This is a genomic window from uncultured Campylobacter sp. (assembly GCF_937980635.1).
In the GTDB taxonomy this organism is placed as follows: domain Bacteria; phylum Campylobacterota; class Campylobacteria; order Campylobacterales; family Campylobacteraceae; genus Campylobacter_B.
Map to the genome: position 1 here is coordinate 57,672 of NZ_CALJPG010000020.1, position 56,944 is coordinate 114,615.

A 56,944-nucleotide genomic window follows, 5' to 3' on the forward strand; every position below is an offset into this window, starting at 1 on the left:
AACGAGCGCGTAAATTTCAAATCAGACGCGCAAAAAGACGCTGGCAGCGGTTTAAATTTAAGCGAAAATGCAAAGGACACCCACTGCGAAGGCACAAACCAAAACGCGGATGAGCCCGTACGTATCGGCAGGCCTACGGGGCAAAGGTGCGAGTTTTGCGGCTGCGAGATGCTTGATATGCTCCGCCTTAAGGCCGATGAGCCGCGGCTTGCGTTTCTTAATTTAAAGCACGACGCGATCTTTCGCTGCTGCCCGACCTGCGTCGGCTCGGTAATGTATTTTTGCAAATGCGGCGCGGACGGCGAGCCGCAGATGCGCTGCGAGGGCGAAGGGATGGAGAAGAGCTACTTTTCGCAGCAGGATATGACGCGGCTGAGCGGTATGAAATTTAAGCTAGGCGGCGAAGTTTCGCCATTTTACGGCTGCTTTAGCGAGCTTGACGTGACCGTGGGAGGCTATCCGCAGTGGGTGCAGGACGCCGCGTATCTGAGCTGCCCTAGCTGCGGCGGGACGATGAAGCATCTAGCGCAGATCCCATTTGGCGAGCTGGTGCAGGGCGAGGGGGTCATATATGTGCAAATTTGCGAGAAATGCGAGATTTTGGGCGGTTGCTTTCAGTGCACGTGAGGCAAATTAATTAGCTATAATGCAAGCAAAATTTGATTTAAGGAGAAAAAATGGGGCTATTCGGTTTGAGCAAAAAGGCTGAAAAGGCGCAGGAGCCGAGCACATTCGCGGACAGAGTGGATAAATTTTGGGCGGAATTTAGCGGCGTGATAGATGAGATCAAGGCCGATCTGGCGGCGGAAGAGTTTGAAAAGGCGATGCATAAGACCGACGAGAAGCTTCGCATCTGCCTTGCCGAGCCCTATTTTATGACGGGGCTTGCGGGCGATAAGCTCGATCTAGTGCTAACTCCCGAGGGTATGAGACATCGCCTATTTTGGCTAAATTTTATCAAAAACGCTATGCCCAAGCAGCTCGAGGGCAGAATGCTCTGCACGCTCGGAAAGCCGCGTGCGCCGCGAGGTATCGGCGGGCTTGAGATGTACGACACGCGCGTAAGCGCCGAGGAGTCGATGATCTACGCGCAGTTTAACGAAAGCGACGTGGATATTAAAATTTACAACGAAAACCTAGCGGCTCTGCTTGCGCAGGACGAGAGTAAGGCGGGCAATCTGAGCTTCATCCTGCTTGATAATATCATCGGCGAGACGACGGTCATTAACACCTTGGGCATGCTTGAAGTGCTAGGTGCGCCGCAGGAAAACGGCGTGCCGTTAAGCGAATTTGCCGATCTGATCGATGAGAAATTCGGCGAAAAAGCTGCGCGCGAACCGCTAAAGAATTTTTTCAGTTACAAGATGGAGCCCCGCGGAAGCGAGGTGCGCGAGGACGTGATCGTGGGCACCACCTGCCTGCGAAATCTCATAGGCGAGTACCTAGGCGGCAAGCGCGACATCTATAACGAAGCCTTCGAGCTCGGCATCAAATTTTGCTTTCTTAGCATTAATAACGGCGGCGACATGCAGGCGGGCTTTGATCTGCGAAACAAGATCGAGGACGAGGAGTTGGAGAGCTGCAGCTCGTTTTTGGAGATAATCGGCGGCGCAACCGGGCAGAAGCGCGCATACATCGATCTCATCTGCTATGACGAGGAAAGGCTGAAAGAAAAAGTAAGCGAGCTTTACAAAAAATATGGCGCGAATATACAAATCCACGACTTTAAGCGGTAGCGGCATCTGTTTTGCGGCAGATAAATTTGAAATTTTGCGCCATCGCGGAAAATAAATTTAAAATTTACCGCGCCGCACGCTTTTCGTTCGATTTTACCATTTCGCCGACACGCGGTAAAATTGAGCGAGCCGTGAGCTTGCGATATAAATTTTTGGCGATTTATCAGCAAATCTGGATTAAATTTGTGAGGTTCGCAGTGTGAATTTACGATGATAAAATTTTGCTTCGGTTTCGGCGCAAAGCGCACCGATTAAGAAACTTAGGGAAGATAAAATTTTAAGGGACGAACATGAAAATTATCTCGAAATTTAAAGATAATTACGATTTTATGGTGTCAAAATATGGGACTGACGAGACTTTAGTCTATGACCGCAGAAACTCTACTCTAGTCGATGCGGACGAGCTATGGAGGCTTGACGAGGGCGATAAAAAGGTCTTTGAAAGGAAGCTTAGCGGGTACCGTTTTATCGGCGGTAAATTTATAAACTGGAGCAAAACGGACGTAAATAAGCTGCCGCGCCTGCTTCACTCCGCAATTTTCATCGGCAAAAATTTAGTCCATATTTTCGCCTCTCAGGATAAAATTTATACAAGCCTAGAATTTGACGAGACGGAGCTAAGAAGGCAGTATTGGGAAGACAGAACTTTGAGCTTTAGCGATGGATTTCGCGCCCATATCGTCTCGTGGCTAGGCAAGGTCGGCGAGCAGGCTACGCGCGAGGAAATTTTGCAGCTCGTGGCGCCCAAAAGCGAGCGCAAAACGACGCTAAAAAATATTGTTCGCGACGATAAAATTATAAGCAAAGATGAAATTTTGAGCGCCCCAATCGTATTTTTTAAGCTCACACAGGACATTCACACCGCAGCGATAAATCCACAGCTTAACGCGATGAGGTTTTATCTGAACGCCGATTTCGTCTGGCAAAGCTTAGTCGAGTTTTTATCCGCCAAAAAGGACGCCTCTGCCCCGGCAGGCACTATACCAAATGATATAAAAATCGCTAGCAAGGGCTTTGACGTAAAGCGCTCATTTCGCCCAAAAATGAAATAACTCGGCTCGCGCAGCAAATAATCCGTACAATCGTCGCTAGAATTTATCCTGCTTTACTTCGCTGTTTTGACGCGCCTCATAAATAGAGCGAAATTTTATAAATTTTTATAAGTTTCGACGAGCAAGCGCATGAAAGTTTAGGCGCAAAATAAAACGCGGATGAAATTCTGCAAAAGCTCTTTCGCAAAATTTTAAAAGAATTAAAATATTTCTTTGAGGAAATTTAGAATTCTGCATAAGGCAAATTTACAAAAATCTCGTGAAAAATATGGAATTTCGTGAAAATTCCGCAAAATTTTAAAATTTTACCGCAGCAGCATCCATCGCGCGCATTAGCCGCAGCATCTGAACGTGTTCGAAAACATCGTGCGTGCGGATGATCGCAGCGCCGTTTAAAGCGGCGATCTGGTGCAGATACAGCGAACCTGCGAGCCTATCCGCGACCGCAGAGGGGCTATAAAAATCGATAACGCTCTTTCTGCTCGCGCCTACAAGCAGCGGGCAGCCGAAGTGCAAGAAATGCTGCAAATTTTTAATCAGCACCAAATTTTGCTCGGCGGTCTTGCCAAAGCCGATGCCCACGTCAAGGATGATCTTTTTAAGCCCTGCGCTTTGCAGCTGCTGCAAATTCTGCGCAAAAAACTCATCAATCTCGCCCATCAGATCGTCATATTTGGGCGCAAGCTGCATATTTTGCGGCTTTCCTTGCATGTGCATCAGCACGTAAGCGGCGTCGTAGCGGAGCGCAAGCGGAGCAAGAGTAAGGTTTGCGCTTATATCGTTGATGATGCTAAAGCCCCGATCTAGCGCAAATTCCAAACAATACTCATCGAAGCTATCGAGGCTAAATTTAGCCTTTTCGTGCAGACGCAGGCGATAAATTTCGTTCACGATGTCCTTTATGCGCGCAAACTCCTCATCTCTGCCGCAGTACTGGCTGCCCGGGCGCGAGCTCACGCCGCCGATATCGATAATAGCGGCGCCCTGCTCGATCATCTTTTCGATCTTGCAGATCGCCTCTTTTAAGCTTGCCGCGCGGCTTGCGGGGTTGAAGCTATCGGAGTTGATATTGACGACGCCCATTATTTCGCAGCTTTGCGGCTTAGCAAATTTCTCGCTTAGAAATTTCGCGAGCTCTTTTAGCCCAAAATCCTGCAGCGCTTCCTTCTGCGCTAAAGCCTCAATCTGGCGGTCATTTGCGATCAAAACCGCGTCCGTACCTTCGCGCCCTAGGATCACCCCTTCGTTGCACGCAAGCTCGGCGCCGATACTAAGGGCATCCTGTTTTAAAATATTCGCCGCTGGTGCGCGCAGATCTTTTAGATAGAAAAAGTTTAGGTGCGATTTTTTCTGCATTATCGCCCGCCCCGCATTTCGCACGCCGATACGCTCGCAAATCAGCGCAAAATCGACTTCGTTTGAAATTTTATAAATTTTCATCTTTTCTCCTCGATCATCAACAGTAACGGAGTAAGCACGGCGTGGGCTTTGGCGTTATGCTCGGCGAGGTAACTCAAGCGGTCAATGCGCTGCAATTCATCGCCGCTTAGACTGATGCCTGCTTCGAAGCACTCTAGCGCGATCTCGCCGATAAGCGCTTTTAGCGCCGTCTTATCCAGCTCGCCCTTACGCTCCAGCGCGATCTGCGCGTCGATAAACTCCACCGCTTCCTTTAGGCTGAGCCTAGCTAAGTTTAGCCCGGTGCGGTATCTGGGCTTTCGTACGCAGAGGTTTTGCACGATCAGGCGCGAGCGGATAGTAGGCAGCAGGGCGTTGATGAAGGGGGTGATCAGGAAAAACACTGTATTTTTAGGCGGCTCCTCTAAAATTTTAAGCAGGGCGTTTTGCGCCTCCTCGCCGAATTTCGTAGCGGCGATGACGATGATTTTATCCTCGCGCTCGGCGACGTAGGCTTCGTCAATGATCTTTCGCGCCTCGTCGATCTTAAGCTCAACGCTTTCGAAAAACCTTAAATTTTTGCGCGGAATTTCAGCTAAAATTTTATCTTTAAAGCCCTCATAATCGTTCGTTAAAACGATTTGATTTATGATTTTCAAAGCACCACTTCGTCAAAAAGCACGGCGTCTATGCTTTTGTCTAAAATTTTAAAAAGCTGGATAAGTTTGAGATCGAGGCTCGGATCGCTCTCGCTCATGTAGAAGCTATTTTGCAGCCTCTCGTCGATGAGCCACAGATAGCTATCCTCGTGGCTTTTGGCGATCTTGGCTAGCGGATGGTTGCCGTTGCCGATGTAAAAATATATAAAGCCGTTGGCAAATGCGAGACTTAGCATATCGTTTAGCAGCAGCGCGTCCTCCAGGCTATTTACTCCGCCGCGGTAGAGCGAGCGCAGCGAAAAAAATGGCAACAGCGGGCGGGAGTTGGTAGAGGAGTTGATCTTTTTGATGATGTATTCGCTAAACCAACTTCGCTCATCGTCGCAGATGACGATGAAAGCAAAGCCGTCGTGGAGGAATTTTAGCTTTGATGCTAAAAGCGGCGTCCAGTCCTCCTTGCGATCCTCGAGCCACTCAAGTCCGGGCTCGGAGCGCATCGCCGTAACGCTCCAAGTGTGCAGATCCTGCATTATTTATCCAAATCGTAGGCTTTATGCAGCGCGCGCACGGCGAGCTCGCCGTATTTAGCCTCTACGATCATCGAAATTTTGATCTCGCTCGTGGAGATCATCTGGATATTTATCCCTTCATCCGCAAGCGTCTTAAACGCCTTGCTGGCTATGCCGCTGTGGCTTTTCATACCTACGCCTACCAAAGAAACCTTTACAATGTCGGCATCTGATTCGATGATGGAATTCGGATTTGGATTTACCTCTTTCATTACCATATAGGCCGTCTCTAGCTCGTTTTGCGGCACAGTAAAGCCCAAATTAGTCTCACCGTTTCGTCCGATATTTTGCACGATCATATCGACGTTGATCTCCTTGCTTGCAAGCGCGGAGAAAATTTCAGCCGCGACGCCGGGGCGATCCTCTACGTTTCTAATCGTGATTCTTGCTTGATTTTTATCCAGTGCAATGCCGCTAATTACCGCATCTTCCATCTTTTCTTCTCCTGTTATGAGTGTTCCTTCATGATCGTTAAAACTGCTTCGCGTCACCAAATTTACGTTTAACTTCTTCGCAAGCTCGACGCTTCGATTTTGCAAAACCTTCGCTCCTAAGCTCGCAAGCTCAAGCATCTCGTCGTAGCTGATGCGATCAAGCTTCTTGGCCTTGGGCTCGATGCGCGGATCGGTCGTATATACGCCGTCTACGTCTGTGTAAATTTCGCACAGATCGGCATTCAGTGCTCCTGCGACGGCGACTGCGCTAAGATCGCTTCCGCCTCGCCCGAGCGTAGTTACCTCACCTGCGGTACTAATGCCCTGAAAGCCCGCGACGACGACGATTTTGCCCTGCTTTAGCGCTTCTTGCATGCTTTTTGGATCGATCGAGACGATGCGAGCTTTGGTGTGAAAATTATCCGTCACGATGCCCGCGCCTCGCCCGCTAAACGCGATCGCAGCATAGCCCTTGGCATTTAGCGCGATAGCTAAAAGTGCGCTCGTAACGCGCTCGCCAGAGCTTAGCAGCACGTCCATCTCTCTGCCTACGGGAGTTTTAGTAAAAAATTCCGCCTGCTCGATGAGCTGATTAGTAACGCCGCTCATCGCAGAGACGATTACCGCGACATCGTGCCCTTCGTTTTTAGTCTTTATCACGCGCTGCGCGACCGCCTCGATCCGCTCTAGCGTACCGACGCTCGTACCGCCGTATTTTTGAACAATCAGCATTAAATGTAACCCTCCTCCTTAAAATATTTTAAAACCGTCGCGTAAATCGGCTTTTTGAAGTGATTTACGTGCCTTAAAACCTCATTCGCGCCTACGAATTTAAATGCGTCGAACTCCGGAAGTTTAGTATTGATGTTTATATCGGCTAAGCTTCGCAATCTCACCAAAAAATACCTTTGAATTTGCCCGTCGTATGGGCGCATCTTTTGAGCTACCCCATCGGGAAAGTCATAGCTGAGCCACTTCGGGCACTCAGCGATGATATCGACTTTGCTTGTTCCGATCTCCTCACCGAGCTCTCTGCGGATAGCCATCGTAGGCGTCTCACCATCGTCGATACCGCCTTGAGGAAACTGCCAAGCGCCTTTGATGTCGCTTCGTTGCGCGATTAAAATTTCGCAATTAAACGGATACGAGGGCGAAAGTACGATTGCAGCGACATTCGGTCTGTAATTTTTCTCTTTTTCCATCTCGTTTTCTCACAAAAAATTTCTCAAAATTCTACCTAAAAATATTAAAATTTGCGTTAAGAGGCTTAAAATTTATATAAATTTTCAAATTAATTCGCTAAATTTTGCGACGTAAATTTAGCCTATAGGACCGCCCTTGCACATCTACATCCACGTGCCGTTTTGCACCTCCAAATGCCCGTATTGCGCCTTTGGCTCCTTCAGCGATAAGTTTAGCCTCGCAAAAAGCTACTTTCGCGCGCTTGAGTTTGAGGTGCGCGACTTTTTGGCGAAAAATCCGCACGCGCAAATCTCGACGCTTTTTATCGGCGGAGGCACGCCAAGCGCCGTAGATGCAGGGCTTTATGATGAAATTTTTGCACTGCTTGCGCCGCATTTCGCCGCTAAAGCCGAAATCAGCTCAGAAGCCAACCCAAACTCCGCTCACCCGGCTTGGCTTAGGGCGATGCGCGGTCTCGGCGTAAATCGCATCAGCTTCGGCGCACAGAGCTTCAACGACGCCAAGCTAAAGTTCCTCGGTCGCGCGCACAGTGCGGCGCAGATTTTTCTCGCGGTGCAAAATGCCAAAGCAGCAGGCTTTGACAATATAAATTTAGATCTAATCTACGCGAGCAAATTTGACGATAAAAGGAATTTAAAATTTGAAATGGATGAGCTTGCGCGCTGCGAAGTGCCGCATCTAAGCGCCTATGCGCTAAGCCTTGAGGAGGGTACGCCCTTTTTTGGGCGCGAAAGCTTTAAAAAGGAAAGTGCGGCTCTAGCTAAATTTCTCTTTGCTCTTGCGGCGGATAGCGGCTTTAGTCAGTATGAAATTTCAAATTTTGCCGCGCGCGGACTGCGCTGTAAGCACAATCTCGCCTACTGGCGCGGCGAGGATTACGCGGGATTTGGGGCATTTGCGGTCGGAACTAGCGGGCAAGTGCGCCTTAGCTCGCCTAAAAATTTGCGAGATTACATCGCAGATCCGCTGCAAAAACAGCGCGAAGCTCTAAGCGCGCAGGATAAAAAGCTTGAGCGCATATTTCTCGGGCTGCGCTGCGTTTTGGGGCTTGAGGCGCGGATTTTAGACGCAGCGGAGCTAAGCAATGCGCAGCTGCTCGCACGCGAAAAAAAGCTGAAATTTGCCGAGGGTAAATTTTATAATCCCAACTTTTTGCTCGCCGACGAGATTGCGCTTTTTATCACGCAAGAAAGCCGCCGCGGGCACTAAATTTAAGATTAATGAAATTTTAGTTACAATACGCCACTTTTTACGTTAGGAAATTTTATGTTTGGTATCAGTATGCCTGAAATTACGGTCATTTTAATCATCGCGATAATTGTGCTGGGGCCCGAAAAGCTTCCAAAAGTCCTGGTCGAGCTTGCGAAATACTTCAAAGTCATCAAAAAAGCCATCAACGACGCAAAATCTAGCTTCGATCAGGAGCTTCGCATCGCCGAGCTCAAAGAGGATGCCAAAAAATATAAAGAGAGCATCACGCAAGCAAGCGAGGGTGTGCGCAAAAAGCTCACGTTTGAGGAGCTCGACGAGATCAAAGGCGGCATCGATTCGGTCAAGGAGACGCTAAATGCGGGGCTAAAAGGCGCGGAAAGTTCGCTTAAAGAAACGCTTAACTCGGACGCCGCCAAAGATACGCTAAATTCTGCGGAGGTCTCGGCACAAAAACAGAATGAGACGGCAAATTTAAAAGCAAATTCGAGCGGAGAAAATTCCGCGCAAAGCTCTGCCCGCGCCGCAAACTCTACGCAAGGCTCCGCTGGCAGCGCAACAAATTCCGGAGCCGGAGACAAAAGCAAAAATTCTAACATCGAAAACGAAAGCAAAAATTCCATGCCGAGCACGGACGGCGGCGCGGGAAATTCTGCGCAAAATACAAACGCGAGCGGCGAAGCAAAAAGCGCCGCGCAAAATTTGAATGCAAATTTAAACGGTGATGCGCAAAATTCTATGCAAAATTCCGCGCAAAATAACGATACGCAAAAATCATAATGAGAGAGAAATTTAATGTTTGAAGAGCTAAAACCCCATCTAGCCGAGCTTCGCAAGCGCCTAGTGATCTGCGTGCTGTCCGTCATCGTCCTTTTTATCGCGTGTTTCGGCTTTTGGGAGGATATTTTAGGCTTTATGACCCGCCCGCTGGTGCGCGTACTTCCCAAGGGCAGCGAGATCATCTTTACCCAGCTCGGCGAAACGTTTTTTACCGCGATGAAGGTATCGTTTTTCACCTCGCTGCTTCTAGCGATGCCGATAATTTTCTGGCAGGCGTGGCTTTTCGTAGCGCCTGGGCTTTACGACAACGAGAAAAAATACGTCATTCCCTTCGTTAGCGGCGCGAGCATTATGTTTTTTTTAGGCGCGGCGTTTTGCTATTTTTTCGTAATCCCAGTCGCATTTAATTTCTTGGTAAATTTTGGCGCCAAGCAATTTACTGCGATGCCTACGATCGGCGAATATGTAGGCTTTTTCGCTAAGCTCGTCGTCGCATTCGGCATCAGCTTCGAGCTTCCTGTAGTAACCTTTTTCCTCGCTAAGATCGGGCTTGTGACGAACAAAAGCCTGAGCGATTTTTTTCGCTACGCAATCGTCATTATTTTCATCTTTGCAGCGGTGATGACGCCACCGGACGTGCTTAGTCAGTTTATGCTCGCAACTCCGCTAATTGCGCTTTATCTGCTTTCGATCTTCATCGCCAAAATGATAAATCCGTATAAGCCTGAGGATGACGAAAGCGAAAATCCCACGGACGTAGCGCAGGCGTGAGATGGCAGATCTAAATTTAGTTGGCAGCTACGATTACGAGCTTCCTAGCGAGCTCATCGCAAGCGCGCCCGTGATGCCTAAACAAAGCGCGCGCCTGCTGATCTACGACCGCGCCAAGCAGCAGATCACTCACGCGCACTTCGGCGATCTGGCGGACGCCCTGCCGCCCTGCGATATTATTTTTAACGACACGCGGGTGATTAAGGCGCGCCTTTTCGGTCATAAAAACAGCGGCGGCAAGATCGAACTTCTACTAAACTCGCCGCTTGAGGGCAATAAATTTAGCGCCTATATTCGCGGCAGCGTCAAAGTAGGTAGCGAACTTAGCTTTGAAGCCTGCCTTAATGCGCGCGTTTGCGAGCTGATGGAAGGCGGGCTTCGCATCGTGCAGTTTGAACGCGGCGGCAAAGCTTTAAACACCCACGATGTTTTTGAAATTTGCGAACGTATCGGTCATGTGCCGCTGCCGCCATATATTAAGCGCGCCGATACCAAGCAGGACGAGAGCTGGTATCAAAGCATATTCGCGCGCGAGCAAGGCGCCGTCGCCGCACCCACCGCGAGCCTTCATTTTAACGATGCGATGCTAAACGATCTGCGCAAAAGACACGAAATTTATTTTATCACGCTGCACGTAGGCGCGGGCACCTTTAAGCCCGTGGAAGTAGCGGATCTGCGCGATCATAAGATGCACGGCGAGCTCTACTCTATCCCGCCGCAGACCGCGCAAATTCTAAAAAGCGAGCGAAAAATTTTAGGCGTGGGTACGACAGTTACAAGAACGATCGAAAATTTCGCACGCAACGGGCAAAGCAGCGGGATCTGCGAGCTGTTTTTGCACCCGGGCAATCCGCCGATAAGACAGAATTTTTTGCTTACAAATTTTCACCTACCAAAATCCACGCTGATAATGCTCGTAGCGAGCTTCATCGGCCTTGAGCGCACGCTTGAGCTCTACCGCATCGCAGTGGAGCAAAGATACCGCTTCTACTCCTATGGCGATGGGATGCTTGTGCTATGAAAGCCGTGGTTTTAGGCGCGCTAGCAATATTGGCTGCGACGGCAGGCTTTGCGGCAAGAAAACTTTTTGCTAAAAAGCCCGCTGTAAGCGGCAAAATTTTCTCCGCTGCGCCTAAAGCCAAAGAAAGCGATTCCGTCGTGCCTAGGCGCGAGGATATCGCGCAGATCGATATTTTAAAAATTTTAAAATTTCAAAGTGAAATTTTATTTGAGGAGTGCACGAAATACGACAGCACGCTCTATCTTAGCTTCCCACCGCAGCTGCCACGTATCTACGGCGGCGAGGTGCTAAATCTCACTAGCGCGGTCTTTGACGCGTGCGAGTTTTTCCTGCAAAATATCGCTGAACCAATCCGCGTAAGCGTGGAATTTAGCAGTAAGGAACTTAGAGCAAATATGAGCTCTATCAAGCTCGACGTTCGCGTAGGCATCGATCGCGAGCTAAAGGATCCGCGCACCTATGCGCTTAAAAGTGCACTAGAAAGCGCTGCTAGCACGGATGATGAGTATCTTACTTCGGCGCAGACCCATTTGCGTGCACTCGGTTCGCATCCGAGTATTGGAGCTGACGGGCGCGGGACGTTCTTTAAAATGGATGCAGTACTTAGCTGCTTCGCACAGCAGAGCTTTAGCGCTAAAAAATACGACTACAACGTCATAATCACGCATAAAAACCGCGCGATCTTCGAGGAACTGAGAGATTTTTTGAGCGGGCTTGGCTGCGACGTGATGCCAAACTCCAACTGGGAGAGCGCGAAGAGGCACCTAAACGACTTCATCTACGTAGCCGACGTCGTCATCCTTGACGCCGAGATACTGCGCGCCAATATAAGCGAAATAAACTACCTCAACGCGCTGGAAAAAGATGGGGTATTTTTCATATTTTTGCTTAAAAACAAGCACTCGCTCAAGGTGCTGGAGGGGCTAAGCTTTAAATTTTTCAAGCTCGAAATGCCATATTTCTACGACGAGTTTTACGCCACGCTTGATCTCATCGAAAAGATCAAAAACGATGAGAATTTCTTGGGGCTGTAGCGAACAGGCAGCGATAAATTTAAAACCGAAGAGATTGAAGTGCTATATTTTGACTTAGATTGGATCAAGGGCAATATAAAAGATAGTGAATATGCCTTAAGGCAGCGGCGGTACGAGGCGTATTTGGCAGGGCTGCATAAAAATATGCATACGCTAGAAAGAATTTTTGCGGGCATAAACTTCAATGATGCGCTATTGCTACCCAAAAAACAAATCAATGAAAAGTTGCATTTGAAATTTTACATCGGAGATTTGCAAAATGGATATTATGAACTAAAATGCGTTATGAGCTCGGATCAAAGATGCGATGCGGCGCCCGGCGAAATAATAACGAGCGAGATATTTTACAAAAATGGCAATTACCGCTTCTCTTTCATCCTTACCTGCCTGAAGGAATACGCCGTTAATTTTTCCAGGATAGATAGCCTTAAATTTAACGCGATTTCGCAAAGAAAATATAGCCGCGAGTTTAAGAAACTGAAACTTTCATAGCAAATTCAAACCTCGGTTTTTACGTATAAAATTTCATCCACTAAAGATTACGCCTCGGCATTTATCTCATTTGCAGCTCGAAATTAAAAAACGCTAATGAGCTGGGTTTTGAGAGGTATGGATTTTGATTTAGGCACGAGCTTTTTGACAAACGATACGAGCTTCGGAGGTATAAGAATTTTAGCTTTTCGTGACTTAGAATGTGTCGCATGTTTCAGGTCAAAGCGTAGCGATGAGAGATAAAATTTTGCTCGCTCGAGTGCTGAGGCATTATGCTTTTAGAAAAGATACAAAGTAACGTAAATTTAGCTGTGCCTTGTAGCTGAAATCCATTAAATTTAAGCCAGAATCATTCGGCGACAGTGTCATTCACCAAACCCTCTAAGGCAAAATCTCTAAATTTAAGTTCTGGACGTCATATGCAAGCAGATTTCCTTCTGCCCTTAAAGCATTCAAATCATATTAAAATTTGAGCTTCCAAACGAACCTAAAGAAATTTTGACAATCACTACGTTGCATTTAAAAGCGCGCTCGATAAGAGATATAAAAAAACCAGCAAATTTTAAAATTTAGCCAGACGAACTTTGCTTGCGATTTCAATTTTATCTTCTGCCCTCTTTTTTAGCCCTGACCGCTTCATAAAGCTCGTCGATCGAAGTCGCGGATGAGCCCGAATATTTCTGCGCCGCTTGCATGGTCTTTTTGCCCCATTTACCATCAATCATCACACCGTAGCCACCGAACATCAAACTACGTTGGATATAATAGACTTTATCTTGCTGCGTCATATTTTGTTGCTTCTGCACTTCGCGCTCAGCATCTTTTGCCTGCTCACTTTTATAAACAGCATCAGCCGTAAAATATGCTAGCACTAAAGCTCCAACGATCGGAACGACAAGGGTAACAAATCTATTATTTACGTTAGAAGTCAAGCCTTCTAAAAATGCCTTTGCAACGCAAAACACTATAAAGCCCGGAATAAAAGCGAGAACGGCATTGAAGCCACCACCTATCACGTATACGAGCATACAGACTAAAATAAATAGCTACAAGCCCCTCACCCAAACCGCTACCGACGAGGAAGGCTAGGAAAAATTCATAATTTATCTTTAAATATTTTCGCGGTAAAACTCTCTGATTTTAAATTTAATCAAAGAGTTTTGAAATTTAATCGCCGATTTAAGGATTAGCAAGGGCTACTTAACGTGCTTCATAGTCCTCGTAAATTCTGGGCTATGATCTTTTGATAGTACCAACAAAGAATATAAAACTAAAATTACACCAATAAAAATAAGAAAAACACTTATGAGTCCAAAATCATATTTAATAAAACTATATAACCCTAAGACAAAAGCCCCTATGCCAATTAAAAAAACTATAAACCACGATCTTTGATAAGAGATCTCCGCTTGACATCCACTGCATACGATTGCTCCGTATTTGATGTCGTCTTTGCCACAAAATGGGCACATTAAATGATCCGGATGTTCATTCTCTGCCATAATTTCTCCTTTAAAAAAATATGATGAAATTATATATTGATATTATAAGGGTGAACTTAAAATTTTAAAATTTAAAGTTTAAAAGAGAATTTTAGCGGCTTTGCACCGCTAAAATTTAAAGATTTTCGAATGGATTTACGACCACGTCTTTGCGATCAACGATGTAAGGTATAAGGGCTGCTTGGCGCGCGCGTTTGATAGCCTTTTCTACCATCTCTTGGTATTTTTTGCTGGTGCCGGTTAAGCGACGCGGCATAATCTTAAAGCGCTCGCTTAAGCAGTGCTTTAGCAGCGCCGTGTCCTTATAATCGATAAATTCGATCTTTGCCTCCGTAAATTTGCAATACTTCCTAGTATATTTTCTCTTATCTGCCATGATTTTTCCTTAATTAAAATGGGATCGTGTCGTTGCCGTCATCGTATTTATCGGCATCGACGTCGACTTCCGGAATCGTGCTTTCGTAACTCTGCTCTTTTTGTTTAGGCGCGTTGTAATCGTTTTTTGCGCCTCTTGAATTTGAGTTTTGTCTGTTAGCATAGCTATTTCCGCCGCCGTAATTACCACCGCCGCCATAGTTAGAATTTCCTCCGCCATAGCCGCCGGAGCTTCCGCCATAATTGCCGCCCTCATAATTACCGCCTTGATTATAGCCGCCGCTTCCACCTTGATTGCTTCCTAGCATCTCCATCGTATCTACGCTGATGGAGTGCTTGCTTCGGTTCTGTCCATTTTGATCTTGCCACTGATCTAGCTTTAAGCGGCCTTCGATCAAAATTTTACTGCCTTTTCGCAAGTATTGGTTTGCGATCTCGGCCGTACGACCGAAAAAATCTATGTCTATAAAGCACGTTTCTTCGCGTTTCTCGCCGTTTGAGCTATTGTATCTGCGTGTGACGGCGATGCCGGTTTTGCCTACGGCGGTACCCGTTTGCAGATATCTAAGCTCAATATCTCGAGTCAAATTACCTACCAAAACTACTTTATTGAACATATTTTATCCTTTATTCGCCCTCTTTGGCTTCTTCTTCAGGCTCTTTTGGCTCTACCGGCGCTTTTGGCTCGCGCTCTTTTTTCGCAGGGCTTAGTTTGATACCTTTGCTTAGCTTATCCCAAGCGGAAATTTCACGCTTAGTCTCATATTTGACGGTCAAAAATCTAATGATATCTTCGGTGATGCGCAGATTTCTAACAAGTTCGGAGATCAAGCTCGGCTCGGCCTTAAAATAGATTACGAAATAAACTCCGCGCTCATATTTGTCGATCTTATAGGCTAGCTTTCTAGCGCCCATTTCGATTACGGAAGCGATCTCTCCGCCGTTTTTGGTTATGATTTCTTTGACGAAATCGACTTTTGTTTTAACTTCATCGTCGGTAAGCGTGGGCTTAACGATGAATAAAACCTCGTAGTTTCTCATAAATTCTCCTTATGGATTTTAGCTCGCAAACGGTGTCTGCGGGCAAGGATTTTGCAAAAAATGCGAGAGGATATTACTAAAATTTCACTTAATATTTGCTTTTTGCCCGAGCGAACTTAACAGCATGCGCTGCAACCTCAAAAACGACGCGAGCAAAAGCTCATCCTTTGCCGCGTTCTTTTCACTTTTGAGTTCAAATTCCAAATCGTTTAAGTGAGCAAAAATTTTATAAAACGTCCGCGTAGAAAAGCTAGTGGCGTAGCGCTGCATCTGTGCGGTCACGGAAGGGGGCGGCTGGTAGCCTAAAACTGCCTTAAAATCAAATCTGCCGTTTATTTTCACGTAAGCGTGCAGGCGAAAAATTCTATAAATCAGGCGGTAGAAATAATTTATCAGCTCCATCTCGTTGTATCCGCCACCCAGAGCCATTTTGTAAAAATCTACGCGAAAATCGCAAAGGCTGAAAATTTTATCGAAAAGCTCGTCGTAGCTCACCTCGCTAAGACCATAAACCATCAAATTTACGTTTTGCAGGCTAAGCTCAAGCCCCAAACTTGCAAATTTTTCTATCTCGCTCGCGCTTAGGCTCAGGCTTTCGTTGTGGATGGCATAGATCCTGCTAAGCGCGGCAGTATTTGCAAAAAGCCCGCACATCTCGCATTTTTGCGCAAGCAGCGCTATGGCTTCGTTTACGCCCGAGGGTTTGAAAAATCTAACCTCGTTTCGTTCAAATTCTTTGATAAAATCCGCGCTCACCGAAATTTCGCTATCGTTTAGCTCGTAGATCAGATGATTATTCGCGTCAGACTTACACAGCGCGATGAGCCTTCGCAGCTCCTCCTTTTTGATGAGCGAGGCGGTTTTGATATGAAGCGTATTGCTGCCGCCGAAAAGCGAGGGCTCTAAAAAGCTTCGCGCCGCGTCAAAATCATACTCCAAAAAATACAAACTCAAAAAATTTTCCGCGGCGTAAATTTGCTTCAGGCGCTGCGCGTAAAGCTCATTTGAAAAATCGTCTCCACCGCGCAAAAGCACGAAATTCGGCACTCTGCCGCTTGCGATAAGCCCGTCGAATTCTTTCCTATACATCAGATCTTCTTTACCACCCTGCCTAAAATCACTCCGCTAGCGATGTTTGCATCCGTAAGCTCTACCAGCACGGGCGTTAAAATGTCGCCGGCGAAATTTGAAACGAAAATTTTAGCCCCCTTTAGCTTGTCGTCTAGCTTTGCGGTGACGGAATTTCCATTTTCGTCGATATAGCAGCGGAATTTTTTGCCCAAATTTTCCGCGGCCCAGCGCGCAAATTTTCGGTCCATAAAATCAAACGCGACCTTGTCCGCCTCGCGCTCTAGCTCGTTTAGCCGCGCGCACGTCGCGTCGATGTTTAAAAGCAGGTAATTATAAAATTTCTCATCCCCCCTCATCTGCGCCTTTAGCAATCGGTGCAAAATGAGATCGGAATAGCGCCTGATCGGGCTTGTAAAGTGCGTGTAGTTATCAAATCCGAGCCCGAAATGCCCGCGCGATTCGGATGCGTACTCGGCGCGTTTTTGAGCCTTAATGATGAGCTTATCGACCTCCTCGCGTATCCCCATAGCATCGGCTTGCGCTTGGATTTCGCCGATCATCTTAGCAAGGTTGTTCTGATACGGCGCGTCGATGCCGAACAGCGCCAGATCGTCAAGCAGCGCGTAAATTTTTTTAAGCTCCGCCGAGCCGTGATTTCTAAAAACGCCCCGCTCGATGCGCGCCGCAGCGGCTTTGTTGGCTAGCAGCATACAATCCTCTATGAGCTTGTGCGACGGAGTGTCGGTCTCAAAGCGAGTGGAGCTTATAAAACCGCGCTCATCAAGCGTGATGCGAAGCTCCTTGGTGCGGAAATCAAATCCGCGCTTCAGCCTCGCGCGGCGCAGTCGCTCGCAAATTTCATTAAGCGGCAAGAGCCAGCTTAAAATTTCAGGCTCGCACGCCTTGCGGGTGCGTAAAATTTCATCGACCTCGTCGTAATCGTAGCGGCGCTTTGATCTTATGATCGCTTCAAAAAGCTCCTGCTTTTGCGGGTTTAAATTTTCATCCAAAGCGATTTTAAAAACAAAGGCCAGCCTCGGCAGATCCGGCATCAGCGAGCAGATGTTTTCGCTAAGCTCGCGCGGTAGCATCGGCACGGATCTGTGCGGAAAATATATCGAAAAGCCGCGAAATTTCGCCTCCTTATCGATCGGCGAGTATTCGCTTACATATTCGCTCACGTCGGCGATCGCGACGTAAAGCGTGCGCTCTTTTACGTCAAAATAGATCGCGTCGTCGAAGTCTTTGGCGTCGATGGGATCGATAGTGCAAAAGGGCAGATGCTGCAAATCTACACGCTGCGGATACAGCGCCTCGTCCACTTCGCCGCCGAAGCTCGCGGCTTGCTGCTTGCACGCTTCGTTAAATTCGTCGTTTTTATCGTAGATCGCTAAAGAAATTTTCTCATCGACGAAGGGATCGGATAAACTTCCAATCACCTCGGTGATCTCGTTCGTTAGATTATCAATCTTTAAAAGGGTGTTTGCGGGCAGCTGCTTTAGTGATTTTTGCGTGGCTTTGAGCGGATTTGCGAGGCCTGTTTTGACGTTCACGCCTAAAATTTCGCGCCCGAAGCTTTTGGTATAAACCACGCTCGTTAAAAACGCGGGCTTGACGCACATCAGCACTTTTGCGTGCAGGCGGGACTTTCTTGAGCTTAAAATTTTTGCTAGGATCAGATCGCCCAGATGCACGCCGCTTAAATATCTGTTTTCGATGATGAGATCTGCCTTGAAGCGATCGTCGAAGCTTTGCAGATAGCCCGTGCCGTCGCGCGCGATGTCGAGCCTGCCGAAAACATAGCCGTCGTTCAGATAGAGCTTGCCCTTGTGCGCGCTGATAGCACCGATATTTAAGAGGTTGCGCACGAGCTCCTTTTGCTCGCCGCTGAGATCCTTTTCAAATACGCCCGAGTTAAAGGCGCGCAGGAACTCTTTCATATCGAAATTTCGCCTTTCGCCTCTAAAAACGCCTCCTGCTCGAAGCCAAACTCGACTAGTAAATTTAAAGCGTTGTCGATGCTAAGCTCGTCGAAGTGATGGTAGATATTGACCGCGGTTTTGGCGATCTTTAGCATCGCGTAGCGGGATTTGTTCTCAAAAGGCACGTCGTCCGGGGCGTTTGAATACAGCGCGTCCTGCGCGATCTGCTCTAGCCCAAAATGCGCAAATAGCACGTGCGAGACGCTCTCGCGGTTCGTGCCGCAAAATTTCATCTCCACGTCGGTAAAATCCTGCGGAAAGATCGAGCCCTTGATGGCATGATAAAATTCCTCCGCCTTGCCCGCCGCGCACACCTGCTCGTCGATAAAAACCCGCCCGAACTCCACCAAAATCACGCTTGAAAGGATACTTTGCTCTATCTGCGGATAGGATTTGATCCACGAAAACATAAGTAGATTTCGCAGCAGCGAGACCTGCGTGAGCTTTTCGCGATCGATGCGATACGCCTGCAGGCTCGGCTTTAGCATCTCGTCAAATATCGCGAATAGAAAAAACGCCCGCATCTGCTCGCGCCCGTAAAGCTCAAAAGCTCGCTGTAAATTTAGCGTCTTTGATGTCGCGGCGCCCTGCTCTTGTCTCTGCTCCTGCGCTCTGCCCCATTCTTGCTCCTGTTTTTGCTGCTGCGCTTGCCCCTGCTTTTGTATCGGTTCTCGCCTATGCGCTCGTTCAGCTTGCGCGGAAATGCTCGAACCTGGCGCGCAATCGGCTCTTGCAGCGGCGTGCTGGTTTTGCCGCTGCGTATCGCTCGCGGCCTGCGAGGGGTTAAATTTAAAATTCCTGTCACTGCAGTTCGCGCCGTTTGCGTCATTTGAATGATTAAATTTAAGACTATCGCCCTGCCCTGCTAAGTCTGCGCCTTTTTGCTCGCTAGAGGTACACTCGTTTTGCCGCCACTCGTTTGCGGCGTCTTGCAAGCTGTGTTCTATGGGCTTTGCGCCTTGTAGATCGCGCCGCTCATCCGCAGCAGCAAAATTTTGCCTCGCGAGCCCTTCGGCGCTAAATTTAGACAAACCGCAAAAGGCCAAATCTAAAATTTTATCCGCAAGAGGGGCGTTTTTTGAAATTTGCAAAGCGAGCCTGGCGTCCGGAACATCCGCGTCAAACGATGCTAAAATTTTTAAAATTTCATCACTAAAACCCGCGAGTGCGCCTATTTTTTGGGTTATAAATTTATTCATTTTGAAAAGCCGTTCAATATAAATTTCGCACAATCATATCAAATTTTAACTCAAATTGCAAAGCAAAACGCCGCTGCTGCGTCTAAATTCCGCTTCGACTCGCGAAGCTTTTAAGCGCTTTTTTTGCGTTTGAAAATCGCAGATCAACCTACCTGTTTATCGTGACGGCAAAACTAAAATTTCATCCGCCGTTTTATAAAATCTTAATCCCCTTTCGTATAGAATGCATCGAAATTCCATTTATAAAGAGTCCAATGTAAACAGGAGCTTGAAGAGCTAAAAAGACTTAAAAACCGAAAATAATTTTAAGATGCTCAAGCTAATTTTAAAATTTCACATAAATTCAAGCAGATGAATTTATGTGAAATTTAATGACGAGCTAAGATATAGAGCAATAAAATATTGCTACTAAAAAAGTTCTTTGGGCTTTACAAATTTGCATATGTATTTTTATAAGGGTTAGATATGCGCAGTATAGTATTTCTTTTCATAATGCCCGCTTTTTTTACCATAAGCTTTTTTGTTGCCCTAATCGCCCCTAAAGGCAAACGCAAACGTTTTTGGCTTTTTGTTTGGTTTGTCGTATTTTTCGGTGACGGATTTATAGTTTCTGCCATATTTCACTGCTACGGATATTTATACGGCAAGATAAACGTCTACGAAAAGCCAGCTATCAGAGCATATTATGCCGGAGAAAAGAAATTTGATAGGTGGTTTCCGGTTTTAGATGATAATAATGACAGAGACTATACGGTCGATACAGCTTTCAAGGTATTGATAAACGGAAATTTGGACTATATAGATTACAAGGTCAAAGCAGAAAATAGTCCCAATAACGGTAAATATTTTAGGGTTTACGTCGATGATAACACTTCAAAAGAGTGCTTCCTCTCTCCTGACCGAACATTAAGAAATTTTTCAAAAAACGTCTCAATACCGTATAAAGAAATGGTTAAATTTCTAAACGATCTACAGCCAAATAATGAAAGCGAAGATAAAATAGCCAAAGAGATAAAATCGTTGCTTGATGGCGCAAACATCTCAGAGACTGATTTGAAACGAAAAGCGACCGAAATATTAAGATATATAAAATACGATGTAAAAGAGCTTCAAGAAATTTATAAAGACAAATGCGTAGCTCGCAAAGAAATCTCCAAAGATGAGATATCGGATATCGAAATAAAAATAAGATATAAGTATGACGATATTAAAGAGGAACCCAGCATAAAAACAATCTTTGATAACATGCTTGATATGGGATTTAATTACGGTGGACTAATAAAAGACAGAAATACAGGCGAGATACTAGCCGACAACACATACATCTATGAGTATTATCACTCTTGGATACTTCAGGCTTTTGTGAGTGCTTTGGGACAAGAATCAAATGACTCTTTTAGATTGTGTAACAAAAATGAAACTAATTCAATAGAAAAGTGTAATCAAAAGATGATAGAGGAATTCTTTAGAAAGGATAAAAAATGAGAAAGTTTGAGGCGCTAAAAACATATGCAGAGCTAGCATGGGCGGGGTATAGGGGATTGAACAATTAACAAGCTACGGTAAAAAAAGACTGCCATGGATTTTGGGTTTAACCGAGGGCTAATTCAGATCAAACAGATCCAAATATCAAATTTGCAAATTTAAATTTACTTGTTGTTTGAATTCAAAAGCAATAGCAAGTTTAAATTTGTAAATTCATAAAATTCAGTATCAGCGATACTGACCGATATTGAATTTAAAATGAAATTGTATAAAAAGGATGAAAGGTGGATAATGATGTTTTTAATAAAAACAAGAATTTAAGGGATTATGACAAAGAGCCGATTGTTATAAAAGATTACAAACCACAAGTAAATTTGATTGGTATATTTTTAATGATTTTAGCTTTTATTATTTTGTGTATCGCAAAACCAGAAAAAGTCAATGGTTTTACGATTTTATCTCTTATGGTAGCAATTCCTTACATTATGAAATTTTTGGGCAAAAATTATTTTATTCTGAAAAATGAAATGATAAGCCAAATTAAAAATGATAAATCTTTTGATTTTATGCAAGTAAAAAATATTAAAAATGTTAAATTTAGCGTTGATTTTAGAGATGGAAGCGAACAAATTTCACTAGTTGCCAAAATTTTACTTTTGATTATTATTTCTACATACATATACGCAATTTTTGCATTTAATGAGCCTATTATTTTGTTTTTTATTTTTGCACTTATCGTTGTATTTTATGCAATTCCAAAAATCATAACTCATACAATAAATGGTGGCAAAATCAATGATAGCGTTTATGATTGTCTTACCATTTACAGCAAAAATGGAAAAGTGATGAATATTATGATTTGCAACGACAAAGAATTTAAAGAATTTAAAAAATACTTTTTAGAAAATGTGAAATTAAATATTTCAAATGCTAAAACTAGCTTTGGAATTTTTGATAAAAATTTTTATAACACAAGGAGCGAACGATGAATTCAACAGGTAGCAGAGAAGCGAAAGCAAGAGTTGCTTTGGATAAAGCTGAAAAAAATATTATTGAAAAATTTACTAAATTCAATCTTTCTGAAAATAGTAAAGATAATTTAGAAAATATTCGTAAAATGTGGAATAGTGCAAGCAGTGGTTATAGTATTGCTGCAAATTTCACTGATATACCCGAAAAGATTTTAAAAAGCAAAGCTAGGGCTATTGTTTTGTTTGTAGAAACCGCAGCAGGAAATGTGTTAATTGATAGTACTATGGGTGAAAGCAAAATGAAACAAATGGTTGGGGCGTTAGGAGATGCAATTATTGCTGGTGCGGCATTATTGACACCGCAAGGTTGGATAATTACTGGTGTAAATTTGGCATTATCTCTTGTTGATTGGGATTTGGGAAGTATATTTAAGAAAATATATGGAGAAGATAACAATAATATAAATATTACCTCAAATGGCTTTATAGAAGTTAGGAATAATGATAGTTCTATTTATACAAGACCATTATCGACACAAGCTAGAAAAATTTTAAACATTAATGGTGAGCCAAGTGGTTCTATATTTGGCGATAGGAAAGGCGATATATTGTTCGGCAGTAGTGGAGATGACTTGCTTCAAGGCAGAAGCGGAAATGATTTACTATTAGGCGGAGCCGGCTATGATACATACTTTACCGACGGCAAAGACACTATAAGAGATGAGGATGGAAAAGGTCAGGTATATTTTTATGGTCGCAAACTAACAGACGGCACTCAAATAGAAAAAGGCTCAAACATATATAAAACAAAAGACAATATAAAATATGAACTAATTGATAATAAGCTTATAGTAAATGATAGCCTTATTATAGAAGACTTTAATCCATACCAAGAGTGTCTTGACATAACCCTACACAAAGCAGATGAGATAGCAGTAAATGTATCAAATGCAAATGCAGTAGAAAAAGCAGGAAAGATGAATTTTACAATCTCACTTAGTAGAGAGCTAAGGGAGGGTGAATTTGTAAAAGTAACCATACCTGCCATAAACGGCAATGAAGCAAAAACTTATATGTTTATGCACCATAGCAACCCAAACTATACGCTAGGAGCAGCATAGAGCATGTATTTACTGGTAGCACAAATTATGAATATTAACAATATTCTAGCCCCTTCAAATGTTATTTCGTCGGCATTACCTAAAACCTTGATTAACTTGCCACCTTGCGTATAGTGATAGTGTCTATGCATTTTAATCGTTCCATCTCTGGCTGGTGAGCTATAAAATTTAACGGCTATAAAATCATCTAAGACTTCGACCATAGTGCGCTTATATTGCGGCAAGATAAAATTCCTGACTACTTTATCAGGATCTGATTTAAAAATTGGATTATCCTTAATTTTAGTAAAAACTTCTGTCATCTTTCTTCCTTTGCATAGTAATTTTAGGCAGATTATAGAATTTCCTCAAAGGATTAACAAGGCAGGAGCGCAGAAAAAGCTACTATACAATTTTTTAATATATAGTAGTTTTTCTTAAAATATATGTATCAATCGGTAGTTTTAAGTATTAAAAATTTTTTAAGAGTAATTTCAAAATTCCAAAAAATAGGGCTTAAAAAATTATCTAAAAATTCAAAAAAACTAAAAAATAGGGAAAATTTTGATAGATGGTGCGACCGACGAGATTTGAAATTTTACTACGCATTTAAATTTACATTAAATTTATTTGTGTATAATTACACAATAAGGTTTAAAGATGAGTAAAGACGATAAGCTAATCAAGGATTTGGAAAATAATCCCAAGAATGTAAGGTTTGAGACTTTAGAAAAGATTTTGCTTAGCAGGGGTTTTACTTTGCAAAGCATTAAAGGCTCTCACCATAATTTTGTAAGAAATGGCTATTTGGTAACTTTGCCCAAACATAAGCCTATGAAAATTTTTTATGTTAGACTTGTGCTAAAATCTATAGAGGAGCAGAAATGAAAAAGGATTTAAACTATTATCTAAATTTGCCTTATAAAATCGAGCTTAGAAAGATAGCAGATGATGAAGGCGGCGGCTGGGGTGCATTTATGCCCGAATTCAAAGGTTATGCTTTGTTTTGGGGCGATGGCGATACAAAAGAGGAAGCATTAAACGATCTTGATGCTGCTTTTAAATCTACGCTTGAGAGTATGCTAGAGCATAACGATTTTATTCCTGAGCCTGCTTCTGATAAGAAAATTCGTGTAAATGTAAGTCTTTCGCAATCTTTGCTTAATGCTATCGACAAGGTAACCAATAATAGATCACAATTTTTAAGCGAGGCTGCAAATTTGAAGCTTAATGGGATTTAATAGATTTTTCTATAATGTTGCAGTGCGACATTAAAAAATTCTATTTCGTTATTGATTTGCTTTAGGTATTCGCGTATTTCTTTATTTTTGTAAGGATTTGATATTACGAAAATTTTTCTTATGCTTTTTCGCCTTAGTTTGATGTAGTTTTTTTGTTCGTATTCTCTGCAATTATATACAAATTTTTTAATGCTATTTAGATCGGCTTGCTTTTTCCAGTTTTTGCATTGAACTAATACTACTTCAATTCCTTTATAGCATATTAGATCTATTCCCTCGTCAAAGTATCCCTCGTTTATTCCTTTATAGTATACTTTATAACCGTGTTCTTTGAATAATCTACCTATATAAAATTCATATTCATCGCCTTTTTCTTTATTTGTTTGTTCTTGGTAGTCTTTTTTATATTTAGGTTTCCAGTCTTTTTTATATTCAAAATCCCTATGATCTGTTTTTGAGTATTGGTCTGCTATTAAAGAAAGTAGCAAAAATGATATTATTATCATAAGAAGGATTATAAAAAGCCCCATTTTATTTCTCCAATTGCTTTTTTAATACTCTAGCTTTTATATCGCTTAGGTAAAATTCTTTTTCTAATTCGTTTAGGCTTCTAAATAGTTTTATTATTTCTTGTTCTGCTTTGCTAAAATTATTTGAATTTTCATTTTTAAAATTCATTACTATATTGTATAAATTTGGTTTTTCTCTTTTCCAATTATAAAGTGTGGGTGTCGTGATATTTATATATTCGCAAATTTCTCGTATTGTCAAAATTTTTCCTTTTTTCTATTGACAATGTCTAAATTATTTTGTATAATGTGTTTAAATATTTTAGACATATAAACAGAATGTTTAATATATTTTAAAAGTCCAAAAATATTTTAGCTTATTTTTGCTAAATATTTGCGAAATTCTTTTTAGAGTTTCAGACCCGAGCACGTCTTTAAACTGCTCGGGGGTGGTTATAAGCTCCGCCCCCGTTAAATCCAAAAGCTTGACGAAATTTTCCTTAAAGGAGCTTTATTATGATTACCTACCTTATCGGGCTTGTTGACGAAGTTCGCCCCGTCAAGAATACAAATCGCCAAACTGGTGAAATTACTCAAACGCTTGAAGTTACCGTTACTTACTCCTCTCACGATCTTGATGGCTACAAGGTCAAAGATACTGAAATTTTACGTTTGCCTATTACCGATCGTGAAAAATGGCAATCTTATAAGGATAAATTTGTCGGAATTCCGTATCGCTTTATCTCTGCCGGGCAACGCGGGAATTTTCTTATTGTTGCCGATGATATCCAGATAGAAACTTTTGACAAGTCGCCTTTTGCGGCTTCTACTGCTCCTGCGGCTGTTGCTTCCAAAAAATAGGACTTTTAAAACGTTCTGACCTAGGCAAGTCAAAAAACTACTAGGGCGGTTAGGTTTTCACTTCCTTTCCCGCCCGCACTAAAACCTAGAAAACACATAAAAGCTTCGCTTATAAGTTTTTATGTGTCTTTTAGGCGCAAATTTCAAAAAAGGAGCTTGTTATGGGATTTGCAAGTAAAGTTAAAGCGTTTTTGCAAACTTCAAAAGCTAAGGTTTTAGGTGCCGTTGCTGCGGCTGCTGTCTGCGTAGATACTGTTTCTGCGGACGTTACGTTTTCCAAGGACAATGGATTTACTGGAACGTTTGATCTTACGTATTTCTACTCTGCTATCGGCATTATCGTTACCGCGATTGCTATCGTTGCCGCTATCGGTTTGGCTTTGCGTCAGTTCCGCAAAATTTAGCGTCTTTGCTCCTACCCTCCCGTGTGTTCGGGAGGTAGGTTTTTTTGAATAGAAAAAAGGTGTCGTATGGTTTCGTTCGATTTGTCCGCGCTTATTCTGGCGTGTCAAACTTTGCTAGGCATTTTTACTGCTTCGCTTTTTGTAGTGAAAGCGGTTTTATTGGGCATAAAAGTTTTTAGACGGGCTTAGAAATGCTTTCGATAGATGTTACGCAGCTTGGGCTTAGCTCAGAAACTTTAAACGCACTATTTGCCCTAAGTGCTGTGTTAATTGGTTTTGCGTTGCTTTTGTTTGTCGTTTTAATTTGTGTAAAAATTTCAGGTTGAGAAGATGGGTTCAGTTTTAGATGTTACGGGCATAATGAGTTTTGATTTATTTTTTAGTATATATGTTTATATTATTGCTGCGGTTGTTCCTGTATTGTTAGCTGCTGGTGTTATTTCTAATGAGCTTTCTAAGTAGGAATTTCGGCTACACGCGCGAATTATTTTTTAAAAATCGCTCTACGATTTTTAAAAAATAATGTTTCGCACGCGTGTAGCCCACGCCTCCAAGGCGTGTATCGCGTAGCGTTTGGCGTCTGTCTAGCCGCTTTTATTCATCTGAAAGGAAGTGAAATGCTTAAATTTAAAGCTCTCTTATTATTGTTGCTTTCGTTCTGCTGCCTTTTTGCCGATGATAATCCCCTTGTTCCATTTAAAAATGCTTTCGATTATTTTTCTACTGCCGAGCCCGATATTCCATCTACTAGCCGTTTTTATGAGCCTACTTCCGATCAAGTTGCCCCTGCTACTTTCAATTTTTATAATCCTGATAATGGCTTCGCCTATTATGATGTTGGCGCTGCTATATATAAATTATCTAATGTTAAGAAATATATTATATATACTAATAATGTTGATAAAGATGTCCCTCGTTTTAGTTTTCTTAACGGTGGATTTTTTTATTCCTATGAATATTCCCTACCTGTTGTTTATACTTTTAGAAATGGGGTCGATTATTACACTCTTGATAAGGGTAAAATTCCTAGTGGTATTTATTTCGATACTTTCAAAAGTGCTGTTTATAATAGATATGAGATTATTTCAAATCTCAAATCCTGCCCTGAGGGCAGTAATTTTAATACCTCTACCGAGCAATGTCAGGTGTGTTTGAATGGCGAAATTTGGAATAAATCTAAAAATGAATGTATAACTAACTGCCCCGCTGGTAGTGTTTATAATCCCGAAAAGAAAACTTGCGATGAAATTATTTGTGCTGCTCCCGAGGTTTTGGACAAGCTAACTAATACCTGCAAGCCTTGCTCTGAAAATACTCAATATGATTCTGAAACAAAATCTTGCGTATGCAAAAGTGGCACTTTCAATTTTGAAAATCGATGTGTTTCTACTTGCGCTGATTTTGAGATATTGCAACAGCGCTTTAATTGCGTTTGCTCCCACGGCGAGGGCGATAAAAAAATTAAGGTTACTCAATCTAGCGGTAAAATTTCGGGTAAATTTGAGGGATTTTATGACAAAGGTGACACTATTGTCGGCATAAATCAAGCACCTGATACTATTGTTGCAAATTATTCTTGTGTCGCAAAATGCACCGTCGGTATTATTCGAGTTAATAAAAGTGCTGCTGGCGATGCTATGTGCTCTGGCTTAAATCTTGATGATTTCACTCAGATTGATTTGGACGCCCTGGATAAAAGTATGTCAAATCCTGATAGTGCTAAGACTGATAAAGAAAAAGAGGAAGATAAAAATAAGGACAAGGATAAAGATAAAGGCGGCGGTTCTGGTAAAGGTGATGGTAAGGGTAATGGTTCTACTACCGGTGATGATAATTCAAAGGGTTCTAGCGGCAATATCACTATAGGGGATAATAACAAAACTAAAAACCCTGATAAGCCGGGCTCTAATCATTCTAAAGATGATCCCAATAATAATGGTAAGGGTAAGGACGATGGTAGTAAAGGCGATAAGGGTCATAGTGGTAGCGGTAATAACAATGATGGTGTAGGTAAAGGTGATTTTCAAGCTGGCATAGGCGATGGCGACAATGAGGACTATTTTGGTTCTTTAGAGGGTGAATTTAAAGCTTTTGACGGTCTTATCGGCGATCTTAAAGGTTTTAAAGATATGTTTGAAGGTGGCAAGTCTATTCCTAAGCTTAATAGTCCTTCTGTTCCTAAAACTTGCCCTGTTACTCGTAAATTTAGTGGCACAAATATCGAAGCGAAAGATGTTACTTGGGATTTATGTGCTGTCTTAGCCCCTATGCGTGATCCTTTGTATTTTATGTTTTATTTGGCTTTCCTTGTGGGTTTTATGTGGTCTGCCTATAAAATTTTACTTTATGCCTTTAGGAGTTAGATATGCCCGCTATTCTTGGTTGGTTATTTTCAGGTTTGGTAGATGTTTTTTTGTATTTTTTTAATCTTTTTTCTAAAAATTGGACTATACCTATCGTTCGTGCTTATCAAGTTGCTTTTTTTCTTGCTTTTATTGCATTTATAGGTGCTTTTTTCCGTTTTGCTTATAGCGTATATTCTTTCCTATCTAGTGGTATAAATACTTTGAATAACGCTATTGTTAATCCAAATGGTGAGCTTTTAGGCGTTGCTTTCGCGGTTTTAAAAACTATCGGCTTTTTTGAGGCTCTTGCCTCTACTTTTAACGTTTTTGCTCCTTTTTTATTTGGTGTCTTTGCGATTTATGCTCTTAAGGCTCTTTCTAAAATTGCCTTTATTAAATATGATTCTGTTTTTAAAACGGCGCTTTTGTATAGCTCAAATTCTAAGTCTAAAAACGGCAAAAGGTTCTTTAAGAAATGAGCTTAACATATATCGTTGGTAATCCTGGTTCTGGTAAAACCTATTTCGCTGTTAATAAGCTATATGAATGTTTTATCAGTGATACTAAAACCAATAAGAAAAATTATAGGTTTGCTTATACAAATATTAATGAATTTGATTTTTCTAAGTCAGATAAAATTAAAAAACTTGATATCGATGAATTCAAATCTAATCTTTCAGTTCTTTATTCTTACTATAAGGCTAAAGTAACCGATAGTGAGCTTATAAAATATGCAAAGGAGCTAAATTTATGTAATGTTTTAATCGTTATTGATGAATGTCATTCAACTATTTTTAGTCAGAAAGGCGATAAGGTCTTGATTTGGTGGCTTACTTACCATCGTCATCTTTATCAAGATATTTATCTTATTACCCAAAATTTAAGCCTCGTCGATAGTGCTTATAAAAAGATTGCTGAATTTTTTTATAAGGCAGTTGACGGCTCTAAACGTCTTTTTTCCAGTCGTTTACGGTATGTATTATTTAACAGCCCTACAATGTATCAAAAGCGTGATATAGTCGTCGGCGGCGGTGTAAGTCTTAAATTTAACCCTGAAATTTATAAACTTTACCATAGTGGTGATGAAACGAAACATAAAAGTCTTATTAAGTATTATTTTTTAGTATCTTTTTTCCTTATTTTTTTAATTGTTGTATTATTTTTATTTTTCAAAGATTATTTTAATACTAGCGATAAAAGCACTCATAAAGTTAGTTCGATTTCTACTTCCCCTGTTGTTGTTAATCAAATTTATGGAAATACTGCGGTTTCGGTTGATAAAAATGTTTCTATGGCTCAAATTCAGTATTCATATTTTATAAGGTGCATATACACTGATTGCGTGATAGATGGTTATGCTCCTTTCACTTATAAATACTTTTCGCTTATGATCTCTCAAGTTGAGCCTATTGATATCGAATACAAAAGCGATACTAAAGGCTTTTTAGAAATTTATGCTTATTTTGATAAGCCTATTTTTGAAAATTTAAAAAAGGAAGTGAAAAATGAAAAGGATTCTTTTAGCACTAGTTCTGTCGTTAAATCTGCTTTTAGCAAGTGAGGTCAAGTTAAATTTATTAGAATTTGCTAATCTCGCTAGCGTAAATTCAAATACAGATATTCTTATATCTGACGATATTAACCCTAATAATTTCTATTTTTACACCAATAAACAAACTAAAATTTCTATATCTCTTTTTCGTAAAGCGATAGAAGTTAAAGGTTTAAGACTCGTGCGAAATAGTGATTTTTACTACGTAGAAAATAAAGCTCTTGATAATAACGGCACTTTAACTCCTAAGGCTAAGCTTCGTTATCTTGAGCTTAAGAATAATACCTTTGACGATGTATCCAAGATTATTAAATCGACTACTGATTCAAACGATTTTAATTCTACTTCGTCCAAGGTCGAATATATAAAATCTACTAATTCTGTTGTTTTTAAGGCTAATGACGACGATTACAATGATATTATAGATTTTGCGCAGCGCTCTGATAAAAGGCTTGAGCAGGTAAATTTTAAGCTTACTATTTTAGAAACTAATCTCAATAATGCCGAAAATATAGGCACAAATCTAAATTCTCTTGCCGATGTTGTAACCCGCGCCGACTTTAATTATTTTGTAAATTTGATAACTATGCCTTACACTGCCGAAACTAACGTTGTCAGAGATAAGAAAAAAGGATTTTATGGGGTTTTAAATTTACTTGTTAAAAATGATGTTACTTCCGTTAAGCAATCGCCTTATTTAGTTGCCAAAAATGGCACTCCTGTTTATTTCTCATCTGTTAAGAATATTCCTTATCTTAAAAATACTTCTACCTATTCTAATGCTTCTACTACTACGCAAAACACTTATGATTATCGCGATGTAGGCTTAAAAGTTTCTATTACTCCAACTATATTGAAAGACCATATTGATTTTGATTTAGATCTTGTCGTTGAGGATATTTTAGATGAAACAACTTTAACTCCTCAAACGTCAAAGAAAGAGTTAAAATCTAATTACTCAATCAACAAGGGCGAAATTTTAGTATTAAGTGGGATCAATAAAGAAACAGCTTACGAGTATCGCAATGGTATTCCGCTTTTAAAAGATATCCCGATTATCCAGTATTTGTTTTCAATCAAACAAAAGGTTATCCAGAAGTCCGTTATTACGCTTACAATCGAAGCGTTTTGATGAGGCGGGTGCACGCCTAGCGAGGCGCTCTGCGCCGAGCGAAAGGCGTGCCTCTTGACTAAATATAATAGATATGTGTTGTTTTCATATTTTATGGATTTTGATAATGTATGGTATAACTAAAGAAGATAAAATTTTTCTTTCGGAGCGCTTAAAGCTCCAGCAGAAATTTCTCGATGAGAATTTTGTTTCGTTTGATGATGGCGCCTCTGTGCCGTTGTCGTCTTTTTACTTTAGCTCGTGGCACAATCCCGCGCGTTATATTGCCGAGCTTAACAACCGCGTATCATCGCTTGAGATGTATGCAAAGGAGCGTAGGTTGGAGCCTATATTTTGCGTTTTTACGCTTCCTAGCTCCTATCATCGCAAAAGGTCTATAAAGCTTAAAAATGGCGGCTATAGGCTTGTGCGTAATGAAAATTTTATCGATGATGAAGCGCATAGTGTTTGTGCGGGAGCGCATAAACTTCAAATGCTTATTCGTAGTATTATGAATTCTGTTGTTATTCGCGAAATTCCTACCGAGGATAGATGCTATATTACTACTAAAGAGCCTCATAAAGACGGCACTTGTCATTTAAATTTGTTGCTTTTTGTTCCTGGTAGTTTTAAAGAACGCGTAATACACGTTATAAAAAGGCGTTTCATTTCTGATGAAAATAGGATTGAAACGGATATCCGTAACGCTACAGGCTATATTATGAAATATATTTTTAAAACCTTAGATGATCTGCGTGATAATCCGTCTATCGAGAATTTAAGCGATATTTCGTTTTGGTATCTAAAGCATCGTATTCGCCGTGTTACTATGTCAAAGACTTTTATTAGTCTTGAAATTTATCGCAAGGTAGGTGGTAAATTTAGTCTTATTGAGCTTACTAAAAATTATAGTTTGGGCTTGCTTACGGTGCTTTGCGACACCGATAGCAAAAAGCCCGTTTTAATCTATGATAACGATTTTGGGGATTTATGGGTTAAGAAAAAGACACAAGTTTTTAATCCTTGCGGTAAAATCCAGTCTCACGAGTTAAAATCTATTCAAAGTTTCTATAATAGCGGTATTAAGCCAGTTTATTATAATCCGTATAAAATTTTTCGCACTGCTTGGAAAGATATGAGCGATGAAAGGCTTAAACTTTACTGGCGTGATAATTGCAAAGAGATTACAGACGATATTCTAAGCGTTCAAGATTATACTATGCTTGAGAATGAGATGATCGAGCGCGGTTTCTTGCAACGCTATAAAAATCATATCAGATATTTTACGGAACACGCTCTTGAAGATATTAGAGAGCTTGAATTTAAATATTCTAACAATGGCGTTATGCCGTATCCATTCTAAAAAGGGGAAGTGATGAAATTTAAATATTTTTCCGATCTATTTTTGCAAATAGGCTCTAATAGCTGGAAACCCTCTACTATCTTTAAGTATGAAAGTATCGTTGTTAAAAGGCTAAATTTTTTATACGATAGAGAGATTGAGAGTATTAAGGCTAGCGAGCTTAGGCTATGGTTCTCACAGATGAATAAGGAAGTGAGTGCCAAAACTCTAAGGGATTATAAAAGCTGCTTAAATCAAATTTTTCAGCTTGCTAAGTATGATGAGTTTATTAAAAATAATCCGATTGATTATATACGGAATTTTAACCTTGTCAAGCCTAAAATTCAGCCTTTTACCAATACTGAAGTTAATCGTATTTTAGAAGCTTCAAAGGCTTATAGTTCAAAGTTTCAAATGTTTTTAAAAATTGGCTTTTACACAGGTATGCGCACGGGCGAAATTCTAGCTCTTAAAAAGGAAAATATCGATTTTAAGAAAAAGCTTATAAACGTTGAGCTTTCTAGGTCAAAATTCGGTGAGAATAGTCCTAAAACTGCAGGTAGTATAAGGCAAGTGCCTATAGTCGATGCTTTATATTATGATTTATGGTGCTATTGTCGTCTCACTTTTACTGCTTACCTATTTGTCAATCAATATTGCGAGCCTTATAACACCGATTTTTCATTTACTCGCTATTGTTGGAAGCCTTTACTTAAGTCTTTGGGAATTCCGTATCGTAAGCTATATGTTATGCGCCATACATATGCGACTAATATTCTAAAAAACACTGATATTAGTCCTTATGAGCTTTCAAGGCTTTTGGGTCATAGTAGCACGGAGATGGTTTTTAATCGTTACGTTAAATTTATTGAAAATCAAAAAGATGAGTTTAAGAGAGATGTTAAAATTTACTAATGATTTTTTATCCCCGGGCTCTTAGATTAAAAGAGACTTAAAGTAGATAAAATTTCGTGGTGCGACCGACGAGACTTGAACTCGTACACCTTGCGGCACTACCCCCTCAAGATAGCGTGTCTACCAATTCCACCACGGTCGCATAAATTTTAAAGCTTAATCTCAAGCCTTGAATTATATAAGTTTAAAGCCCGATTTCTCGGGCTTAGGATTATTTTGCAGCAGCCGCAAGACCTTCTGTTACGAAAGGGTTTGCAAAAAGCAAGACGAATGAAACAACCAACGCATAGATAACCTGCGCTTCGATCATCGCAAGCGAAATATACATCGTAGTCGATAGTTTGCTAGCTACGCTTGGATTTCTAGCGATGCCGTTAAGCGTCGCACTAGCGGCATTTCCCATACCTAATGCGCCACCCAAAGCAGCTAGACCTAAAACGACTGCAACGGTAATTGCAGAAAAAGAAACGATCTGAGTGTAAGCGCTTAGCTGCTCGCTAGCGAAAGCTGCACCGCAAAGTGCGAATAACAATACAAGAACTTTTTTCATAAAAGTCTCCATAAATAAATTTTAAAACGAGTTTCGGCTCAATACCCCCTACTCCAACGTTTTAAGTGTGAAATATTATTAAAATTTTGCTTTTGATTTGTTTAATCTGGCGGAATTTGCGTTAAATTTAACAAATCCCGCCGTACACGCCAACATCTTAACGTTTAGCGTCCAAATATGTATTTAGCGCCGCAACGTAGGCCTTTGCAGACGCCAGCATCGTATCTACGTCAAGCCCTCTGCCGATGATGGCGCCCTCGCCCGCAAATTCCACTTTAACGGTTACTTTCGCCAGCGCGTCTTTGCCCTGCGAGACCGCTTTTACTTGGTATTCTTTCAGGCTACCGCTGATACCGCTGATGCGGTCTATCGCCTTAAATATCGCATCCACGCCGCCGTTTCCAAGCGCGCTATCGCTTAAAATTTCATCCTTATATCTTAGCGTAAGCGCGGTGCTAGCGTGTCCTTTGTTGCAGCTATTGGAGCTTAAAACCAGCACTTCGTAGGTCTTCTCGGCTCCCACGAACTCATCGTTTACGAGCTCTCTAATATCCTCGTCGAAAACGTCCTTTTTGCTATCTGCGAGCGCTTTAAATTTATTAAACGCAATCTCAACCTGCTCGTTACTAAGCTCATATCCCAAAGATACCAGCTTGTCTTTGAAGGCGTGACGGCCGCTATGTTTGCCCAGCACGAGCGAGTTTTTATCAAGCCCGATATCCTCGGCATGCATTATCTCGTAGGTTTCTTTGTGCTTTAGCACGCCGTCTTGGTGGATGCCGCTTTCATGCGCGAAGGCGTTTTTGCCCACGATCGCTTTATTGGGTTGCGGCTCGATGCCGGTAATGCTCGCGACTAGGCGGCTGGATGGATAAATTTCTTTCAAATTTATATCGGTATAAAGCGGCGCAAATTTATCTGTGCGCGTCTTGATCGCCATTACGATCTCCTCTAGCGCCGCGTTGCCCGCGCGCTCGCCGATACCGTTTATCGTGCACTCGACCTGTCTGGCTCCTGCCAAGATAGCGGCTAAAGAATTTACGGTAGCCATTCCCAAGTCGTTGTGATTGTGCACCGAAACTACGGCGCGCTCGCCGATAAGCTTAACGAGCTCGCCTATGCGCGCAGTGATCTCGTCCGGGTAGAGATAGCCTACGGTATCGGGAATATTTATGGTGGAGGCCCCGGCGTTTATCGCGGCATCGCAGATCTCTTTTAAAAAACCCATATCGCTTCTGCACGCATCCTCGCAACTAAACTCCACGTCATCGCATAGGCTTTTTGCGTATTGCACAGACTCTACGGCGCGCTTTATGACCTCTTGCGGCTGCATTTTGAGTTTAAATTCCATATGGATAGGGCTTGTAGCGATGAAGGTGTGGATACGACCGAGCTTTGCGCCCTTTATCGCTTCGCCGGCGGCTTTGATATCTTTTTCTAAAGCGCGCGCAAGCGAACAGACGCGAACCTTACTAACGGCGCTAGCGATCTTTTCTATCGCGTCAAAATCCCCGGGGCTAGCCGCCGCAAAGCCAGCCTCGATAACATCTACGCCCAGCTTTTCAAGCTGCAACGCAAGATGGATCTTTTCGTCCGTATTCATCGACGCTCCGGGGCTTTGCTCGCCGTCACGAAGCGTCGTATCGAAGATTATGATTTTATTTTTGTCCATTGCTTGTCCTTTCAAAGCGTTAAAATTTGGCAAAATTATAGCCGCGCAAACTTAAAACAATCGCGGCAATAAACATATTTGAGATTATTTCGCCGTTTCCTCGGGTTTGTCTTTTTTATGAAATTTGGCCGCGCTTAAATTTAAAGCTCCGCGAACCAAACCGTAAACGATATAAACCAAAGTGAGCACCGCCGGGAATTCCAGCCTGAAAAGATATAAAAGCGAGAAAAATACGACGATTAGAAGCACTAAAATTTTAATCGCGTTGGGGCGCTTTAGGCTAATCTTTTTAAAGCTCGGAAAGCGGATGTTGCTTACCATCAAAAACGATAACGCCGCCATTGCGATGATCAAAAATACGCCAAAACCCTTAGAAAGGTCATATTTTAGATAAATTCCGATCCAAAACGCCATCGTAATCGCAGCCGTCGGAATCGGCAGCCCGATAAAAACGCTAGGCTCGTAGGTGCCCGTGGTGACGTTGAATCGCGCCAGCCTGATCGCGCCGAAAACCACGTAAAGCGCAGCTACAAGCGAGCCGACCTTACCGTAATCGTGCCCGACCGCACAGTAAAATAGCAGCGCCGGCGCTACGCCGAAAGCCACGATATCCGCAAGGCTATCAAATTCCACGCCGAATTTCGATGTCGCATGCGTTAGCCGCGCCACGCGGCCGTCGAGCCCATCGCAGATCAAGGATAAAATGATATAAAAAATCGCGGCGCTGAAGTTGCCTTTGATCGTAGAAATTATGCTGATGACCGCTAAAAATACGCTTGCCGCCGTGAAAAGATTCGGCAATATGTAGATTAGTTTTCCCTTTTCCTCTTCCATCTCTTACTCTTTAAATTTTATTTTCGCACCGCTTTTCATTCGGTGCCGCAGATCGCGCATAAAGCATTTTAGCGCGACCTTCTTAAAATTTAGCCCTAAGCTCTTACTCCGCGTGAGGCTTTAAATTTAAGCCTCGCTCTTTGCGCTTTCGATATCGTCGTTAGCGCCTAAATTTCGCACCAGACGGGTAGGTATGCCGTTATCTTTTTCAAATTTAGAGATGATCTCTACGATCTGCTCGCCAGAGACCGTCTCCTTCTCATACAGCGCCTTCACCATCTCCTCAATCGCCGGAGCATAAGTCCTTAGCGTCTCTTTCACCGCCGCATAGCGCTCATCCAGCGTCTTGCGAACATATTCGTCGATCTTAACCGCCGTTACCTCGCTATAATCCTTGATGCTCTGTCCGCCGTTTAGGAAGGAATACTGCTGTTTTTCGAGCACCGCAAGCCCGAGCGCCTCGGTCATTCCGACCTGAGTAGCCATAAATTTAAGCATATCGGTAGCGCGCTGCAAATCGTTGCCCGCTCCGTCGGTGATCTCGCCCAAAAACACATCCTCCGCTGCGCGCCCAGCCAAAAACGTATCGATCTCGGCAAAAATTTCATGGCGCTGGTGCAGATATCTATTTTCAAATGGAGAATTTAGCGTGTATCCCGCGGCACTCAGTCCGCGCGGCACGATAGTTACTTTAGATACGGGCATCGCTCCTTTAGTAAGCTCGGCTATGAGCGCATGGCCGCTTTCGTGGTAGGCGACGATCCGCTTTTCGATCGGGCTTACGCGGCGCGATTTTTTAGCCAGTCCGATGCCGACGCGCTCGATCGCTTCGAGTAGGTCTTTTTGCTCGACCTCCGCCTTTGCCTCGCGACCCGCTAAAAGCGCGGCTTCGTTTATGATATTTGCAAGATCGGCTCCCGCAAAGCCCACGGTAAGGCGTGCGATCTCTTCGATATCGATATCGCGAGCAAATTTAACGTCGCGCATATGCACCTTTAAAATCGCCATTCTGCCGTCAAAATCAGGTCTATCAACTAGAACCTGCCTATCAAATCTGCCCGGACGCAGAAGCGCCGCATCCAGCGTCTCCGGGCGGTTGGTAGCCGCAAGGACGATTACCGGGCTTGATTCCGAGCCGAAGCCGTCCATCTCGGCAAGCAGCTGATTTAGCGTCTGCTCGCGCTCGTCGTTGCCTCCGCCGATACCGCCTGCGGTTCTGCTTTTACCGATCGCGTCGATCTCATCGATGAAAACGATCGCCGGAGCCTGTTTTTTAGCGTTATCGAATAGATCGCGCACTCTGCTGGCGCCCACGCCTACGAACATCTCTATAAAGCTGGAGCCCGATACCGAAAAAAACGGTACGTCCGCTTCGCCCGCAACCGCCTTGGCTAGCAGCGTCTTGCCCGTGCCGGGAGGTCCAACCAAAAGAACGCCTTTTGGAATTTTAGCCCCGAGGCTGATATATCGCTCCGGATTTTTTAAGAAATCTACGATCTCCTTAACCTCCTCTTTCGCCTCTTCGACGCCCGCGACATCGCTAAATTTAACCTTCGGCTTTTCGGCGCTCACCAGGTTTTTCGAGCTTCCGATGCCGAGCACGCCGCCGCCCATATTGCGCTGCATGCGGTTAGCTAAAAACATCCAAATTCCAAAGAAAATCACGAGCGGCAAGACCCAGCTAAAGAGCAGATCGGTCAAAAAGTTGCTCTCGTTATACGCGCCGTATGGAATTTTGCGCGATTCTAAAATTTGAACTAGCTCGGGATCATCCACGCGCTTGGCGGTGTAGATTACGTTGCCGACTTGCGCTTTAATCGTGGAGCTTCCGATGGAGACCATGCTTACTTGGGAGTTTTTGATTTGCGATTTTAGCTCGGAGTAAGTTACGTTTCTACTCTCGCCTGAAACGGAGCCTAGCACTCCGCCGCTATCAAATCCGCCACTTGGGGATATCGCTTTAAACACGACTATCAAAATAAGCGCAAAAATTATAAAAACGCCGATCGGATTTTTATTGAAAAAATTGTTTCCGCCGCCGTTTTGAGGGGGTTGATTATTTGGGTTGTTATTCATATTTTCCTTTCATAAACGAAGCTAAGCCATTCGTTTTGCTTTTTCATCTGCACGAAATCTAGATCCGAAAAGGCCCGCTCGATCCTATCTTTATATTTTTCTAAAATTCCAGACAGCACGAGCTTGCCGCCCGGTTTTAGCGCTTTTTTTAGATCCACGCTTAGGATCAAAATCACATCGGCGATTATATTTGCGACGACGAGATCAAACTGCGCGTCTTTGCAGCGCGCGCGCTCGCTTAAACTAGACGCCTGCTCGCCTAGGCTTGAAACGCTGCCGAGCCAAATTTTATCGATCTGCACGCCGTTTTTCTCGGCGTTTTGCTGCGTAGCTGTCACCGCCTGCTCGTCGGTATCGCAGGCGCTTACCTTTGCGCCCAGTTTTTTCATCGCGATACTTAAAATTCCGCTGCCGCAGCCCACGTCAAGCGCGCTCATGCCATTGCGAGTAAGCTCGCTAAGCAGCGCCAGACACATATTGGTGCTTTCGTGATGACCCGAGCCGAATGCCAGCGCAGGATCGATTAGCAGATCGATTAGCGCAGGATCTTGCGATCTTTCGCACCAGCTCGGACGGACGTAAAATTTGCCGACCGCCACGGGCGCGACGCCTTTTTTATACTGCTCGATCCAATCGATATTAGGCTTTTTTGAAATTTCGATCTGCAGATCGGCGTCTAAATTGAGAGATCGCGCGAGCGCCTTTTTAAACTCTTCAAACGCAAATTTTAAATTTTGCAGATCCTCTTCGTCGCGGATTATGAAACGCTCGCCATCCTCCTCGACGCAGGTAACGCCGAGCTCAAACGCAAAGTTTTTAAAAAGTTCGCTTGCATTCGTGCTTTTTACGATCATCTCATAAAAAAAATCTTTCATCGCCTCACATCGCCTTTAAATTTCAAAATTTGCATATTACTAAAATTTAGTTCAAACTTTGCTTACGCTCGGGCGTTTTTATAGAGCTTCAAACGCCTTTTTAAGATCGAGCGTACCCTCGTAATACGCCTTGCCGACGATGAGCCCCGCTATTAGCTCCGCGTTTTTAAGCGCGATTATGTCGTTCATATCTTTCACGCCGCCGCTTGCGATAGTATCGATGCCGCTAGCTTTCGCGATAGAGCGGCTAAATTCTACATTCACGCCGCTTAGCATCCCGTCGCGCGAGATGTCGGTGCAGATGATAGCGCAAACGCCCGCGTCCGCGTAGTCTCGCGCCAGATCGGTCGCTTTTACGCGGCTTAGCTCCGCCCAGCCCTCGGTCGCTACGAGCCCGTCTTTTGCGTCTATGCCCACGACGATGCGGTAAAGCTTCGCCATTCTCCTTACGAAATCTCTATTTTTAAGCGCCGCCGAGCCCAGGATAAATCTATCGACGCCCAAGCTCAAATAATCCTTTATGCGCGCTTCGTCACGGATGCCGCCGCCCACTTCGACGCGCAAGCGAGTGTTTTTTACGATCCGCTCGATCGCTTTGAAATTTACCGCCTCGCCCGCAAACGCGCCGTCGAGGTCAACTAAATGCAGCCATTTAGCGCCGAGATCTTCAAATTTTTTGGCTAGCTCACAGGGGTCTTTGGAATAAATTTTTGCGCTTTGCATCTCGCCCTTGCTAAGGCGCACGGCGCATCCTTGTTTCAGATCGATCGCAGGGAAAATCTCCATCACAGCTCCGTAAAATTTTTAATGATTTTTATGCCCGCATCGTGGCTTTTTTCGGGATGCGGCTGAAAGGCAAATACGTTTTCGCGCCAGATCGCGCTTGCAAACTCATAGCCGTAAAACGTGGTCGCAAGCGTGATCTCGCGCGCGCAAAGGACGTGGTAGGAGTGCACGAAATACAGATACTCAAACTCGCCCAAGCCCGCGTTTATCGGCGAGCGCTTGATAAAATGCGCGCTGTTCCAGCCGACGTGCGGGATCTTTAGGCTTTCGGCGCGGGTAAAATTTTGCCCGCAGCGCTCGCCAGACTCCGCCCCGTCTGAATTAAATTTCGCCCCGCTCGATCTAAATTTTATATTTTCGGACCCGGATTCCGCTCCCTGAATATTAAATTTCATTTTGTCAAATTTCACGACGCGACCGGGCAAAATTCCAAGCCCGCTGCGCGCGCCGAATTCCTCGCTTTGCTCGAACAAAAGCTGCATCCCAAGGCAGATGCCTAAAAAATATCTGCCGCTTGCGACGAATTCTTTAATCGCGGCGTCCATACCGCTTGCGCGAAGCCTCTCCATCGCCTCGCCGAATGCGCCCACGCCCGGAAGCAGGGCCTTATCGCAGCTCAAAAGCTCCTCGGGGCTGCGCGCTAGGCGAAATTTAGCGCCGCAAAAGCTAAGCGCGTTCATCACGCTTCGGATATTGCCCGCGCCGTAATCCACGATGCCGATCAAGCCGTGCCCTTCATATCGTTTAATCGGTGCGAAAACTCGGGCACGATGCGCTTTAGCTTATCCGCGACCTGCGCGTCCTCGCACTCCGAAAGCTCCTCGATCTGCGAGCTTAGCTCCTCTAGGTCGTATTTTGCGGAGTGGGTTACAAAGATGGATTGGTACTTCGTGCTCTTGTCGTTTTCGTCGATCAAAAGCTCCTCGTAAAGCTTCTCGCCCGGACGCAGACCGACAAATTTAATGCCAAGCTCCTCCTTGCCGGCAAGCTGCAGCATTCGCTTGGCAAGATCGGCGATCTTTACGGGCTCGCCCATATCCAGCACGAAAAGCTCACCGCCCTGCGCGATGGAGGCTGCTTGAAGCACGAGCTGGCACGCCTCGCTAACGAGCATAAAATATCTCGTAATCTCGGGGTGCGTAACGGTAAGCGGCTCGTTCGCTTCGATCTGGCGCTTAAATTTAGGGATGACGCTGCCGCTTGAGCCGAGCACGTTTCCGAAGCGCACCGCGACGATCTGCGTGTCGCTTGCCGCGTCGTTGGAATTTAGCGCGTAAAGCTCGCAGATACGCTTCGTAGTGCCCATAATGTTCGTCGGTCGCACCGCCTTATCGGTCGAGATCAAAACGACCTTTTTCGCGCCGTATTTTTTGGACAGATCGATTACGTTTTTTGTGCCGATGATATTGTTTTTGACCGCTAGATGCGGATTAAACTCGCATAGCGGCACGTGCTTATACGCCGCTGCGTGCACGACCACCTCGGGATGAAATTCCGCAAAAACCTCCTCCAGCTCATGGCGATAAACGACGTTTATCATCTTTAGCTCGTTGCGCGCGTCCGCGCCGGTGGCTTCGTTAATCGAGTAGAGATTAAACTCGCTGTGTTCGACCATAATGAGCCTCTTTGCGCCGAATTTCAAGCATTGCTTGCAAATTTCGCTTCCTATCGTGCCGCCCGCGCCAGTTACGAGCACGACCTTATCTTTGATAAAATTTTCAATCGCCTTAGTGTCGAGGTCTTTGGGTTTACGCGCGAGCAAATCCTCGATCGATACGTCGCGGATCTTTTTGCTCTCATCCTCCAAAAGCGAAAAGAGCTTGATATCCTTTAGCCCGTATGCAAAAAGCTCGTCGTAGAGCTGCTTTAGCTCGTCCGGATACAGCGCTAGCGCGATGATTGCGGTTTTAGCACCGCTGTCTTTGATCATCTGCGGAATTTCGCTCTTGGCTCTGACGACGTAGTTTTCGCAATACGTCCCCACAAGCTCAGGCCGCCCGTCCACGACGCCCACGGGGTAGTAGTTGATGTATTTTTGCCGCATACCTTTTAGGACGTGAAAGGTCTTGCTCGTAGCGCCTACGACGATGCAGGGCTCGTTATTCGTGATGTTTTTCTTCTCGCTTAGAAACATCCGCTTTGAAATTCTAATCCCACCAATTAAAATAAACGAGATCGCCGCATCGATGATGATGACCGAACGCGGGAATGGGTTAAAAATTTTACTCGCTAGAAAGAATAGGATCAAAAAGGTAAGCGCTGCCATCACGTGCGCATAAAAGAGTTTCCTCGCTTCATATAGGCCGAAAAATCTCCACGGAACTAAATAGATCCGCAAAAACCAAAAATAGAAAATTTTAATCGCAGTAAGGCTCGAGGCGCTAAGCAGCGCGCCTTTATAGAATTCGTTCGGTATATCTCCGCTAAATCGTAGCAAAAAAGCGATATAAACGGAGAGGATCGAGATAAAAATATCTCCCAGCAAAAAAAACGCGAAGCGGTTAAATTTAGTGGGTTTTAACAGCATCAGATGTTTTCTTTTACGATTTTTACGACGCGCTCGATCGTCTCGTCGCTCATATCGGTGCCGCTAGGAAGACAGATGCCGCGACTAAACATATCCTCGCTCGTACCGTCGACTACGCTAAGCGCGCCTGCGAAGATGCTTTGCAGATGCATCGGCTTCCAAAGCGGACGAGATTCGATGTCGGCTTTATTTAGAGCGTCGATAACCTTTAGATGGGCATCCTTTTTCTTAAATAGAAGCGTCGTAAGCCATCTATTGCCCTTGCCGCCTTCTACTTCGGGCATAAACTCCACGTCAGTGCCTCTAAACAGATCCTCGTAAATTTTAAAAATTTCGCGTTTTCTCTTTACACGCTGCGGCAAGACCTCCATCTGGCCTACACCGATAGCGCCTAAAACGTTGCTTAAGCGGTAGTTGTAGCCGTAGTCCTTGTGCTCGTAGTGAAGCAGCGGCTCGCGCGCCTGAGTGCTGTAAAATCTAGCCTTGGCGATTAGCTCCTCATCGTTTGAAATCAGCATTCCGCCGCCAGAGGTGGTGATGATTTTATTGCCGTTGAAGCTTAGTGCGCCGCATTTTCCGATCCCGCCTAATGCCCTGCCTTTATAAAATCCGCCCAGCGCCTCCGCGGCATCCTCGATAACATCAATGCCTTCGTTCTCGCAAATTTCGCATATCTCGTCCATCTTCGCAGCCTGTCCGTAAAGATGCGTAACGACGAGCACTTTTGGCTTTTTTGGAGATTTTTTGATCGATTCTTTAAGCAGCTTCGGGCTTAAGTTCCAACTCTCGTCGCTGTCTATCAGCACCGGCACGCAGCGCTCGTAAAATATCGGATTTAGCGACGCCATGAAGGTAAACGTGGAGCCAAGCACCACGTCGCCGTCCTTTACGCCGCTGCAGCGAAGCGCTAGATGAAGCGCCGCCGTGCCTGCGTTTAGCGCCAGCGCGCCGCGCGCGCCAGTGTAGGACTTCACTGCGTCCTCGAAGCGATTAACGTATTCGCCCAAAGGCGCGATATAGTTGCTCTCAAATACCTTTTTTATATACTCAAGCTCACCGCCGCCCATATTCGGCGGGCTTAAAAATACTCTTGCCATCTCTATCCTTCCTTGATCTTTAAATTTAACTTCGCGCATCGCAAGGCTAAATTTAGCTTTCGGCATTAAATTTAAATGCTTGGATTTTATCACTTTTAATGCTATAAATTTTAAATTCAGCTATTTTTTTTAATCACGCGAGCGGGCACGCCTACGGCTACGCTGTCGCTAGCTATGTCGCGCACGACCGCAGCGCCCGCACCGATGATGCAGCGCTGCCCGATCTTTAGCCTCTGAATGACGCTAGCGCCGATTCCAATGTGCGAAAACGCCCCCACTTTCACGCCGCCCGCAAGCGCCGCGTTTGGGCTAATGTGCGCGAACTCGCCGATCTCGCACTCGTGCTCGATTACGACGCCTGAGTTGATTATCGCGCCGCGACCGATTTTGGCTCGCGCGTTTATCACGGCGCCGGGCATTATGACTGCGCCCTCGCCGATAGCGGCGCTTGGGCTAACGATGGCGCTTTGATGAATTAGCGACGCTATCTCAAAACCGGCGCGCGCTACTCTCTCTTGAATCTTTGCGCGGGTTTTATTATCGCCGATTGCGATTATTACGGGATGCTTCGGCAGATCCTCGCTAAATTTCAGCCCCGTCGCGTCGTCTAGAAAAACGACCTCACTAAATTTAGCCCCGCGCGCGGCTAGCGCGACATCCGCAACCACCAGCCCGTGTCCGCTCGCGCCGTAAACGTAAATTTTAGTTGTGCCCATTGAATTTCTCCGTCGTCGCCATACCCTCTTTATTCACGCCCTCTTTCGCAAGTACCTTTTTTATCGTTAAAAGCGCGATCTTAAGATCGAGCGCGAAGCTTAAATTCTGCGCGTAATACGTGTCGAACTCAAATTTTTTCTCCCAGCTGATCGCGTTGCGACCGTTTACCTGCGCAAGCCCCGTGATGCCCGGGCGCACGCTGTGTCGCAGGCGCTGCTGCGGCGAATAAAGCGGCAAGTATTCGATCAGCAGCGGGCGCGGTCCGATGAAGCTCATATCGCCCTTTAGCACGTTGAAAAGCTGCGGCAGCTCATCCAGGCTTAGCGCGCGGATCTTTTTGCCGTAATCGTTCAGCCGCTCTTCGTCTGGCAGAAGCTCGCCGTCCGCGCCGCGCTCGTCGCTCATCGTTTTAAATTTGTAAATTTTAAAAATTTGCTCATCAAACCCAGGGCGAGATTGCATAAAAATCGTGCTTTTGCTAATGTGTTTGCGGATCAAGAACCACGTAAGCGCCATCACGGGCGAAACCAAAATAATCAAAATCAAAGCCGCCGTAAAATCAAGCGCGCGTTTTAAAAAGCCCCTATACATTGATAAATTTCCTATAAACCTCTAAATATTTTTCCGTGACAATCTTTTCGTCGTAATTTGCAAGCACCATCTCGCGCCCCTTTCGTCCAAGCCTTTCGCAAAGCGCGGGATCGCTCAATAAAATTTCGATCTTTCGCGCAAGACCCTCTGCATCACGAGTGCGGCAAATTAAGCCGTTTACCCCTTCTTGCACGGCTTCTACGCAGCCGCTGCAGTCGCTCACCACGCAGGCTCGCGCCATGCTCATCGCCTCTAAAACCGTGCGCGGAAAGCCCTCCTTGTAACTAGGCAGTGCCAGTAGGTAACTAGCCTTCAAAAGCTCAGGCACGTCGTTTCTAGCACCCAGATAATGCACCGCACCACTTCGCAAAAACGTAGGATCAGCGGTGCTTTTATTACCAGCAAAACCCTCACCTACGAAGACAAATTTCGCATCCGATCGATCTTTTAAAATTTCTGCTGCTTCGTAGAATTCTCTCACACCCTTATGCCACATCGCGCGAGCTATCATCAGCACGATCTTTTTGCCGTGCAAATCCTCGCCCAGATCCGCTGCACTAACGATTTGGGGGTTGAACCTTTCAGCATCTACGCCTACGCTTTTAATCCTTATGACCTTTTGCTTTGTAATAAGCCCGCGAGATAGCATATAATCAGGATCGGCATCGTTTACAAATACGCAAGCATCCGCCTGCGAAAATGAAAATTTATAAAGCTGCTCCAATACCGCTCGCACGAGCCTTGTTTTAATATCATCGTCGATATAAAAGCTGCCCAGCCCCTCGACTAAGTTTATCACATATTTTATACCCGCCTCGCGAGCCGCCAGCGTACCGAATACGTTTGATTTGTGCGCGGCTGTTTGCAGCAGATCCAAATTTAGCCTCTTTAGCTCGCGTGCAAGGGCTTTGGTGTTGCTAAATACGGTAAGCGGATTCAGGCTCGCTCGATCAAGATCGTAGGTTACGGCATTAAAATCGCGTGCTAAATCCTGCGTATAAGCGCCGCTAGGAGCAATTGCGAAAACCTCGTGCCCGCGCTCTTTTAAAGCCTGCATTATCGGGCGGCGAAAGAAATGTAAGCTCATATCGGCATGGCTTAAAAACCCTATGCGAGCCATCTGCTATATTCCTTGCTTGGCGTTGTGAGATTAAATTTCATAAATTTCTCCTTAGCTTGCGGCAAAATTTTATCTAGCGTTTTAATTTATAAACTTTCACAGCAGGGCTTAAGATCACAGGCTCGAATAGCTCAGGCCTATATCTTTCAAATACAAAAAGCTGAATGTAGCTTGAGTTTAGCATCGTCTTATCTAGCAGCAAAAATCGCCCGTAATCGCGCATGAAAATCACGTAAAATTGCGCGCTGCTGTCCATATTAAACTCTTTTACCGAAAGCTTGCCGTTCGCGTCGTAGCTCGTTTCGTAAAAAGTATTGATCGCGAATTTTCTGCCGCTATACTCTAAATTTAAAAGGCTCGGTGAGATCGAAAAGCCGTTGTCCATATGCACACCGCTTTGATCCTGAACGAACCTATCGCTCGTTATAAAAAACAGCTCGCCCAGCTGCTTGCCGTCGGTGATGTCGATGTTTGAAAACTGCGTGACGACGGGAAAGATATTCATCATACGATCGGGCAAGATGTAATAGATGTCACGCGTAGGCTTTGGCGGCTTAAAATCGGCCAGTCCCAAGCTTAAGATAAAATCATTGACGTCGGTCGCGTTATAGTCTTTTAAAATTTGCTTTAGCTTGTTTGGAATTTTTTCGCTATATCCACGCTCGGTGTATTCGACATCCAGGCGCGCCATATTTGCAGAGCTCATCTGATCTCTAAAAAGCGCAAAGCTAACGGGGAAATTATCGTTGCCTAGGTGTTTGCCGCCGTCGATGAGGGTCTTTACGTCGCTGTAATAGCGTATGCCGTAACCGTAGTCCCACCACGAAAGCGCGTAATCCTCGCGCTGCGCCTTATCTTTAAGCTCATCCAGCACCCGCACCTCGCTTTGATAAAAGACCGTATCGACCTTGTACGAGACGATGTGCTGCCACGCGGGATAGATCGCAAGCGCCGTCAAAATAAGCAGTATCGCGCGTCCCGCGATCTTTGGCAGATCCAAGCGCTTTACGCAAAAATACAAAATATATCCGAAGCTCAGTCCCATCACACCCACGGCGTAGATTGTAAATCTAAGACCCGCCTTGTTCGCCGCAAAGCCCAAAAGCAAAAGCGGGATCGAGAGCAAAAATTCCTTATGCCTAAAGCAAAGCACTACGTATCCGATTGCTGCGATCACGAAAACCGCGACGTGTGAGCTGATGCGCTCCATAAAGATCTTAGGCGGCACGATGCCCGATTCTTGGATCGTTTGATTGACGTTGAAAAAATGAAATGCCGTATCGGCGTTGTCCGCAAGGGAGCGGAAGATATAAAATTTCGCCTGAAAGATTATCGGACTAAGACCTCCGTTTGCGACGAAAAAGACTACGGCAAACGCGCCGATAATCGCCAAAATTTTAAAATTTAATAGCTTTCCTCTAAACGCAAAGAGCCAAAATAGCGCAAGCGAAATTAAAATTTTAGCTACCAAAGGCGTGGAACAAAGCGCGATCAAAAAGATGATCATCGCTTCGTAATTCACCGCACTTTTTCGCTTAAAAATCAGCGTGTAGGCGAAAAATACGGTGAGCATCATAGAATTTAACGAGAAGCTGGACGGATACCACCACATATAAAATATCACAAACGCACCCAGCCAAAACAGCGTGCTACGAGAGCCGCGCGTGCAGATACGAATGAGCGCCCACAAAATACACATCGCAAGTACGATATTTAGCATATCGGTGTCGTAATACCCAGCCATAGTGCGGTTGTAGTAGCTATTCGCCACGCTCGCGACAAGCGCGCCGATGAAGCCCGCGCGCATGCAGCGAAACTCGCTTGAGATAAGCAAGATCGGCACTACGATAAGCGAGCTGAATAAAGCCGGCAAATAAACAAAGATCGTCTCGATTTTAAAGGGCAAAATTTCAGCCAAAAACGCCGTCACGATCGAAAGCGGTGCGCTAAAATAACTAAGATCGTTGGGCTGATGAAAACCCGCGAGGCGGTCGCGCGCGCCCTCTGCGAAGGCGTAGCCGTCGTTTGTGTTTATCATCAGCTCGCCATCCCAAAAAAAGTAGTTCACAAAACCGCTCGCCCAGTGCACCCACCACATGCGAAACGCCACGCTAAAGGCAAATGCGAACAAAATCATCAGCAAAATATGCTTTGAAAACTCATAATTTTTTATGAAGCCAAAAATTCTACGCCTGGCAGGAAGCGCGCCAGCTGACTGATTTTTAGAATTTTGGGAATTTTCTGCTGTGGGGCTTTTAGAATTATCAGAATTTATGCCGTTTGTAGAATTTAAAGCACTTGCGGAATTCGCATTTTTAAATTTAGCCAAATTAGCGGCTTTTGCGGAATTTTTATTTGTAGAATTTTTGCTCGTGGAATTCGCAGCGCCCTTTAAATTTGAGTTTGCAGAATTTGCGCCTGCGGAATTTTCAGAATTTACCAAAGCAGAATTTTGTCCGCTTGATTTTTTAGCCTTTTTGGATTTTTTTTGTGCTCGCATTTTTGCAGAAACAGCGCGCGCTTGATCGTCGCTTAAATTTTTAGCGCCGGCGTGCGCGGAATTTTTGCTCGCAGAATTTTTTGCATCAAGCGCGGAATTTTTATCGCTCTGAGGCACGGCATCCTCGCTACCCTCAATCTCGGCATTTTCGCCATTAAAATTCTCACCGCCGCCTGCGGAATACTCTGCGTCAAAACTTCCCTTACTAGCGAAATTTTCGCTTAGGGCAGCTTTGTCGGCACCCATTGATTGTGCGCCTTTTTGATCGTCCGATCCTTCGTCGATCTCTCTGACGCTAAAAGCCTTTTTTTCTTCACCCACGCCTATTTTCCTTCGTCGATTTGTTCTATTTTTGCGATCAGCTCGCTTGCTATCCGTTTTTTATCGAAAAACGAGGCTCTAATTTTAGCCTTTTTCTCATAAAATTTTACATAATTTTCATCATCCAGTGCTTTTTGCATCGCCGCTTGAGTGCTTTCTAGATCGTTTACGCCTACTAGCACGCCCCATTCGCTCTGCCCCATAAGCTCGCGCGCGCCGCTTTGATGATCGCTTGAAATCACGAGCTTGCCGCATGCAAGAGCTTCGATGAGTGCGTTTGAAAAGCCCTCAAAAAGGCTTACGAAGACAAACGCGTAGCATCTAGCCATATATTTATACGGGTTTGCGTCAAAGCCCAAAAGCTTTACGCGACCACCCAAACCCAGCTCCTCTATCAGAGCCTCAAGCTCGGCTCGCAGCACGCCGTCGCCCAATATCAGCAAGTCTTTGTCGTTATTTTTTAAATTTGCATATGCGCGGATCAAAAGCGCGTGGTTTTTGCCCGCATCGAGCCTGCCGACGCTTAAGAAAAACGGCCGTTCCTGCGCGACCTGCTCGCTTGCCTTGCGCCCGATCTCATCCAAATCGATCGCGTTGTATAGCACGCTCATCTTGCGCTCGTCAATTCCAAAATTATCCGCCAGATCGCGCAGATTTCCAAGCGAGTTGGGGAAGATAAAATCGGCCTTCGGATAGAGCTTGCGAAGCAGAAGCTTTGAAATTTTAGATTTGAAGCTCGGCTCTTTATACAGCACCGACGGCGTCGAGCATTCGTTAAAAATCATCGCTCCGCGCAGTCCGTAAACTCGCGCCAGCGCCGCTACGTAACAAGGGCGGTTCATCCAAACGAAGTGGATGTCGATACCTAGACGCTCGCATAGCTTTTTGTAGCGCAGCGCCAAAAACGGCAGCTTTGCGAGCTTCAGCAGTCCATTTTCAAAAGGGGCTGATTTTTCGATGAAATGGATCTGCACGCCGCTTGGAATTTCATAAAAAATCCTCTCGTTCATCAGCACCAGATGCACTTCGTAGCGTGCCGTAAGCTCGCCTAAGAGGTTGCTTACGACGCGCTCGGCGCCGCCGCCGCCCATCGAATAGATAAAAACGCTTAATTTCTTCATCCCTTTACCTTTTAAATATCGCTGCCGCGCCCTAAATTTAAGCTTTGCTCGCGCCTTTTTGTGCGAGCATACGCCGCGCCGTTTAAATTTAGCGCGTTTTGCGCTGCCTCAAGCGGCTAAATTTCATCGCGCAATGCGGCTTGTAAATTTAAACGCACCGTTTTGCTCGGGCGCAAGACGCTATCTTAGCACACCGAAGTTTAAATTTATACCTGCGCGCCGCAGAGCATCGATAAGCGACTGCTATTTGCGCGCAAACCGATCGATCAAGCCCTGCCAGAGCTCAACGATGCGCTCTTGCGAAAACTCGTCTAAATTTTCATTTGCATTTTGCACGAGAGCGTCTCGCAGCTTCTCATCGCTCATTAAAATTTCAAGCTTGCTCGCAAGTTCATTCGCATCGCCGCATTTAAACAAAATGCCGCTAAAGCCGTCCTTTATGAGCTCTTTTGCGCCCGCCGTATCGCTGCTAAGCCGTGCGCAGCCGTAAAACGCAGACTCGATCAGCACGTTTGAAAGCCCTTCATTAAGCGAACTGAGCACAAAAATTTTGGCTTCTTTATATAGCTCGCTCACGTCCTGCTTGTGCCCTAAAAATCGTACTTCAAGCCCAAGCCGCGCCACGAGCTCGCGCAAGCTTTCGCGCAGCGAGCCGTCGCCTGCGATTAAAATTTCCCACTGCGCAAGCAGGCTTTTATCGATCCTGCTTAGCGCGTCAAAGTAAATTTCATACCCCTTGACGGACTCGAGCCTGCCGACGCTTAAGATCACGTTTTGCTTAGCGCTTTTAGCGCCATCAATCTCACCGAAAAAAGGGTTATGCACGACGAAGCAGTTTTTGACAAATCGCGAATAGTACTCAAAGTCCGAGCGCGTAAGCACCGTAAGCGCGTCCGCTTTTTTATAGCACAGATCGCGCACGCGGCTAAAAAGCCCGCTTCGCAGATAATCGTGCGCGTTGTGCTCGGTCGCGATGAGCGGGATGCCTAGCCCGAAGCTTGCGATCACGCACGCTACGTTCGTCCAGTCCATAAAGCTGATGATGACGCTTGGGCGCTCGCGCTTGAAGCACTCGCGCAAAATTCTGTATTTATCGAACCTGCCGCCGTTTTTATAAACATCCAGATGCAAAAATTTTATCTTTTCGCTAAATTTATACCTGCCCTCATCATTTTCCAAAATCGCGATCGTAACGTCGTTTGCGCGCGCAAAATGGTTCGCCAAAACCTGAAGCACGCGCTCTGCGCCGCCGTTTCTAAGAGCCGCGATGACGAATAAAATTTTCATTTTAGCTTCCGATAAATTTTATAAAATAGCTGCAAAAGCGCGGGGCTAGCGTAAAACAAGACCATCATCAGCGTCTGCGTGCGGCTTGCATGCGCTGCGAAAAATCCAAAATCCAGCCGCTCGCGCACCAAAGCGTGCAGTGAGCGGATCTGATCCGCAGCTTCTGCAGCGCTTAAAGGCGAGCGGGGATCTGCGGTCTTTCTTTGCGACGCGGAATTCTGCTCGGAATTTCGCATATAATTTTGCCCTGCAGAATTTTTACTGCATGCGCAAGATATACTATCAGCACCGCCTAAATCTGCCTCGTTTGCCAAGCTGCGCGTATTAGCCTCGGAAGGAGAAGTCGCATCCCCATCCGAGCCTACAGCATCAAAGCTTGATTTAATGATTAAAAACGCCGTATTCAGCGCGGACTCGCAGCGAGTAAAATTAGCCTCACGCGCCAAGCTTGGATAATTCACAGCGATCGCCTCAGTATAGCGGCGCACCGCAGCGATGACCACAAGATGCCTGCGCGCGAATGAGTTTACGGTCGAGCCTGCCCTTACGCGATAAAAATATAAAATTTCATCCGTGCACGCCGCAATAGAAGCGTTAAAAATATCGAAAAATATCGCCACATCCTCATAGATCTGCCCCGCAGGAAAGCGCAAAGCGGCGAAAATTTCGCGAGCAAACAGCGCGCGCCAAACCGCGGTGCTAAAATACGGATCCTGCGTGCAGCTGCGTCTAAAAAGCTCTTGCGGCGATATTTTGTATTCGCCTGCGTTGGCATTCGAATTTAAGATCTTTTCCGGATTATTAATCTCTTTAGAATTTTGATTTTCTTTAGAATTCAAAGCCGCCTTGAAATTATTTATTTCTCTCTCGTCGCTAAATGCCGCGTAGCCGCACATAGCGATTTTGGTGGAAAATTTCTGCGTCAGGCGAAAAAGCGTCTCAATCAAATCAAGGCTTATCAAATCGTCGCTGTCTACAAAACTGATAAACTCCCCGCGAGCGACATCTAAAGCGGCGTTTCGTGCGCTAGCCTGCCCGCCGTTTAGCTTATGCAGCACGCGCACACGGGGATCACGCGTGGCATATTCGTCGCAAATCGCCTCGCTGCCATCATTTGATCCATCATCTACGAGCAAAATTTCTAAGTTCGTATAGGTCTGTGCCGTGATGCGCTCCACGCAAGCGCGCAGGAATTCTTTGACATTATAAACGGGAATGATGACCGAGATTAGGGGATTTTCGCTCATTATTCCTCCCTGTGTATCGTAGTGGCTATAAAATCCAACCAGCGTCGCCCGATCGTTTCAATTTTAAAGCTCTCCTCGCGCTTGGAGGCGTTTTGCACGAGCCGCTCGCGTAGCTTCTCGTCGCTCATTAGAATTTCAAGCTTTTTTGCGATGCTCGCGCTATCGCCTACAGGGCATAAAAACCCATCCACGCCATCGCTTATAAGCTCGCTAGGACCTGCGATGCAATCTGTGGAAATTCTAGCGGTGCCGAAAAATATACTCTCCATCAAAATATTGCAAAAGCCCTCCATCTTGGAGGTTACAACTACGATTTTAGCGCGTTCATATAAGCTTTCGATATCGCGCACAAAGCCGATGAACTGCACGTTTAAGCGCAGCTTCATAGCTAGGCTCTCAAGGCTCTTTCGCTCCTCTCCGTCGCCTGCGATCACCACCTTCCATTCTTTTAAAAGATTGAAATCTACAAGCGCAAGTGCCTTAAGAAGGACATCAAAGCCCTTATAGACATTGAGTCGACCGGCTGCTAGGATGATATTTTCTTTAGGCGGGCGGGCGTCTTTAGCATGGCTGATCTCAAACATCGGATTAGGCATAATCACTCGATTTTGCACATATGTGTAATGATCCAGATCGAATTTACTAAGCACGCTAAGACCTGCAGCTTGCGGATAAAAGATCCGCTTTAGCGCTCGCCAGATCGGACTTTTTAAAAAGCGATGATTGGTGTGTTCGGAGACGATTATTTTCTGCCCGACTCCTAGATTTGCGATCAGCGTAAGGACATTGGTATTATCTAAAAATGAGATCACGACGTCAAATTTACGACTTTTTAGCAGCCTATGCAAGGCTAAAATTTTATCGTAGCGCTTTTTTATATTGCCAAATACTCCTAAATCGCCTACGCCCAAATCCAAGCTAATAAGCTCGATCTTAGGATCCAGCGCGTAAAACGGCTCATCTGCGTCAAATTTTATCACGCAGACTTCATTCTCGCGGCAGAAAAAATTTGCCAGCACGCTTAGCACGCGCTCGGCACCGCCCTTGCCTAAAGCAGAAATTACCATAGCTATTTTCATTTTATGAGCCTAAACTTATTTTTAAAAATTTCATCGAATCCTCTCTTTTACGGCGCAACGCCTCATTTACGCCATCCCAATCGATAGTCGCGTCCAACCGTGCGTCTTTGGGATCTTGCAAAGCTCTATCTTCAAGCCCGAACGAGCCCAAAAGCGAGCTAAAGCGCGATGCGCCGCGACTAGCATTAACGAGCACAAAAAAAGGCTTATTAAAGATTATAGAAAATACGCAGCCGTGAAATGAGTCGGTTAGCACGAACTCCGCACTCGCAATAGCGCTTAGCCACGCTTTTATGCCGATGCGGTTGCCGCGGTCGTTCACCTCATCTATTTCTAGGCCGCTTTGCTTCTTTAATAGCTCTATCGCCGCTTCTGAGCGAGGCGATGGATCTAAGATATAGGCAAAGCCCTTGCGCTGGGGTGTATGGCTTAAAAATTTATCGTAAATCTCTTTGTTAGCTAAAAGCGTAGGATCTAGCACCCAGCTCGCATCTACGCCAAAGCATTCGCGCGCAAGCTTTACGCCGTCGCGCTCGCGCACCGAAATAGCTTTAAATTTAGCTAAATTTGCAGCGTGAGCTTTTAAATCCGCGGGGTTTTTAAGTCCACAGAGCCTATCTCCGCCAAAGCTTGCAGCATAGGCGATCCGCGTGCAGTTAGCCGGCAAAAATCCAAGGCTAAAGCAATCTGCAAAATCCGCAAAATAGCTAGGGCGAAAAACCTGATCGCTTCCTAAAATCACTGCTTCAAAGCGTTCTTTCTCGCACAGCGCTTTTAAATCCGCAAGCGTGCAAACAGGCGCGGTTAAAGGGATATTTTCTGTCACAAACTCGCTAGTATCGCGCTCGTAAGAGGGATTAAATTTCGCGCCACGAAGCTCCTTTTTAAGCGCGCATGCCACTAAAAATTTAATATACGCAATCGATAGTTTACTTCTTTGCAGGCGCAAGTTTATGAGCCACGGCTCATGCCCAAGCTCCACTAGCACGCGGCTTAGCGCGTAAACTTGTAAAATTCCGCCGTAATTATTTACTAACGGCAGGGTAAAAATCCCGATCTTCATGCAAACTTCCTATAAATTTTATATGCTGCGATCTTTGGTAGCGCCAAAAGCGCTAGCACTTTATTCGCAGAGGCAATTTTTTTAAGCCTAGCAGCGATGAAATCATCACAATCAAAATGCGTAGCGCTATATCGCTGGATCTGAAGCTTCTGGCGCAAGATGTAACGCCTAAGCGGATTTTTCGCGCCGTAGAAAATTTCGTTTTTACACTCCACCTGGCTTTGCTGCGAGCGCTGCACCTCTGCTGCAGATATCCGCTCGCAAAAAATCGCCTCGCGTGCCTGCTTCGTAGGCTGCGAAAATAGCGCGTCGATCTGAGCTGCGCGCGTAATTACAAGCGATGTGCCGCGCCACTCGCTCATTTCGCTTTGCAGCCACGCATCCATCAGCACGACGTCGGCGCATTTAGCAAAAACGTCGGTGCAGGCGTTGCACGCAAGAGGCGTAAAAGCGCGCGAACTCCAGTAGGCAAAGGCACTACTGCTGCGATCGTCTATCGCCTCGCTACCGTCTGTAGCGCGGAATTTAAAGCCAAAGCTCATCGCGCTTTTGCCCGCGATTTTATATCTGTAATTAACCGCCGCGAGCTGCTTGCGCTCTTTAAATGTAAGATCTGCCAGCTTATGCGTAAAACCAGCACCCTTGCCCTGTCCGCAAACCAGCCCGACAATAAAGCTTATGCGTGATTTAAGGCGCGGATTTTTGCTCGCGGCAAGCCTTAAAGCCTTAGCAAAGCACGGCAGTGCGCTGATCGCGTATCTACCCTCGCGGCGCGACATCTCTTTTAGCACTGCTTCAAGCGTGAGCGGATAGTAAGCGGACGAGCGCGCGCGAGTAAGCTCACCAGCATTTTTTATCACGCTAAATTTAAATAGCGGCACGGAATTTTCGCCCGCATAATTTCGCGCGTTTTTGGAATTCTCGCAAGCAAAATTCTGCATTGATACGGAATTTTTACAAGAAGCTTTAGAATTCTGTGTGGAATTTTCATTTGTAAAATTCTGCACGGAATTCTGCGTAAAATTTTTGCAAAAAGAATTTTGCGCACTCGTGAATTTTGTAGAATCATTGTCTGCCAAATTCTGCGTTAAATTCGGTATTACGGAATTCTGCTCGGAATTTTTGGTTGCGGAATTTTGTAAATTCTGTGGCTGCGCTAAATTTTCGTGGGCGGAAAAATCCCGCTTGAGATTTTGGGCTATAAAATCACCTTCGTCCGCGGGCACGACGCAAATCGCGTAATCAATGAGCTCGCGCGCAAAAAGCTCGCGAAAAATATAATCTCCCGCACCGCCGCTTGCACTGCTTAGGCGCTGCGCTTCATCTTTTTTGTAGAATTTATAAGTGGCTAAAAACCTGCCAAAATCAGGGCTAAAGCTTTCCAGCTCTGAGTATGATTTAGAATTTAGCTCGTTTTCGATCATGTCTTTTTCGTAAAACGGGCAGACTTTTAGACAAATATCGCATTTGTCGCGACACCCTTCGCCCTCCTCGGGCGCGTAAAATCCATTGCCTCCAAGCCGCATTTTTAGCACGCTAAAAGGGCAGCTGCTCGCGCAGACGCCGCAGCCGATACAGCGGTCTTTCGTAACCACTTCGCTAATTACATTGAAGCTCAAGCCCGCCTCCTTATCTTAGCCGCAATGTCGCCAAAAATCGCGCGTTCGTAGTCATTCATCGCCCAAAAATACGCGCTTAGCACAAACATAGCCGAATAAAGCCCGCCGCAAATTAGCAAAAAGCTCACTCCGTGCAAGTCTAGTGCGTAATTTATCGCTAGGCTTACTGCTATTGCGGGAGCAAATTTTACTACCATCGCGCCGATATTTTGCCAAAATTTAGCGATGTCAAGTCCGATTACACGAGCATAGTAGATATTCATCACGCAGATATTTAGCAAGGTGATCGCAAAAGCCGTGCCGCATGCAGCGCCCACGCCACCGTAAGCCTTAGCTAGCGGGATAGAAATAGCGATGTTTACTAGCGTGACGCAAAACGCAGCGATTGAGCGAAATTTGACTTTGTTTTTTGCCTGAAGCACGGCTAAGCCTAAATTTTGAATCAACGGCACGCTTACTGGAAGCACCAAAATAAGCGCGATTGCGTATGAAATTTCA

The 56,944-nt window shown here is 44.7% G+C and carries 57 protein-coding genes, 1 tRNA gene and 2 pseudogenes (2 of these 60 only partly in view); 23 read left to right on the forward strand and 37 right to left on the reverse strand.

Annotation, left to right across the window (positions count from 1 at the left end; translation table 11 throughout):
- The 3 genes and pseudogenes from Q0460_RS04265 to Q0460_RS04275 form a co-directional block, all read left to right on the forward strand.
- Nucleotides 1–627: pseudogene (locus tag Q0460_RS04265) on the forward strand (cytochrome C) (it extends 768 nt beyond the left edge of the window).
- A 50-nt stretch (nt 628–677) separates the two neighbouring features.
- Nucleotides 678–1,736, forward strand: a complete 1,059-nt coding sequence (locus Q0460_RS04270; protein ID WP_299085294.1) for a hypothetical protein — start codon at nt 678–680, stop codon at nt 1,734–1,736.
- 290 nt (nt 1,737–2,026) lie between these two features.
- Complete coding sequence (locus tag Q0460_RS04275) at nt 2,027–2,788, forward strand: hypothetical protein (protein ID WP_299085297.1); 762 nt, start codon at nt 2,027–2,029, stop codon at nt 2,786–2,788.
- Between the two features lie 297 nt (nt 2,789–3,085).
- Here the strand turns inward: Q0460_RS04275 and folP are convergent, their stop codons facing one another.
- From folP to Q0460_RS04300, 5 genes are read right to left on the reverse strand one after another with little or no spacing between them, the layout of a single operon-like run.
- Nucleotides 3,086–4,228 (reverse strand): dihydropteroate synthase, encoded by a 1,143-nt coding sequence (gene folP, locus Q0460_RS04280; protein ID WP_299085300.1) that lies wholly within the window; start codon nt 4,226–4,228, stop codon nt 3,086–3,088.
- Entirely contained in the window at nt 4,225–4,845 is a 621-nt protein-coding gene (locus tag Q0460_RS04285; protein WP_299085303.1) for a DNA polymerase III subunit delta', read from the reverse strand. Before Q0460_RS04285 ends, folP begins: the two co-directional genes overlap by 4 nt.
- Nucleotides 4,842–5,375, reverse strand: coding sequence for a HobA family DNA replication regulator (locus tag Q0460_RS04290; protein WP_005873254.1), 534 nt, complete (start codon nt 5,373–5,375; stop codon nt 4,842–4,844). The genes Q0460_RS04285 and Q0460_RS04290 overlap by 4 nt, the downstream gene beginning before the upstream one ends.
- Complete coding sequence (locus tag Q0460_RS04295; protein ID WP_299085306.1) at nt 5,375–6,580, reverse strand: aspartate kinase; 1,206 nt, start codon at nt 6,578–6,580, stop codon at nt 5,375–5,377. The genes Q0460_RS04290 and Q0460_RS04295 overlap by 1 nt, the downstream gene beginning before the upstream one ends.
- Nucleotides 6,580–7,050, reverse strand: coding sequence for an RNA pyrophosphohydrolase (locus Q0460_RS04300; protein WP_177387908.1), 471 nt, complete (start codon nt 7,048–7,050; stop codon nt 6,580–6,582). The genes Q0460_RS04295 and Q0460_RS04300 overlap by 1 nt, the downstream gene beginning before the upstream one ends.
- Before the next feature lie 136 nt (nt 7,051–7,186).
- On the opposite strand from Q0460_RS04300, the gene hemW reads away from it, so the two are divergent.
- The 6 genes and pseudogenes from hemW to Q0460_RS04330 all read left to right on the forward strand — a co-directional run bounded on the left by hemW (nt 7,187) and on the right by Q0460_RS04330 (nt 12,358).
- Nucleotides 7,187–8,260 (forward strand): radical SAM family heme chaperone HemW, encoded by a 1,074-nt coding sequence (gene hemW, locus Q0460_RS04305; protein ID WP_299085309.1) that lies wholly within the window; start codon nt 7,187–7,189, stop codon nt 8,258–8,260.
- Between the two features lie 57 nt (nt 8,261–8,317).
- Nucleotides 8,318–8,587 (forward strand): annotated as a pseudogene (tatB, locus tag Q0460_RS04310) (Sec-independent protein translocase protein TatB); the annotation flags it as partial.
- Nucleotides 8,588–9,055: 468 nt separating this feature from the next.
- Nucleotides 9,056–9,811, forward strand: a complete 756-nt coding sequence (gene tatC / locus Q0460_RS04315) for a twin-arginine translocase subunit TatC (protein WP_299085312.1) — start codon at nt 9,056–9,058, stop codon at nt 9,809–9,811.
- A gap of 1 nt (nt 9,812) precedes the next feature.
- Entirely contained in the window at nt 9,813–10,832 is a 1,020-nt protein-coding gene (gene queA, locus Q0460_RS04320; RefSeq protein ID WP_299085315.1) for a tRNA preQ1(34) S-adenosylmethionine ribosyltransferase-isomerase QueA, read from the forward strand.
- A complete protein-coding gene (locus tag Q0460_RS04325) occupies nt 10,829–11,866 on the forward strand; it encodes a hypothetical protein (protein WP_299085318.1) in 1,038 nt (345 codons plus the stop codon). Before queA ends, Q0460_RS04325 begins: the two co-directional genes overlap by 4 nt.
- A 39-nt stretch (nt 11,867–11,905) precedes the next feature.
- Nucleotides 11,906–12,358 (forward strand): hypothetical protein, encoded by a 453-nt coding sequence (locus Q0460_RS04330; RefSeq protein WP_299085321.1) that lies wholly within the window; start codon nt 11,906–11,908, stop codon nt 12,356–12,358.
- A 602-nt stretch (nt 12,359–12,960) separates the two neighbouring features.
- Here the strand turns inward: Q0460_RS04330 and Q0460_RS04335 are convergent.
- From Q0460_RS04335 to Q0460_RS04370, 8 genes are all read right to left on the reverse strand, one after another.
- Complete coding sequence (locus tag Q0460_RS04335; protein WP_299085324.1) at nt 12,961–13,290, reverse strand: hypothetical protein; 330 nt, start codon at nt 13,288–13,290, stop codon at nt 12,961–12,963.
- Between the two features lie 264 nt (nt 13,291–13,554).
- A complete protein-coding gene (locus Q0460_RS04340; RefSeq protein ID WP_299085327.1) occupies nt 13,555–13,860 on the reverse strand; it encodes a hypothetical protein in 306 nt (101 codons plus the stop codon).
- A 115-nt stretch (nt 13,861–13,975) separates the two neighbouring features.
- Nucleotides 13,976–14,236 carry a 30S ribosomal protein S18 gene (gene rpsR / locus Q0460_RS04345; RefSeq protein WP_295151385.1) on the reverse strand — a complete coding sequence of 87 codons (261 nt, stop codon included), beginning with the start codon at nt 14,234–14,236 and terminating at the stop codon, nt 13,976–13,978.
- A 13-nt stretch (nt 14,237–14,249) separates the two neighbouring features.
- Complete coding sequence (locus tag Q0460_RS04350) at nt 14,250–14,852, reverse strand: single-stranded DNA-binding protein (protein ID WP_298081922.1); 603 nt, start codon at nt 14,850–14,852, stop codon at nt 14,250–14,252.
- Between the two features lie 10 nt (nt 14,853–14,862).
- Nucleotides 14,863–15,276, reverse strand: a complete 414-nt coding sequence (rpsF, locus tag Q0460_RS04355; RefSeq protein WP_299085330.1) for a 30S ribosomal protein S6 — start codon at nt 15,274–15,276, stop codon at nt 14,863–14,865.
- 84 nt (nt 15,277–15,360) lie between these two features.
- Nucleotides 15,361–16,365, reverse strand: a complete 1,005-nt coding sequence (locus Q0460_RS04360; RefSeq protein WP_299085333.1) for a DNA polymerase III subunit delta — start codon at nt 16,363–16,365, stop codon at nt 15,361–15,363.
- Nucleotides 16,365–18,287: a ribonuclease R family protein gene (locus tag Q0460_RS04365; RefSeq protein ID WP_299085336.1), complete on the reverse strand. Its 1,923-nt coding sequence runs from the start codon at nt 18,285–18,287 to the stop codon at nt 16,365–16,367. Before Q0460_RS04365 ends, Q0460_RS04360 begins: the two co-directional genes overlap by 1 nt.
- Nucleotides 18,284–19,528 carry a hypothetical protein gene (locus Q0460_RS04370; RefSeq protein ID WP_299085339.1) on the reverse strand — a complete coding sequence of 415 codons (1,245 nt, stop codon included), beginning with the start codon at nt 19,526–19,528 and terminating at the stop codon, nt 18,284–18,286. The genes Q0460_RS04365 and Q0460_RS04370 overlap by 4 nt, the downstream gene beginning before the upstream one ends.
- A gap of 465 nt (nt 19,529–19,993) precedes the next feature.
- Here Q0460_RS04370 and Q0460_RS04375 point away from each other — a divergent pair, with 465 nt between their 5' ends.
- The 3 genes from Q0460_RS04375 (at nt 19,994) to Q0460_RS04385 (ending at nt 23,105) form a co-directional block, all read left to right on the forward strand.
- The gene (locus tag Q0460_RS04375; RefSeq protein WP_299085342.1) at nt 19,994–21,013 is read left to right on the forward strand and encodes a hypothetical protein; all 1,020 of its coding nucleotides are present in this window, start codon (nt 19,994–19,996) and stop codon (nt 21,011–21,013) included.
- 284 nt (nt 21,014–21,297) lie between these two features.
- On the forward strand, nt 21,298–22,002 hold the full coding sequence (locus tag Q0460_RS04380; RefSeq protein WP_299085345.1) for a hypothetical protein: 705 nt from the start codon (nt 21,298–21,300) through the stop codon (nt 22,000–22,002).
- On the forward strand, nt 21,999–23,105 hold the full coding sequence (locus Q0460_RS04385; RefSeq protein WP_299085348.1) for a hypothetical protein: 1,107 nt from the start codon (nt 21,999–22,001) through the stop codon (nt 23,103–23,105). Before Q0460_RS04380 ends, Q0460_RS04385 begins: the two co-directional genes overlap by 4 nt.
- Here the strand turns inward: Q0460_RS04385 and Q0460_RS04390 are convergent.
- Nucleotides 23,084–23,407, reverse strand: coding sequence for a hypothetical protein (locus Q0460_RS04390; RefSeq protein ID WP_299085351.1), 324 nt, complete (start codon nt 23,405–23,407; stop codon nt 23,084–23,086). The two genes, Q0460_RS04385 and Q0460_RS04390, sit on opposite strands and share 22 nt — an antisense overlap.
- A gap of 337 nt (nt 23,408–23,744) precedes the next feature.
- Here Q0460_RS04390 and Q0460_RS04395 point away from each other — a divergent pair, with 337 nt between their 5' ends.
- The gene (locus Q0460_RS04395) at nt 23,745–23,972 is read left to right on the forward strand and encodes a type II toxin-antitoxin system HicA family toxin (RefSeq protein ID WP_299085354.1); all 228 of its coding nucleotides are present in this window, start codon (nt 23,745–23,747) and stop codon (nt 23,970–23,972) included.
- Nucleotides 23,969–24,325 carry a type II toxin-antitoxin system HicB family antitoxin gene (locus Q0460_RS04400; protein ID WP_299085356.1) on the forward strand — a complete coding sequence of 119 codons (357 nt, stop codon included), beginning with the start codon at nt 23,969–23,971 and terminating at the stop codon, nt 24,323–24,325. Before Q0460_RS04395 ends, Q0460_RS04400 begins: the two co-directional genes overlap by 4 nt.
- Here Q0460_RS04400 and Q0460_RS04405 read toward each other — a convergent pair.
- Nucleotides 24,322–24,855: a restriction endonuclease gene (locus tag Q0460_RS04405; RefSeq protein ID WP_299085358.1), complete on the reverse strand. Its 534-nt coding sequence runs from the start codon at nt 24,853–24,855 to the stop codon at nt 24,322–24,324. The two genes, Q0460_RS04400 and Q0460_RS04405, sit on opposite strands and share 4 nt — an antisense overlap.
- Before the next feature lies 1 nt (nt 24,856).
- Nucleotides 24,857–25,096, reverse strand: coding sequence for a hypothetical protein (locus Q0460_RS04410; RefSeq protein ID WP_299085360.1), 240 nt, complete (start codon nt 25,094–25,096; stop codon nt 24,857–24,859).
- Between the two features lie 254 nt (nt 25,097–25,350).
- Here Q0460_RS04410 and Q0460_RS04415 point away from each other — a divergent pair, with 254 nt between their 5' ends.
- The 9 genes from Q0460_RS04415 (at nt 25,351) to Q0460_RS04455 (ending at nt 33,364) form a co-directional block, all read left to right on the forward strand.
- Nucleotides 25,351–25,695, forward strand: coding sequence for a hypothetical protein (locus Q0460_RS04415; RefSeq protein WP_299085362.1), 345 nt, complete (start codon nt 25,351–25,353; stop codon nt 25,693–25,695).
- A 161-nt stretch (nt 25,696–25,856) separates the two neighbouring features.
- On the forward strand, nt 25,857–26,099 hold the full coding sequence (locus Q0460_RS04420) for a hypothetical protein (protein WP_299085364.1): 243 nt from the start codon (nt 25,857–25,859) through the stop codon (nt 26,097–26,099).
- A gap of 330 nt (nt 26,100–26,429) precedes the next feature.
- Complete coding sequence (locus Q0460_RS04425; RefSeq protein ID WP_299085371.1) at nt 26,430–26,561, forward strand: hypothetical protein; 132 nt, start codon at nt 26,430–26,432, stop codon at nt 26,559–26,561.
- A 155-nt stretch (nt 26,562–26,716) separates the two neighbouring features.
- Nucleotides 26,717–28,462 carry a hypothetical protein gene (locus Q0460_RS04430; RefSeq protein ID WP_299085374.1) on the forward strand — a complete coding sequence of 582 codons (1,746 nt, stop codon included), beginning with the start codon at nt 26,717–26,719 and terminating at the stop codon, nt 28,460–28,462.
- 2 nt (nt 28,463–28,464) lie between these two features.
- The gene (locus Q0460_RS04435; RefSeq protein WP_299085377.1) at nt 28,465–28,923 is read left to right on the forward strand and encodes a hypothetical protein; all 459 of its coding nucleotides are present in this window, start codon (nt 28,465–28,467) and stop codon (nt 28,921–28,923) included.
- The gene (locus Q0460_RS04440) at nt 28,920–30,005 is read left to right on the forward strand and encodes a zonular occludens toxin domain-containing protein (protein WP_299085380.1); all 1,086 of its coding nucleotides are present in this window, start codon (nt 28,920–28,922) and stop codon (nt 30,003–30,005) included. The genes Q0460_RS04435 and Q0460_RS04440 overlap by 4 nt, the downstream gene beginning before the upstream one ends.
- Complete coding sequence (locus Q0460_RS04445; protein WP_299085383.1) at nt 29,950–31,128, forward strand: type II and III secretion system protein; 1,179 nt, start codon at nt 29,950–29,952, stop codon at nt 31,126–31,128. Before Q0460_RS04440 ends, Q0460_RS04445 begins: the two co-directional genes overlap by 56 nt.
- Nucleotides 31,129–31,234: 106 nt before the next feature.
- Nucleotides 31,235–32,470 (forward strand): replication endonuclease, encoded by a 1,236-nt coding sequence (locus tag Q0460_RS04450; RefSeq protein WP_299085386.1) that lies wholly within the window; start codon nt 31,235–31,237, stop codon nt 32,468–32,470.
- A gap of 12 nt (nt 32,471–32,482) precedes the next feature.
- A complete protein-coding gene (locus Q0460_RS04455) occupies nt 32,483–33,364 on the forward strand; it encodes a site-specific integrase (RefSeq protein WP_299085388.1) in 882 nt (293 codons plus the stop codon).
- Between the two features lie 57 nt (nt 33,365–33,421).
- Here Q0460_RS04455 and Q0460_RS04460 read toward each other — a convergent pair.
- From Q0460_RS04460 to Q0460_RS04560, 21 genes are all read right to left on the reverse strand, one after another.
- A tRNA-Leu gene (locus tag Q0460_RS04460) sits at nt 33,422–33,506 on the reverse strand.
- Between the two features lie 69 nt (nt 33,507–33,575).
- On the reverse strand, nt 33,576–33,914 hold the full coding sequence (gene atpE, locus Q0460_RS04465) for an ATP synthase F0 subunit C (protein WP_297987338.1): 339 nt from the start codon (nt 33,912–33,914) through the stop codon (nt 33,576–33,578).
- Nucleotides 33,915–34,071: 157 nt separating this feature from the next.
- Nucleotides 34,072–35,586 carry a 2-isopropylmalate synthase gene (locus tag Q0460_RS04470; protein ID WP_299085390.1) on the reverse strand — a complete coding sequence of 505 codons (1,515 nt, stop codon included), beginning with the start codon at nt 35,584–35,586 and terminating at the stop codon, nt 34,072–34,074.
- An 84-nt stretch (nt 35,587–35,670) separates the two neighbouring features.
- Nucleotides 35,671–36,420 carry a CDP-diacylglycerol--serine O-phosphatidyltransferase gene (pssA, locus tag Q0460_RS04475; RefSeq protein WP_299085392.1) on the reverse strand — a complete coding sequence of 250 codons (750 nt, stop codon included), beginning with the start codon at nt 36,418–36,420 and terminating at the stop codon, nt 35,671–35,673.
- A gap of 126 nt (nt 36,421–36,546) precedes the next feature.
- Nucleotides 36,547–38,496 carry an ATP-dependent zinc metalloprotease FtsH gene (ftsH, locus tag Q0460_RS04480; RefSeq protein WP_299085394.1) on the reverse strand — a complete coding sequence of 650 codons (1,950 nt, stop codon included), beginning with the start codon at nt 38,494–38,496 and terminating at the stop codon, nt 36,547–36,549.
- Nucleotides 38,493–39,371 carry a 50S ribosomal protein L11 methyltransferase gene (locus Q0460_RS04485; protein ID WP_299085397.1) on the reverse strand — a complete coding sequence of 293 codons (879 nt, stop codon included), beginning with the start codon at nt 39,369–39,371 and terminating at the stop codon, nt 38,493–38,495. The genes ftsH and Q0460_RS04485 overlap by 4 nt, the downstream gene beginning before the upstream one ends.
- Before the next feature lie 78 nt (nt 39,372–39,449).
- Nucleotides 39,450–40,157 (reverse strand): 1-(5-phosphoribosyl)-5-[(5-phosphoribosylamino)methylideneamino]imidazole-4-carboxamide isomerase, encoded by a 708-nt coding sequence (gene hisA / locus Q0460_RS04490; protein WP_299085400.1) that lies wholly within the window; start codon nt 40,155–40,157, stop codon nt 39,450–39,452.
- Nucleotides 40,157–40,882 (reverse strand): imidazole glycerol phosphate synthase subunit HisH, encoded by a 726-nt coding sequence (gene hisH / locus Q0460_RS04495; RefSeq protein WP_299085403.1) that lies wholly within the window; start codon nt 40,880–40,882, stop codon nt 40,157–40,159. The genes hisA and hisH overlap by 1 nt, the downstream gene beginning before the upstream one ends.
- Complete coding sequence (locus Q0460_RS04500) at nt 40,879–42,684, reverse strand: nucleoside-diphosphate sugar epimerase/dehydratase (protein WP_299085405.1); 1,806 nt, start codon at nt 42,682–42,684, stop codon at nt 40,879–40,881. The genes hisH and Q0460_RS04500 overlap by 4 nt, the downstream gene beginning before the upstream one ends.
- On the reverse strand, nt 42,684–43,781 hold the full coding sequence (gene pglE, locus Q0460_RS04505) for a UDP-N-acetylbacillosamine transaminase (RefSeq protein WP_299085508.1): 1,098 nt from the start codon (nt 43,779–43,781) through the stop codon (nt 42,684–42,686). The genes Q0460_RS04500 and pglE overlap by 1 nt, the downstream gene beginning before the upstream one ends.
- Nucleotides 43,782–43,897: 116 nt before the next feature.
- On the reverse strand, nt 43,898–44,497 hold the full coding sequence (gene pglD / locus Q0460_RS04510) for a UDP-N-acetylbacillosamine N-acetyltransferase (RefSeq protein WP_299085407.1): 600 nt from the start codon (nt 44,495–44,497) through the stop codon (nt 43,898–43,900).
- Nucleotides 44,484–45,089 (reverse strand): undecaprenyl phosphate N,N'-diacetylbacillosamine 1-phosphate transferase, encoded by a 606-nt coding sequence (gene pglC / locus Q0460_RS04515; protein WP_299085411.1) that lies wholly within the window; start codon nt 45,087–45,089, stop codon nt 44,484–44,486. Before pglC ends, pglD begins: the two co-directional genes overlap by 14 nt.
- Nucleotides 45,082–46,209, reverse strand: a complete 1,128-nt coding sequence (locus Q0460_RS04520; RefSeq protein ID WP_299085413.1) for a glycosyltransferase family 4 protein — start codon at nt 46,207–46,209, stop codon at nt 45,082–45,084. The genes pglC and Q0460_RS04520 overlap by 8 nt, the downstream gene beginning before the upstream one ends.
- A 73-nt stretch (nt 46,210–46,282) precedes the next feature.
- Entirely contained in the window at nt 46,283–49,030 is a 2,748-nt protein-coding gene (locus tag Q0460_RS04525) for an STT3 domain-containing protein (protein ID WP_299085415.1), read from the reverse strand.
- Nucleotides 49,031–49,032: 2 nt separating this feature from the next.
- Nucleotides 49,033–50,151, reverse strand: a complete 1,119-nt coding sequence (locus Q0460_RS04530; RefSeq protein WP_299085417.1) for a glycosyltransferase — start codon at nt 50,149–50,151, stop codon at nt 49,033–49,035.
- 243 nt (nt 50,152–50,394) lie between these two features.
- Nucleotides 50,395–51,438 (reverse strand): glycosyltransferase, encoded by a 1,044-nt coding sequence (locus Q0460_RS04535; RefSeq protein WP_299085419.1) that lies wholly within the window; start codon nt 51,436–51,438, stop codon nt 50,395–50,397.
- Nucleotides 51,435–52,685 carry a glycosyltransferase gene (locus Q0460_RS04540; protein ID WP_299085421.1) on the reverse strand — a complete coding sequence of 417 codons (1,251 nt, stop codon included), beginning with the start codon at nt 52,683–52,685 and terminating at the stop codon, nt 51,435–51,437. The genes Q0460_RS04535 and Q0460_RS04540 overlap by 4 nt, the downstream gene beginning before the upstream one ends.
- Nucleotides 52,685–53,764: a glycosyltransferase family 4 protein gene (locus Q0460_RS04545; RefSeq protein WP_299085423.1), complete on the reverse strand. Its 1,080-nt coding sequence runs from the start codon at nt 53,762–53,764 to the stop codon at nt 52,685–52,687. The genes Q0460_RS04540 and Q0460_RS04545 overlap by 1 nt, the downstream gene beginning before the upstream one ends.
- Nucleotide 53,765: 1 nt before the next feature.
- Complete coding sequence (locus Q0460_RS04550; RefSeq protein ID WP_299085424.1) at nt 53,766–54,827, reverse strand: polysaccharide pyruvyl transferase family protein; 1,062 nt, start codon at nt 54,825–54,827, stop codon at nt 53,766–53,768.
- On the reverse strand, nt 54,824–56,446 hold the full coding sequence (locus Q0460_RS04555; RefSeq protein ID WP_299085426.1) for a Coenzyme F420 hydrogenase/dehydrogenase, beta subunit C-terminal domain: 1,623 nt from the start codon (nt 56,444–56,446) through the stop codon (nt 54,824–54,826). The genes Q0460_RS04550 and Q0460_RS04555 overlap by 4 nt, the downstream gene beginning before the upstream one ends.
- On the reverse strand, nt 56,443–56,944 hold the final stretch of the coding sequence (locus Q0460_RS04560) for an oligosaccharide flippase family protein (RefSeq protein ID WP_299085428.1). The gene runs 1,037 nt beyond the window's last position; 502 of the gene's 1,539 nt are visible here — the last part of the coding sequence; its start codon lies off the right edge, out of view; it ends in the stop codon at nt 56,443–56,445. Before Q0460_RS04560 ends, Q0460_RS04555 begins: the two co-directional genes overlap by 4 nt.

Coding starts and splice junctions, on each gene's coding strand:
- Q0460_RS04535 (WP_299085419.1), bottom strand. CDS start 51,438: ATGAAAATTTTATTCGTCATCGCGGCTCTTAGAAACGGCGGCGCAGAG.
- Q0460_RS04455 (WP_299085388.1), top strand. CDS start 32,483: ATGAAATTTAAATATTTTTCCGATCTATTTTTGCAAATAGGCTCTAAT.
- ftsH (WP_299085394.1), bottom strand. CDS start 38,496: ATGAATAACAACCCAAATAATCAACCCCCTCAAAACGGCGGCGGAAAC.
- Q0460_RS04300 (WP_177387908.1), bottom strand. CDS start 7,050: ATGGAAAAAGAGAAAAATTACAGACCGAATGTCGCTGCAATCGTACTT.
- Q0460_RS04325 (WP_299085318.1), top strand. CDS start 10,829: ATGAAAGCCGTGGTTTTAGGCGCGCTAGCAATATTGGCTGCGACGGCA.
- Q0460_RS04270 (WP_299085294.1), top strand. CDS start 678: ATGGGGCTATTCGGTTTGAGCAAAAAGGCTGAAAAGGCGCAGGAGCCG.
- pglD (WP_299085407.1), bottom strand. CDS start 44,497: ATGGGCACAACTAAAATTTACGTTTACGGCGCGAGCGGACACGGGCTG.
- Q0460_RS04290 (WP_005873254.1), bottom strand. CDS start 5,375: ATGCAGGATCTGCACACTTGGAGCGTTACGGCGATGCGCTCCGAGCCC.
- Q0460_RS04400 (WP_299085356.1), top strand. CDS start 23,969: ATGAAAAAGGATTTAAACTATTATCTAAATTTGCCTTATAAAATCGAG.
- Q0460_RS04500 (WP_299085405.1), bottom strand. CDS start 42,684: ATGCTGTTAAAACCCACTAAATTTAACCGCTTCGCGTTTTTTTTGCTG.
- pssA (WP_299085392.1), bottom strand. CDS start 36,420: ATGGAAGAGGAAAAGGGAAAACTAATCTACATATTGCCGAATCTTTTC.
- Q0460_RS04395 (WP_299085354.1), top strand. CDS start 23,745: ATGAGTAAAGACGATAAGCTAATCAAGGATTTGGAAAATAATCCCAAG.
- Q0460_RS04550 (WP_299085424.1), bottom strand. CDS start 54,827: ATGAAGATCGGGATTTTTACCCTGCCGTTAGTAAATAATTACGGCGGA.
- Q0460_RS04360 (WP_299085333.1), bottom strand. CDS start 16,365: ATGTATAGGAAAGAATTCGACGGGCTTATCGCAAGCGGCAGAGTGCCG.
- Q0460_RS04365 (WP_299085336.1), bottom strand. CDS start 18,287: ATGAAAGAGTTCCTGCGCGCCTTTAACTCGGGCGTATTTGAAAAGGAT.
- Q0460_RS04545 (WP_299085423.1), bottom strand. CDS start 53,764: ATGAAAATAGCTATGGTAATTTCTGCTTTAGGCAAGGGCGGTGCCGAG.
- Q0460_RS04295 (WP_299085306.1), bottom strand. CDS start 6,580: ATGCTGATTGTTCAAAAATACGGCGGTACGAGCGTCGGTACGCTAGAG.
- Q0460_RS04385 (WP_299085348.1), top strand. CDS start 21,999: ATGAATTCAACAGGTAGCAGAGAAGCGAAAGCAAGAGTTGCTTTGGAT.
- pglC (WP_299085411.1), bottom strand. CDS start 45,089: ATGTATAGGGGCTTTTTAAAACGCGCGCTTGATTTTACGGCGGCTTTG.
- Q0460_RS04540 (WP_299085421.1), bottom strand. CDS start 52,685: ATGAGCGAAAATCCCCTAATCTCGGTCATCATTCCCGTTTATAATGTC.
- Q0460_RS04375 (WP_299085342.1), top strand. CDS start 19,994: ATGCGCAGTATAGTATTTCTTTTCATAATGCCCGCTTTTTTTACCATA.
- Q0460_RS04420 (WP_299085364.1), top strand. CDS start 25,857: ATGGGATTTGCAAGTAAAGTTAAAGCGTTTTTGCAAACTTCAAAAGCT.
- Q0460_RS04275 (WP_299085297.1), top strand. CDS start 2,027: ATGAAAATTATCTCGAAATTTAAAGATAATTACGATTTTATGGTGTCA.
- Q0460_RS04445 (WP_299085383.1), top strand. CDS start 29,950: ATGAAAAGGATTCTTTTAGCACTAGTTCTGTCGTTAAATCTGCTTTTA.
- Q0460_RS04530 (WP_299085417.1), bottom strand. CDS start 50,151: ATGAAGAAATTAAGCGTTTTTATCTATTCGATGGGCGGCGGCGGCGCC.
- Q0460_RS04370 (WP_299085339.1), bottom strand. CDS start 19,528: ATGAATAAATTTATAACCCAAAAAATAGGCGCACTCGCGGGTTTTAGT.
- Q0460_RS04425 (WP_299085371.1), top strand. CDS start 26,430: ATGGGTTCAGTTTTAGATGTTACGGGCATAATGAGTTTTGATTTATTT.
- pglE (WP_299085508.1), bottom strand. CDS start 43,781: ATGGCAAGAGTATTTTTAAGCCCGCCGAATATGGGCGGCGGTGAGCTT.
- Q0460_RS04340 (WP_299085327.1), bottom strand. CDS start 13,860: ATGGCAGAGAATGAACATCCGGATCATTTAATGTGCCCATTTTGTGGC.
- Q0460_RS04430 (WP_299085374.1), top strand. CDS start 26,717: ATGCTTAAATTTAAAGCTCTCTTATTATTGTTGCTTTCGTTCTGCTGC.
- tatC (WP_299085312.1), top strand. CDS start 9,056: ATGTTTGAAGAGCTAAAACCCCATCTAGCCGAGCTTCGCAAGCGCCTA.
- Q0460_RS04405 (WP_299085358.1), bottom strand. CDS start 24,855: ATGGGGCTTTTTATAATCCTTCTTATGATAATAATATCATTTTTGCTA.
- Q0460_RS04390 (WP_299085351.1), bottom strand. CDS start 23,407: ATGACAGAAGTTTTTACTAAAATTAAGGATAATCCAATTTTTAAATCA.
- Q0460_RS04435 (WP_299085377.1), top strand. CDS start 28,465: ATGCCCGCTATTCTTGGTTGGTTATTTTCAGGTTTGGTAGATGTTTTT.
- rpsR (WP_295151385.1), bottom strand. CDS start 14,236: ATGGCAGATAAGAGAAAATATACTAGGAAGTATTGCAAATTTACGGAG.
- Q0460_RS04470 (WP_299085390.1), bottom strand. CDS start 35,586: ATGGACAAAAATAAAATCATAATCTTCGATACGACGCTTCGTGACGGC.
- queA (WP_299085315.1), top strand. CDS start 9,813: ATGGCAGATCTAAATTTAGTTGGCAGCTACGATTACGAGCTTCCTAGC.
- Q0460_RS04440 (WP_299085380.1), top strand. CDS start 28,920: ATGAGCTTAACATATATCGTTGGTAATCCTGGTTCTGGTAAAACCTAT.
- Q0460_RS04350 (WP_298081922.1), bottom strand. CDS start 14,852: ATGTTCAATAAAGTAGTTTTGGTAGGTAATTTGACTCGAGATATTGAG.
- Q0460_RS04520 (WP_299085413.1), bottom strand. CDS start 46,209: ATGGCTCGCATAGGGTTTTTAAGCCATGCCGATATGAGCTTACATTTC.
- Q0460_RS04485 (WP_299085397.1), bottom strand. CDS start 39,371: ATGAAAGATTTTTTTTATGAGATGATCGTAAAAAGCACGAATGCAAGC.
- Q0460_RS04415 (WP_299085362.1), top strand. CDS start 25,351: ATGATTACCTACCTTATCGGGCTTGTTGACGAAGTTCGCCCCGTCAAG.
- atpE (WP_297987338.1), bottom strand. CDS start 33,914: ATGAAAAAAGTTCTTGTATTGTTATTCGCACTTTGCGGTGCAGCTTTC.
- hisA (WP_299085400.1), bottom strand. CDS start 40,157: ATGGAGATTTTCCCTGCGATCGATCTGAAACAAGGATGCGCCGTGCGC.
- Q0460_RS04450 (WP_299085386.1), top strand. CDS start 31,235: ATGTATGGTATAACTAAAGAAGATAAAATTTTTCTTTCGGAGCGCTTA.
- rpsF (WP_299085330.1), bottom strand. CDS start 15,276: ATGAGAAACTACGAGGTTTTATTCATCGTTAAGCCCACGCTTACCGAC.
- folP (WP_299085300.1), bottom strand. CDS start 4,228: ATGAAAATTTATAAAATTTCAAACGAAGTCGATTTTGCGCTGATTTGC.